Raw genomic sequence first — 55,524 nt, forward strand, 5'->3', positions numbered from 1 at the left:
TACGCGCATAACACGTACGACTGGCTTGAGGGAATGGTTCACAAACGCGGTGGGTCCCCGGGCACATTGCCCGGGGACCCTCCGCGGAAGAACTGCCGAAGTCCAGGTGTCGTTATGACCCTTGGGTTCGGTTAGCGCTCGACCTCGCCCTTGATGAACTTCTCGACGTTGGCCAGGGCCTCGTCGTCGAAGTACTGCACCGGCGGGGACTTCATGAAGTAGCTGGAGGCCGACAGGATCGGGCCACCGATACCGCGGTCCTTCGCGATCTTCGCGGCGCGCAGGGCGTCGATGATGACACCGGCCGAGTTCGGGGAGTCCCACACCTCGAGCTTGTACTCGAGGTTCAGCGGGACGTCGCCGAAGGCGCGACCCTCGAGGCGGACGTAGGCCCACTTGCGGTCGTCGAGCCACGCGACGTAGTCGGACGGGCCGATGTGGACGTTCTTCTCGCCGAGCTCACGGTCGGGGATCTGCGAGGTGACGGCCTGCGTCTTGGAGATCTTCTTCGACTCGAGGCGGTCGCGCTCGAGCATGTTCTTGAAGTCCATGTTGCCGCCGACGTTGAGCTGCATGGTGCGCTCAAGACGGACACCGCGGTCCTCGAACAGCTTCGCCATCACGCGGTGCGTGATGGTGGCGCCGACCTGCGACTTGATGTCGTCGCCGACGATCGGGACACCGGCCTCGGTGAACTTGTCGGCCCACTCCTTGGTGCCGGCGATGAAGACCGGGAGGGCGTTGACGAAGGCGACCTTGGCGTCGATGGCGCACTGGGCGTAGAACTTCGCCGCGTCCTCGGAGCCGACGGGCAGGTAGCAGATCAGGACGTCGACCTCGCGGTCCTTGAGGACCTGGACCACGTCGACCGGAGCCTCGGCGGACTCCTCGATCGTCAGGCGGTAGTACTTGCCCAGGCCGTCGTAGGTGTGGCCGCGCTGAACGGTCACACCTGCGTTCGGGACGTCACAGATCTTGATGGTGTTGTTCTCGCTGGCGCCGATGGCGTCCGAAAGGTCGAGGCCGACCTTCTTCGCGTCGACGTCGAACGCGGCGACGAACTCGATGTCACGCACGTGGTAGTCGCCGAACTGGACGTGCATCAGACCGGGGACCTTGGCCGCCGGGTCGGCGTCCTTGTAGTACTCGACGCCCTGCACCAGCGAGGCGGCGCAGTTGCCCACGCCGACGATGGCTACGCGAACCGAACCCATTCCGGTTGCTCCCTGTTTGTTCTCGGACGAGGTCTGCAAGGTGCAGGCCTCATTTTTCAGTTTCGTCGGACGGACCGGTTCGTCTCCGATCCCGTCCCGCCCGCTCGCTCTCGATGAGCTCGTTCAGCCAGCGCACTTCGCGCTCCACGGACTCCATGCCGTGCCGCTGCAGCTCGAGCGTGTAGTCGTCGAGACGCTCCCGCGTCCGGGCGATCGAGGCGCGCATCTTCTCCAGACGCTCCTCCAGCCGGCTGCGGCGGCCCTCCAGCACTCGCATGCGCACGTCTCGTTCGGTCTGGCCGAAGAAGGCGAAGCGGGCGGCGAAGGACTCGTCCTCCCAGGTGTCGGGGCCGGTGTGGGAGAGCAATTCCTCGAAATGCTCCTTACCAGCGGCCGTCAACCGGTAGACGATCTTGGCTCGGCGCCCTGCGAGTGAAGCGGCGAGGGCGTCCTCCGGAGCGTTGCCCGGTTCCTCGATCAACCAGCCGTTGGCGACCAGCGTCTTGAGGCAGGGGTAGAGCGTCCCGTAGCTGAAGGCTCTGAACACCCCGAGCGACGTGTTGAGCCGCTTGCGCAGCTCATAGCCGTGCATGGGGGATTCGCGGAGCAGGCCGAGGACGGCGAACTCGAGGATGCCTGAGCGTCTGCTCATCCGCCTGCCTCTCCTCCGCCCCTGAGTCTTTATGTCGAGCTGATGTATCGACTCGATACATCCAGACGATAGAACGGGCCGCTCTGATCGACAAGGGGAGACGTGGTGACCGGCGTCACATCACCAATTCGCACCAGGCAGGTTGCCTGATTTGGGGTGAACTTCGGCAGTGGGGGCGTTTTGAGCCTGCGTAGTCTGTGCGCCATGACACCGGGGGGAACCGGAAACTTTCTGCCGCTTCCAGGCCACTCGCCTGCCCGAGGAGTAGTCGTTCGATGAGCGAGCACCGTCGCAAGCCGCCGCAGCCCGAGGGTGGTGGGCGCGCCTCAGCCCGCCGTGCCGCCCAGCAGCGCCCCGCAAGGGGCTCGGCCGGACGTGACGTCCCCACGGCGTCACACAGCGGCCCCTACGCACCGCAGCCCGCCGGGGGCAGCCGCACCGAGGCCCGCCGGGCCACCCAGAGAGGGGCCGCGGGCCGCGGCCGAGGAACCGGAACCGCCTCCCGCGGCACCGGGCGCCCGGACAAGCGGCTCATCAACTACCCGAGGTCGGACAGATCCGGCTGGAAGCGCTTCCTGCCGTCCTGGAAGTTCGTCGCCGGAACGGCGCTGGGCTTCTTCGCGGTCATGACGGCCGGTGCCGGCATCGGTATCGCCATGGTGAGCACGCCCGACCCGAACAAGGCCGCCCAGGCCCAGAACAACGTCTTCTACTGGGCCGACGGCAGCCAGATGGTCGCGACGGGCGGTTCGATGAACCGGCAGATCGTGCCCATCTCCAGCATCCCCCGGTCGATGAGGGACGCCGTGATCGCGGCGGAGAACGAGTCCTTCGAGACCGACAAGGGCGTGGACCCGATGGGCATCGCCCGAGCCGTGTGGAACATGGCCTCGGGCGGCTCCACCCAGGGTGGCTCGACCATCACCCAGCAGTACGTGAAGAACACCTACCTGGACTCCGACCAGACGCTCAAGCGCAAGGCCACCGAGCTCTTCATCGCGATAAGGCTGGGTGTGTCCGAGCGGAAGGACACGGTCCTCGCGGGCTACCTCAACACCGCCTACTACGGCCGGGACGCCTACGGGATCCAGGCCGCGTCCCGCGCCTACTTCGCCAAGGACAGCCAGGACCTCAACCCCTCCGAATGCGCGTTCCTGGCCGCAGTGCTGAAGGGCCCCAACCTCTACAACCCGGACGGCGGCATCGGCGCCGCGGCCACCCCCGCCCTCAACGAGAAGCGGGCCCGCGAGCGCTGGGCCTGGGTGCTGGACCGGCAGGTCGAGGTCGGCCGGATGGACAAGGCCGAGCGGGCGAAGTACACCGACGCGGACTTCCCTCCCCGGGCCGAGTCGGAGCAGGCCCGCGGCATGACCGGCCAGATCGGCTACCTGGTCGACACGGCCAAGGCCTACGTGATGAAGACCAAGGGCATCAGGCCCGAGCAGATGGCCATGGGCGGCTTCCGGATCAAGACCACGTTCCAGAAGCCGAGGGTGGACGCGCTGGTCAAGGCCGTCGAGGACACCCGTAACGGGCTGATCGACGAGAAGGCGCGCCCCGACACCGACACCTTCGTGCAGTTCGGCGCGGCCTCCGTGGACGTGAAGACCGGGGCCCTCGTCGCCCTGTACGGCGGCCCGGGCTGGGACCACAAGTACTTCAGCAACAACGCCAACACCAGCGGCGTCCCGGTCGGCTCGACCTGGAAGCCGTACGTGCTGGCGGCGGCGATGGAGTACGGCACCCAGAACTCCAAGGGCAAGGGCATCTCGGCCGACAGCAAGTACCAGGCCAATGACCTGACCGTGATCAACAACCGTGAGGGCAAGCCGCTGCGCGACGCCTCCGGCGCCCCGTTCAGGCAGAAGAACGAGAGCCCCACCGCCTTCGGGTACGTGACCCTCAACGAGGCGATGGAGAAGTCCATCAACGTCCCGTTCGCCCAGCTCGTCTTCGACGTCGGCCACGACAAGGTCAGGTCCGTGGCGAAGGCCACGGGCATCCTCGAGGAGTCGATGAACCCGAACCCCGACGCCTCCTTCGCCCTCGGCACCTCGACCCCCAGCGCCATCCGCATGGCCGACTCGTACGCGACCTTCGCCGCTTCCGGCACGCACCGCGAGCCGTTCTCCGTGACCCAGGTCGAGAAGAACGGCGAGAAGCTGTCCGGCTTCGAGCCCCCCAAGGACCAGCGGGCCATGGACAGCGACGTGGCCGACAACATCACCAAGGTGCTGGAGAACGTCGTCCAGAACGGCACCGGCAAGAAGGTCAAGAAGCTGGGCCGGCCCGCTGCGGGCAAGACCGGTACGACGGACGAGAACAAGTCGGCGTGGTTCGTCGGCTACACCCCGGAGCTGTCCACCTCGGTGGTCCTCTTCCGCACCGACCCCAACTCGCAGGACAAGAAGCTGATCTCCATGAAGGGTGTGGGCGACATCCCCTCCCTCCACGGTGGTGACATCCCGGCCGAGATCTGGACCGAGTACATGGGCGAAGCGCTCAAGGGCGTCCCGGTCAAGGACTTCCCGGAGGCCGAGGACATCGGCGTCACCGCCGACTCCGCCGGTGCCCCCTCCCCCACGCCCTCGCCGGTCGTCCCGCCGTCCCCCTCCCCGTCGACGATCCCGCCGACGTCCCCGTCGCCGTCGCCCTCCCCGTCCAAGGGCGGCCGGCCGTCCTGCCCGCCGTGGAAGCTGTACTGCGACCCGGACACCACCCGCGGGACCACCAACGGGGGTGCGGACAGCGGCACCACTTCCGGGGTCATCGCCGGCACCACCGGCGGATCCAGCGGATCACCGTCCCCGACGCAGTCCGGCAAACCGGGCCGTCCTGGCGGCACCACCACCGGGATCAACGACTTCGACGACGAGTGACCCGGACCACCGTCCCGTGAACCGAGGAAGGCCGTCGCACGCACCGTGCGACGGCCTTCCCCCATGTCCGGCCCCGTACGGCAGGATGAGCGCATGACCAAGGTGCACGAGGACCACCCCGTACTGCCCACGCAGCAGGACGAGGTCGCCGCAGCCGGAGCCGAGTTCATGGGCGGCCCGCTCGGCCGCCATGCCCGGCTCGGCGGGCACTGGCTGGGGCCGGTCCGCGTCGTGGCCCTCATCGCCATCGGCATGTTCGCGCTCGGCATGGTGCAGAAGCTGCCCTGCTACGACTGGGCGTGGTTCCGGGGAGCGGGCTCCCAGTACACCCACGCCTGCTACTCCGACATCCCGCACCTGTACGCGGTACGCGGGTTCGCAGACAACCTGACGCCCTACTTCGACCGGATCCCCGGCGACATGGAGTACCTGGAGTACCCGGTGCTCACCGGGCTCTTCATGGAGATCGCCTCCTGGCTGACCCCCGGTAGCGGCTCCATGCAGCACCGCGAACAGATGTACTGGATGGTCAACGCCGGCATGCTGATGGGCTGCGCGGCCGTCATCGCCGTGTGCGTCGCCCGGACCCACCGCCGTCGCCCCTGGGACGCACTGCTCTTCGCCCTGGCGCCCGCCTTCGCCCTGACGGCGACGATCAACTGGGACCTGCTGGCCATCGCCCTGACCGCCGCCGGGATGCTCATGTGGTCCCGCGGCCGGACGGTCCTCTTCGGCGTCCTCATCGGCCTGGCCACCGCGGCCAAGCTCTACCCCGTACTGCTGCTCGGGGCGCTGTTCGTGCTCTGCTGGCGGGCCGGGAAGTGGCGCGCCTTCGGAGCCGCCGTCCTCGGCGCGGCCGGGGCCTGGCTCACGGTGAACCTGCCCATCATGCTCTTCGCCTGGGACGGCTGGACGAAGTTCTACACCTTCAGCCAGGAGCGGCCCATCGACTTCGGTTCGGTGTGGCTGCTGATCTCCCAGCGCTCGGGCAACCCCCTGACCGGCGCCAACACGTACGCGACCGGACTGACGCTCCTGCTCTGCGGGGCCGTCGGAGTGCTCACCCTGACCGCCCCGCGGCGGCCCCGGTTCGCACAGCTGGCCTTCCTGGTCGTCGCCGCCTTCATCCTGTGCAACAAGGTCTACTCGCCGCAGTACGTGCTGTGGCTCATCCCGCTCGCCGCGCTGGCCCGGCCGCGCTGGCGCGACTTCCTGATCTGGCAGGCCGGCGAGGTCGCCTACTTCCTCGGGATCTGGTTCTACCTCGCCTACACGTCCAGCGAGGACAAGCACCAGGGCCTGCCCGTGGAGGGCTACCAGCTGGCGATCGCCGCGCACCTGCTGACCACCCTGTACCTGTGCGCGGTCATCGTCCGGGACATCCTGATGCCCGAGCGGGACGTCGTCCGGAGGGACGGCTCGGACGACCCCTCCGGCGGCGTCCTGGACGGCGCCGAGGACGTGTTCGTGCTGTCGGACGCGGCGAGGGCGCCGCAGTACGCGACGCCCTCGGAGGAACAGCGGGTCGACTGGGGCGCGGGCCCCAAGGACTGACCGGGCGGACTCAGGCGTCGAGCACCCGGTCGAACTGCGTGGTCGTGTGGCGCAGGTGCGCCACCAGCTCGTCGCCGACCTTCGGCTCGGTCGCGTCCGCAGGCACGAACAGGATCGACACCTGCATGTGCGGCGGCTCGGCGAACCAGCGCTGCTTGCCCGCCCACACGAAGGGCGAAAGGTTCCGGTTGACCGTGGCCAGGCCGGCCCGGGCGACTCCCTTGGCACGCGGCATCACCCCGTGCAGTGCCTTGGGGGCCTCCAGGCCCACCCCGTGCGAGGTACCGCCGGCGACCACGACCAGCCAGCCGTCGGAGGCGGCCTTCTGCTGCCGGTAGCCGAACCGGTCGCCCTTGGCCACGCGCGTGACGTCGAGGACCGCGCCGCGGTACTCGGTGGCCTCGTGGTCGCCCAGCCACAGCCGGGTGCCGATGCGCGCGCGGAAACGGGTCTGCGGGAACTGCTGCTGCAGCCGCGCGAGCTCCGCGGCCCGCAGGTGGCTCACGAACATGGTGTGCAGCGGCAGCCGGGCCGCGCGCAGCCGGTCCATCCAGCCGATGACCTCCTCGACGGCGTCCGAGCCGTCCGGGCGGTCCAGGGGCAGGTGCAGGGCGAAGCCCTCCAGGCGGACGTCCTCGATCGCGGCGTGCAGCTGGCCGAGGTCCTGCTCGGAGATTCCGTGGCGGCGCATGGAGCTCATGCACTCGATGACCACCCGCGCCCCCACCAGACCGCGCACCCCGTCCAGGGAGGCGACCGAGCGGATGACCCGGTCGGGCAGCGGCACCGGGTCCTCGCCCCGCCGGAACGGGGTGAGGACGAGCAGGTCGCCGCCGAACCGGTCCTTGATGCTGGCGGCCTCGTACGTCGTTCCCACGGCGAGGATGTCGGCGCCCATGCGGGTCGCCTCCTCGCAGAGCCGCTCGTGGCCGAAGCCGTAGCCGTTGCCCTTGCAGACCGGGATCAGGCCGGGGAATTGGTCCTGGATCTGCTTCTGGTGCGCACGCCAGCGCGCGGTGTCGACGTAGAGCGTGAGCGCCATGCCCGTCCGGAACCTCTCCTGAGAAGCTGCGTGGTGCAGCGGTGCTGTCTGTGTGTGGGGCGGGGTGGGACTGGTCAGCGGCGCGACATGTAGATGTCGAGGGCCTTGTGCAGCACCTTGTTGAGCGGGAAGTCCCACTCGCCGACGTACTCCACGGCCTCGCCGCCGGTACCGACCTTGAACTGGATCAGACCGAACAAGTGGTCGTTCTCGTCCAGCGTGTCAGAGATGCCGCGCAGGTCGTAGACGCTTGCGCCGAGCGCGTACGAGTCGCGCAGCATGCGCCACTGCATCGCGTTCGAGGGGCGGACCTCGCGCTTGTGGTTGGCGGAGGCGCCGTACGAGTACCAGACGTGCTGGCCGACGGTGAGCATCGTGGCGGCGGCCAGCGGCTCTCCCTCGTGCGTGGCGATGTAGAGGCGCATCCGGTTGGGGTCCTCGGAGTTGAGGGCCGTCCACTGGCGCTGGAAGTAGCTGAGCGGACGCGGGCGGAACTTGTCGCGCTCGGCCGTGATCTCGTACAGGTGCTGCCACGTCGGCAGGTCGTCGTAGCCGCCCTGGACGACCTCGACGCCGGCCTTCTCGGCCTTCTTGATGTTGCGGCGCCACAGCTGGTTGAAGCCCTTGAGGACGTCGTCCAGCGAGCGGTTGGCCAGCGGTACCTGGAAGACGTAGCGCGGCTGGACGTCGCCGAATCCGGCGCCGCCGTCCTCGGCCTGCTGCCAGCCCATGCGGCGCAGCTTGTCCGACACCTCGAAGGCGCGCGGCTCGATGACCGAGGCCTCCACGTCGCGCAGGCGCTTCACGTTCGGGTCCTGGATGCCGGCCTTGATGGCGGTCGAGTTCCAGCGGCGGATGACGACGGGCGGGCCCATCTTCACGGTGAAGGCGCCCTGCTGCTTGAGGTGGGCCAGCATCGGCTGGAGCCACTCCTCCAGATTCGGGGCGTACCAGTTGATGACCGGGCCCTCGGGCAGGTACGCGAGGTACCGCTTCACCTTGGGCAGCTGTCGGTACAGGACGAGGGCCGCGCCGACGAGTTCGTCGGACTCGTTGAACCATCCGAGATTCTCGGAACGCCACTCGTTCTTCACGTCGGCCCACGCCGGGACCTGGCAGTGGCTAGCCGAGGGCAGGCTCTGGAGGTATCCCAGATGCTGCTCTCGGCTGATGGTCCTCAGGGACAGGCTCATGCGGGGCGTCTCCTCCGGCGGCTTCGCTGGCTATGGCGCGAAGCCTACTGCGACAAGGGCGCCACCCTTCTGGGGGACGGGCCGTGGGCCCGGGCCGGTGGGTGGCCGGCGCCCTGCCGCGGAGCTGCCCCGGTCAGTCTCCTCAGCCGCCGAAGAGGCCGCCGTGGAACATGCCGATGTAGAAGCCGATGGCAGACGCGCCAAGGCCGATGATCAGCGCGAAGCGTTCGCGTGTCGTGACGGAGACGAACTGACCGTACGCGCCGGTCAGGATTCCGATCAGCCCGGCCCACGAGCTGATCAGGTGCAGGTTGTGGAAGAAGGCCGTGACGAACGCCACGGCGCCGAGGGTCAGGGTGACCGCCATCAGGGTGTCCTGCAGCGGGTGGGGCTTGCCGTCGGTGGAGAGCAGCGAGATCTGAGGGGGCCGCATTGCCTGTGCCATCGGAAAGGCACCTCCTGGCTGAAGCTGAGCGGTGCTGCGGGCTGCCTCCGGCAAGGGGCCGGGGGCATAGCACCGAGCACACCCGATGTGTACAGATTGTGGCCCTCTCCCGGCGGATTTCAACCGGAAGGACGCGAGCAGGTAGTCTGTACAGCTGCGCGGTGTCTGCTCTGTGGACGCCGTGCTCACGCATCACGACCCTCCTGCCACGGAACGACCGTGGCCGCTGAGTCCAAAGGAGGTGGGTTCCACATGCGTCACTACGAAGTGATGGTCATCCTCGACCCCGATCTCGAGGAGCGCGCTGTCTCCCCGCTGATCGAGAACTTCCTTTCTGTCGTCCGTGAGGGCAACGGAAAGGTCGAGAAGGTCGACACCTGGGGCCGTCGTCGTCTCGCTTACGAGATCAAGAAGAAGCCCGAGGGCATCTACTCGGTCATCGACCTTCAGGCCGAGCCTGCGGTCGTCAAGGAGCTTGACCGACAGATGAACCTGAACGAGTCGGTTCTCCGGACCAAGGTCCTTCGCCCCGAGACCCACTGAACTTCGGTTCAGCGGTAATCGGGATCGAGTAGCACAGCAGCCCAGCAGCAATCCCCGCCGAGAGGTTCATCCATGGCAGGCGAGACCGTCATCACGGTCGTCGGCAATCTCGTCGACGACCCCGAGCTGCGCTTCACCCCCTCGGGTGCGGCGGTCGCGAAGTTCCGTGTCGCGTCCACCCCCCGCACCTTCGACCGTCAGACCAATGAGTGGAAGGACGGCGAGAGCCTGTTCCTGACCTGCTCGGTGTGGCGGCAGGCGGCGGAGAACGTCGCCGAGTCCCTTCAGCGAGGCATGCGCGTCATCGTGCAGGGCCGGCTGAGGCAGCGGTCGTACGAGGACCGTGAGGGTGTCAAGCGCACGGTCTACGAGCTGGACGTCGAGGAAGTCGGCCCCAGCCTGAAGAACGCCACGGCCAAGGTCGCCAAGACCACCGGCCGCGGTGGCCAGGGTGGATACGGCGGCGGCGGTCAGCAGCAGGGCGGCGGCGGTGGCAACTGGGGCGGAGCCCCCGGTGGCCAGCAGCAGCAGGGCGGCGGAGCTCCCTCCGACGACCCGTGGGCGTCCAGCGCGCCGGCCGGTGGCCAGCAGCAGGGCGGCGGCGGGGGCGGTTGGGGCGGAAGCTCCGGCAGCTCCGGCGGTGGCTACTCGGACGAGCCGCCCTTCTAGGGCAGCTCGCATCCCCACTTCTTGATCACACAGGAGAGACACAATGGCGAAGCCGCCTGTGCGCAAGCCTAAGAAGAAGGTCTGCGCGTTCTGCAAGGACAAGACCGCGTACGTGGACTACAAGGACACGAACATGCTGCGGAAGTTCATTTCCGACCGCGGCAAGATCCGTGCCCGCCGCGTTACCGGCAACTGCACGCAGCACCAGCGTGACGTCGCCACGGCCGTCAAGAACAGCCGTGAGATGGCACTGCTGCCCTACACGTCCACCGCGCGATAAGGAAAGGGTGACCGACTAATGAAGATCATCCTGACCCACGAGGTTTCTGGCCTCGGTGCCGCCGGCGATGTCGTCGACGTCAAGGACGGTTACGCTCGCAACTACCTGGTCCCGCGTGGTTTCGCGATCCGCTGGACCAAGGGTGGCGAGAAGGACGTGGCGCAGATCCGCCGCGCCCGCAAGATCCACGAGATCGCGACCATCGAGCAGGCCAACGAGGTCAAGGCCAAGCTCGAGGGTGTGAAGGTCCGTCTGGCCACCCGCGCGGGTGACGCCGGTCGTCTCTTCGGTTCCGTGACCCCGGCCGACATCGCCACGGCGATCGAGTCCTCGGGCGGCCCGAAGGTCGACAAGCGCCGCGTCGAGCTCGGCTCTCCGATCAAGACCCTCGGTTCGTACCAGGTCTCCGTGCGTCTGCACGCCGACGTGGCCGCGAACGTGGGCATCGAGGTCGTCGCGGCCTAAGGGCTGCGCACTGAAGGGCCGCACCCCACTGGGGTGCGGCCCTTCGTCGTTGCCGGGCGGTGTTTCACGTGAAACATCCCGGGCGGTGAGGGCGGCGGTGTTTCACGTGAAACACGGCCTTAGCGGGTGGCTCCAGCGATCAGCCAGCGGCCCGAGCCTGCGCGCAGCTGGAGAGTGATCATCCGGACCACCATCATCAGCGTCATGGCGCACCAGAGCGCCGTCAGGCCGCCTCCCAGGACCGGCACGAGCAGTGCGGCCGGGACGAACGCGGCGAGCGTCAGGAGCATGGCCCGGGCCAGGTAGGGGCCATCGCCCGCGCCCATCAGGACCCCGTCGAGCACGAAGACGATGCCGGAGACGGGCTGGGAGAGGGCCACGACCAGCAGGGCCGGCAGCAGTGCCGCCTCGACCGCCGGGTCGCTGGTGAACAGCGGGATGAACACCGGGCGGGCCACCACGACCAGCAGGCCGAGCACGACGCCCGAGGCGATTCCCCACTGGACCATGCGGCGGCAGACGGCCTGGGCACCCTTGGTGTCGCCCGCACCCAGATAGCGGCCGATGATCGCCTGCCCGGCGATCGCGATGGCGTCCAGTGCGAAGGCGAGCAGGCTCCACAGGGCGAGCACGATCTGATGGGCGGCGATGTCGGCGTCGCCGAGCCGTGCGGCGACTCCGGTCGCGATCAGCAGGATGGCGCGCAGCGACAGGGTGCGGACCAGCAGGGGGGCGCCGGCCTGGGCGCAGGCCCGGATTCCCGCGGTGTCGGGGCGCAGGGAGGCGCCGTGTCGCCGGGCTCCGCGTACCACCACGAAGAGGTAGGCGGCGGCCATGGCGCACTGGGCGAGGACCGTGCCCCAGGCGGAGCCGGCGATGCCGAGGTCCGCACCGTAGACGAGGGCGACGTTCAGGCCCGCATTGAGGGCAAAGCCTCCGACGGCGACGTAGAGCGGCGTACGGGTGTCCTGGAGGCCGCGGATGACCCCGGTGGCGGCCAGGACCATGAGCATGGCCGGGATGCCGAGGGCGGAGATCCGCAGATAGGTGATCGCATACGGGGCCACGGTGTCGGACGCGCCGAAGAGCGAGATCAGTGACGGGGCCGCGGGCAGCACCACGGCGATGACGGCGATGCCCAGCAGCAGGGCGAGCCAGATGCCGTCGATCCCCTGCCGGATGGCCGCCTGCAGGTCTCCCGCGCCGACGCGGCGGGCGACGGCCGCGGTGGTGGCGTAGGCGAGGAAGACGAACACGCTCACGGCGGTGGTGAGCACCGCGGCGGCGATGCCGAGGCCGGCCAGCTGGGGGGTGCCGAGGTGTCCCACGATGGCGCTGTCGGCCATCACGAAGAGGGGCTCGGCGACGAGGGCGCCGAAGGCGGGGACGGCGAGGGCGAAGATCTCTCGGTCGTGCCGTCTCGGACCCGCTTCGGGTGCATCGAGGGCCTGTGTCATGCGCTCAATCTAATCTTCCACAGGTAATAGATGCAACTGTCTTTGGATCCTTACGGACGCGCTGACTTGGGCGTTCCCCGCACCTCATTGGAGGCGATCTTGAGACAGTGTCCAAGAATTTTCTCCACCCCTTGCTCCGGAGGAAGAAAATGCAGGTCAGAGTGGGTAACGGGGTGCCGCGGGTGATTTTGTCCACAGCGTCGTCCCCCGGTCCGTACACAGCTTCCGGCGAGTTACCCACAGCATTGGGCCCGTCATCCACATGTCGTCCACACAGCCTGTGGATAACAAGATTGGCTGACGCCGCTCTCGGGCCTACCGTGGTTCGTTGCCCGACTCGCCGACAGCGGATTCGGGTGCCCCATATGTCAGAGCCGTGTCGTAGAAAGAGTGACACGGCGAGGTCCGCGTTGCGGACGGGAGGAGGCGGCCCGGTGAGCATGCCCGAGCCCATGGACGACCCCTGGGCCGACAGCGGTCCGGGTGACCGTCTGCCCGCCCGTCCGCGCCGTAACAGCGAAGGCCGCGGCCGCGGGGACGAACAGCACGACCGGGGCCGCGAGGGCGGCTCCTGGGACTCCGGCGGTGGTGGCGGCTTCGAGCGCGTCCCTCCGCAGGACCTCGACGCCGAGCAGTCCGTGCTCGGCGGCATGCTGCTCTCGAAGGACGCCATCGCGGATGTCGTCGAGGTCCTCAAGGGCCACGACTTCTACCGTCCCTCGCACGAGACGATCTACCAGGCCATCCTCGACCTGTACGCCAAGGGCGAGCCGGCCGACCCGATCACCGTCGGCGCCGAGCTGACCCGGCGCGGCGAGATCAGCAAGGTGGGCGGGGCCTCGTACCTGCACACCCTGGTCCAGTCCGTGCCGACCGCGGCGAACGCCGAGTACTACGCGGAGATCGTCCATGAGCGGGCCGTCCTGCGCCGCCTGGTCGCTGCCGGTACGAAGATCACGCAGATGGGGTATGCGGCCGACGGCGACGTCGACGAGATCGTCAACAGCGCCCAGGCCGAGATCTACGCCGTCACCGAGCAGCGGACCTCCGAGGACTACCTGCCGCTCGGCGACATCATGGAGGGCGCCCTCGACGAGATCGAGGCGATCGGTTCGCGCAGCGGCCAGATGTCGGGTGTCCCCACGGGCTTCACGGACCTGGACTCGCTGACCAACGGCCTGCACCCGGGCCAGATGATCGTCATCGCCGCCCGTCCCGCCATGGGCAAGTCCACGCTCGCGCTGGACTTCGCCCGGGCCTGCTCCATCAAGAGCAACCTGCCGAGCGTGATCTTCTCCCTCGAAATGGGGCGCAACGAGATCGCCATGCGCCTGCTCTCGGCGGAGGCCCGGGTGGCGCTCCACCACATGCGCTCGGGCACGATGACCGACGACGACTGGACCCGGCTGGCCCGCCGGATGCCGGACGTCTCCGCCGCACCGCTCTACATCGACGACTCCCCCAACCTGTCGATGATGGAGATCCGGGCCAAGTGCCGTCGGCTCAAGCAGCGCAACGACCTCTCGCTCGTGGTCATCGACTACCTCCAGCTGATGCAGTCGGGCGGCTCGCGCCGTCCCGAGAGCCGTCAGCAGGAGGTCTCGGACATGTCCCGAAACCTCAAGCTGCTGGCGAAGGAGCTCGAGGTCCCCGTGATCGCGCTCTCCCAGCTGAACCGTGGTCCGGAACAGCGCACCGACAAGAAGCCGATGGTCTCCGACCTGCGTGAGTCGGGCTCGATCGAGCAGGACGCGGACATGGTGATCCTGCTGCACCGTGAGGACGCCTACGAGAAGGAGTCCCCCCGCGCCGGTGAGGCGGACCTGATCGTGGCGAAGCACCGTAACGGCCCCACGGCCACGATCACGGTGGCCTTCCAGGGTCACTATTCACGCTTCGTGGACATGGCCAACACGTAGCATCCGATCATGGATGAGCTTGCTGAGGACCTTGAACTTCTCCCTGCCACCCGGCGCGCGCTGAGGCACCGGATCGCCGTCGCGCAGAGCGAAGGGCGGGCGCCGTCCGTGGTGGCGGCCGTCGTGCGCGGTGGCGAGGTGGTCTGGGAGGGCTCCCGGACCTCGGTCGAGGGGCACGGTCCGGACGGCGACGTCCAGTACCGGATCGGATCGATCACCAAGACGTTCACGGCGGTCCTCGTGATGAGGATGCGGGACGAGGGGCTGCTCTCGCTCGCGGACCCACTGGAGAAGCACCTTCCGGGAACCGGCGCCGGGCAGGTGACCATCGCTCAACTGCTCGCCCACACGAGCGGGTTGGCGGCGGAGACGCCCGGCGAGTGGTGGGAGCGCACCCCCGGCGCCCAGCGCCCCGAACTCGCCGACGTGCTGGGGGAGGAGCCCTTCAAGCTGGCACCCGGAACCAGGCACCACTACTCCAACCCCGGTTACACCCTGCTGGGTTCGCTGGTGGAGGCGGTGCGCGGAAGGTCCTGGGAAGAGGCCCTGCGGATCGAGGTGCTGGAGCCGCTGGGGCTGGAGCGCACGAGCGGACAGCCGCATGCCCCGCACGCCGGCGGCTGGGCGGTGCATCCCTGGGCGGACGTGATGATGCCCGAACCGCTGGAGGACCTGGGGCTGATGGCCGCGGCCGGCGGGCTCTGGTCCACGACGCGGGACCTGGCGCGCTTCGCCGATTTCCTGCTGCGCGGTGACGAGCGCGTCCTGTCCGCCGAGTCGGTACGGGAGATGCGCACGGCGGCCGCGCCCCCGGAACCCGGTCTCGCCGAGCTGGGCTACGGGCTCGGCATGCAGCTGGCGGCCGTCGGCGGGCGCAAGCTGGCGGGGCACAGTGGATCGCTGCCCGGCTTCGTGGCGGGGCTGTGGCTGAGCGAGGCGGACGACGTGGCGGCGGTGGTGCTGGCGAACTGCACCTCGGGCCTTCCGGCCTCGACGGTGGCCGCGGATCTCGTGGGGATCGTGGCGGATGCCGAGCCGTGCTTCCCGCGGCCGTGGCGGCCGTTCCTGGAGTCGGACCACGTGCCGCTGGAGCTGTGCGGCCCCTGGTACTGGGGGACTTCGGCCCAGGTCGTCCGGCTCACCGCGGACGGGCTGCTGGAACTGGGGCCGGTGGGCGCGGCCGGGCGCACGGCCCGCTTCCGGGCCGAGCCGGACGGCAGCTGGACCGGACTCTCCGGCTACTACGCCGGTGAGACGCTGAGGGCGGTGCGCCGTGAGGACGGCTCGGTCAGCCATCTCGACCTGGCCTCCTTCGTGTTCACTCGGGAGCCGTACGACGCCGATGCCCCGGTGCCCGGTGGGGTGGACCCACAGGGCTGGCGCGGCATCGGCTGAGGGGCCGGACCCGTTCAGGCGACGAGTTCGCGCTCCAGCGGGGTGCGGAACCGCGGGGTGATCCGGGCCTCGCCCACCCATGCGGCGAGCCGGGCGGCCTCGGCGGTGATCGCCTGCTCGGCGGTCCGGCCGGGGTTGCCCAGCAGCCGCCAGACGATCTCGCCGTCCGCGCGCTGTGCCCAGCCGCCGACGATCTCGCCGTTCCACCAGACGGTGGGGCCGATGTTGCCGGCGTAGTCGAACAGGGTGCTCCTGTGGGCGGGGTCGAGGTGGAAACCGCGGTCGGCCCAGCCCATGCCGGAGGGGTCGAGACCGGGCAGCAGCGCGGCCCAGGGCTCCGGGGCGGGTTCGGGTGCGGTGTCCCCGGGGCTGACGAGGGCTGTGCTGCCGTCGTCGAGGCGGACCTGGTCGGGGCCGACAGCGGCGAGGGCCTTGCGGACGTCCGTGAGGGTCCAGCCGGTCCACCACTTGAGGTCGCCCTCGGTGGCGGGGCCGTACGCGTGGAGCCAGCGGCGGGCGATCTCCGTACGGGCCTCGGCGGCGGGCAGGGCGGGCCAGCGTTCGGTGTGGACCCAGCGGTACTGGCTGGAGGTCCACGAGCCGCGCGGTCGGTCGCGGCGGATCCGGCCGTCGGCGGCGAGCAGCCGGATGACCCGGGTGGCCACCCCCTGCTCCGTCTCGTACTTCTTGCCGCGACTGATGGTGATCTTCTGGCGCAGTGCGGGTACGGCCGCGGACAGCTGGCTGCCGGTGGAAGGGCCGTGGACGTCGAGGGCGTCCAGTGCGGCGGCCTCGGCCCGGGTCAGCCACTCGGCGTCGAGTCCCTGTCCGTCCTCGTCAAGGTGCTTGAGGAGGGTACGGCGCTCCTTCGCGGCGATCGCGCGGGCGGTGGAGGCGTCGACCTGCGGAGCGAGCTCGGTGGAGACCGCGAAGAGAGTGTTGCGCATGCTGAGCAGGCGCACGAGGCTCACGTCCTCGTAGAGCGCCCGCTCGATCACCTCCGGGCCGCCCTCGGCGAGCCGGGCCCGGGCCGAGAGGAAAACGGTCGCGGCGTCCGTGGCGTGCAGGGCGACGACGGAGTCCGCCGCCTCCGCGACCGTCGTGGCGCGGTCCGACGGAGCCAGGCGGTGGCGCCGGCCGAGCCGGTGGCGTCGCTCGGCGGTGGTGACCAGGGGGAGGCTCATCCTCCCGATCGTAGGCCGGGCCGCCGACACGGCGGCCCGGCTTGCCGGAACGGCCGGTCAGAGCTGGAGCTTGAACCCGACGTGCGAGGCGGTGAACCCGAGCCGCTCGTAGAAGCGGTGGGCATCGGTGCGGCTCACGTCCGAAGTGAGCTGCACCAGCGCGCAGTTCTCGGCACGGGACTTCTCGACGGCCCATTCGATGAACCGGGTGCCCAGGCCGCTGCCGCGCTCGTCCGCGTGTACACGGACGCCCTCGATGATGGACCGGGTGGACCCCTTGCGGGAGAGCCCCGGGACGATCGTCAGCTGGAGGGTGCCCACGACACGGTCGCCGCGGACGGCGACGACCAGGTGCTGGTTCGGGTCCTCGGTGACGCGCTTCAGGGCCGCCAGGTACGGGGTGAGGTCATCCGGGGACTCGCGGGTGGCGCCGAGCGGGTCGTCGGCCAGCATGGCGACGATCGCAGCCACATCGGCCTCGGTGGCGGGCCTGATCGCCGGCTCGGGAGTGTCGGTCACGATGGGGTTCCTCTCTCAGCCGGCGGCCACGGTGAGCGGTGCCCACCGGCGGGTCCAGTCGCCGGGCAGGCCGGGGATGTCGCGGGTCATGACCGCGTTGAAGGCCACGGAGGCCAGGCCGCGGTCCTTGAGCCAGGCCAGGAGTTCCTCGTGCCGCACGTCGACATCGGTGCGCAGTGGCCGGTCGGTACCCCTGGCGAGCGCGGTGACCAGTGACTGGGCGGTCGCCGTGTCGTGTGCGATCAGTGGGCCGATGACCTGGGTGTGCATATTGGGCCAGGCCGCGGCGTAGCCGGTGAGCGTCCCGTCTCCGGAGGGGTCCTCGGCGACGAGCAGCTGGTCGGCGAAGGCGGGCAGTCGGGTGATCATGTGGGTGCGGTCGGTGCCGAAGACCTCGGCGTCCAGACGCAGGATGCGGGGGAGGTCCTCGGCGTTGGCAGGCCGGACCCGGGAGGTGCCGTACGTGCCGGGCGTGCCTTCGAGCCGGAAGGTGCCCATCAGCATCTCGGCGCGGCCGGTCGTCTCGAAGCCCAGTTCCTCGTACAGGGGACGCCCGTACGGAGTGGCGTGCAGGGTCAGGGGGACGCCCTTGAGCACGTCGTCGCAGACGTGGGTCATCAGGCGCCGGCCCAGGCCCTGGCGGGCGAAGCGGTCGGCCACGAGAACCATCCCGACGGCGGCGAGCTCCGGCCCGGCGTGGGTGGTGCCGTAGCGGGTGACGACGCAGGAGGCCGCGAGTCCCCGGCCGTCCGGGGCGTCGACGCCATAGCCCTTTCCGGCGGCGAGGAGCAGACGCCACTTGTGGTCCTCGCGGAGCCACCCGCGATCCTCGGACAGGTCGGCGCAGTGGCGGAGATCGTCCACGGTCAGCGCCCGGATCGGTAGATCGGTGATGTGTGGTGGTGTCACCGGCCCAGACTGGATCATGGAATGGGACCCGTCCAGAGGATTTGAGGGTGATGTTCAGGAGGATGTTTCACGTGAAACGTCGGATACCCCCGGACGGGCCCCAGGGCGATGTTTCACGTGAAACACGGTGTTTCACGTGAAACGGACCGACTAGCCTCGTGGGCTATGACTCTCCTGCACCTCTTCGACCTCGACGGGACGCTGATGTACGGCTCGGCGGCGCCGGTCGAGATCTCGCGTCAGCTCGGGCTGAGCGCCGAGATCGCCGCTCTGGAACGGGCCTTCGGTGCGCAGGAGATGGGCCCGCACCAGTTCTCCGTGGCCGCCCACGCCCTGTGGGCCGATCTGACGCCCGCGCATGTCCGGGCGGCGTTCGACGGGGCTCCCTGGCTCGCAGGGATCCGGGACGTCTGGCAGGAGATCCGGGACCGCGGGGACTACTGCGCGGTGATCTCCCTGTCGCCGTCCTTCTTCGTGGAGCTGCTGCTGGAGTGGGGCGCGCACGCCGCGCACGGGTCGGTCTTCCCGGAGGTGCCGTTCACCCGGCCGGTGGAGGAGTCCGGGATCCTGACCCCCGAAGGCAAGGTGAGGGTGGCGGACCGGCTGTGCGCGCAGTTCGGCGTGACCCGGAGCGACTGTGTCGCCTACGGGGATTCGGTGACCGACGCGATGCTGTTCGAGGCGGTGCCCGTCTCGGTGGCGGTCAATGCGCGGCCCTATCTCGCCGAGCGCGCGACTCATGTGTATCAGGGTCGGGATCTGCGCGAGGCATACCAGCTTGTGGGTCTGACGCGCCCGGGAGTTGACGCATCTTAGGAGGAAAGTGGGTTCGAAACGCGGAATTTCTGCATTTCCCCGCAGGCCCCTGGGGCGGCTGGCACGCTGTGAAACCCGGAACCACGGATTCACAGGCCGTGGCGTGTGCAGACCGACCGAGATGCTCGAAGCGAGGCACCGCATGGACGCTCCGCCCACCAGATCGGCCAGACGCGAAGTGGCCCGGATATCCGGCGAGGGCGGCGCGACCGAACCCTCACCGGATGCCGTACTCATCCGCCGGACCCTCGCCGAGATCGCACCCGTCGCAGACAGGGTGACCTCCTATTTCTACGCCCTGGTGTTCACCGGGCACCCGGAAGTGCGCGGCATGTTCCCCGCAGCCATGGACGTGCAGCGTGACCGGCTGCTGAAGGCGCTGCTGACCGCCGCCGAGCACATCGACAACCCCGACGTCCTCGTCCCCTATCTGCGCCGACTGGGCACCGGGCACCGCAAGTACGGCACCATGGCCGGTCACTACCCGGCGGTCGGGGAGGCCCTCGTCGGGGCGCTGGCCCGGTACGCGGAGAACAGCTGGGGGCCGCAGACGCAGGCCGCCTGGGTGCGGGCGTACACCGCGATCTCCCAGATCATGATCGACGCGGCAGCGGAGGACGAGGTGAAGGCTCCGGCGTGGTGGCACGCGGAGGTCGTCTCCCACGATCTGCGCACGCCGGACATCGCGGTGCTGACGGTCCGCCCCGACCAGCCCTACTCCTTCCTGGCCGGCCAGTACACGAGCCTGGAGACCCCCTGGTGGCCGAGGGTGTGGCGGCACTACTCCTTCGCCTCGGCGCCGCGCGCCGACGGGCTGCTGTCCTTCCACGTCAAGGCCGTCCCCGCGGGCTGGGTCTCCAACGCGCTGGTGCGCCATGCCCGACCGGGGGACGTGCTGCGTCTGGGACCGCCGGCCGGCTCGATGGTGGTGGACCACACCACGGACAACGGCATGCTGTGTCTGGGCGGCGGCACCGGGATCGCCCCGATCAAGGCGCTGATCGAGGACGTGGCCGAGCACGGTGAGCGGCGCCCGGTGGAGGTCTTCTTCGGGGCCCGCAGCGACAACGACCTGTACGACAAGGACACGCTGCTGGGGCTCCAGCGCTCGCATCCCTGGCTGTCGGTGCGCCCGGTGGTCGGCGACGGGCTGGCCGGACAGCTGCCGCACGCGGTGGGTCCGCACGGGCCGTGGAGCTCGTACGACGCCTTCGTCTCCGGGCCGCCCGCGATGATCCGCAACGGAGTGGACGAGCTCCTTCGGATCGGCATCCCCTGCGAGCGGATCCGGTACGACGCGGTGGAGGAACTGGCGGGCCTCGCCGGCTGAGACCGGACGGAAGCCGCCGGTCTCAGCCCGGACTCAGCCCAGGTCGGGAGCGTGCATGGCGCGGACACCCTCGATGTTGCCGTCGAGGTAGTGCCGCAGGGACAGCGGGACGAGATGGACGGCGGCGATGCCCACGCGGCTGAAGGGCACGCGGACGATCTCGTACTCCCCCTCGGGCTCGTCGATTTCGGGGCCGTGCCGAAGGCTCGGGTCCATCGATTCGAGGCGGCAGACGAAGAAGTGCTGCACCTTCACGCCGGTCACCCCCCTGTCGGCGATGTGCTCGACGGTGTCGACGAAGCAGGGCACCACATCGGTGATCTTCGCGCCGAGTTCTTCGTGGACCTCCCGGTGAAGGGCGTCGACCACGGTGGCGTCCGAGGGCTCCACTCCCCCGCCGGGGGTGAGCCAGTACGGATCGACGCTGGGCCTGGTGCGTTTGATGAGGATCAGGTCGTCACCGTCGAGCAGGATCGCGCGGGCGGTGCGTTTGACCACGGGACGTTCGGTCATGGGAGAAGAGTGGCCCGCCGCTCCGCTTCTGAAACGCGCCACGGGCCGGAAATGGCCGGGGCTCACCAGCGCACGGCGGCATCCAGCAGCCGGTCGTGCGCCCGGGCGAGGTGGGCGAGGGCCAGGCTCCCGGTCCGCACGACCAGGAACCAGGTGCGCAGCGGCGGCACCGAAGGCTCCGCCAGAGCCACGATCCGACCGCTGTCGAGGGCGTCCTGGCACAGGTAGCGGGGCAGGACGGCGAGCCCTGCGCCGGCCCCGACGCATTCCAGTACGGCCCGCAGGTCGGGCACGACCACGGTGGCGGCAAGGGAACGGGCATCGGGCAGGGTGTCGAAGACGGCGGCCCAGTAGCGGCTGACGAGCGGCAGGCTCTCGTGGACCTCGACGAGCGGGATGCCGTCCAGCTCGGCGGGACCCTCCTCGCGCAGCCGGTCCCCGTCGACGAGGGCGGCCCAGTAGGGCGCGGCGACCAGGACGTGCTCCTCGTCGCACAGGGCAGTGGCGGTGAAGAGCCCGCCCCGTGGGTGGGCGGTGGTGACGACGAGGTCGTGGTGGCCCGCGGCGAGCCCGTCGAGGGTCGCCTCGGCGTCGGTCTGGGGCGCGGCGCGCAGGGTGTGGCCCTGGCCGACGAGGAGCGCGAGGGCGGGCAGCACGCGCAGGCACAGGAACTCGGGTGGCCCGGCGACATGGAGGGTGCGTAACGCGCCGGCGGCCTCCCGCTCCGCCTCGGTGATCCGCAGCAGGGCGTCCAGGTGCGGGGCGGCCTTGTGGGCCAGCTCGTCGCCGATGGCGGTGGGGGTGACGCCACGGGCCCGGCGATGGAAGAGCGGGCGACCCAGCTGGCGCTCCAGAGTGCGGATCTGCGAGGTCACGGCGGGCTGGGACAGTCCGAGGAGGGCGGCGGCGCGCGTGAACGAGCCGGCCCGGTGGACGGCGACGAAGGTGCGCAGCAGGGTCAGGTCCATCGCTGCACCTCTCGGTGGGGGCCTTCAACTATAAATATGCAGATAGGTCCCTGTCGTTACCGTGATTGGACTCTGACGCAGAGTCAATTAGCCTTGTCGCGTGGTTCTTCGCGCGCGGAACCCGGGGCGGTCCGAGCCACTAGGGGGGAGGCTCGGACCGCTTGCACGCGGCTGGAAGCCGACCCCGCCTCAGCCCTTGCCACCTGCGCGGTCGAGGGCGCGCAGCACGTCCGCGACCAGGTCATCGGTGTCCTCGGCCCCGGCGGAGAAGCGGATGAAGCCCTCCGGCACTGCGTCTCCGCCCCAGCGTCCGCGCCGCTCGGCGGTGGACCGCACTCCACCGAAACTCGTGGCGTCCTCGACCAGGTGCAGGGCGGCCATGAACCGCTCCGCGTGCGCGCGGTCGGGCAGGGTGAAGGAGACGACCGAGCCGAAGCCCCGCATCTGCAGGGCGGCCGTCTTGTGGGACCGGTCCGTGGCCAGGCCCGGGTAGCGCAGCCCGCTCACATCGCTCCGGTGCGTCAGAGCCTCGGCCACGGCCAGTGCGTTGGCCCACTGACGCTGCGCCCGCAGCTGGATCGTGGCGAGGGAACGGTGGGCGAGCCAGGCCTCCATGGGACCGGGGATCGCACCGGCGATCTTGCGCCACCGCGTGACCCGGGCGGCGAGTTCCGGATCGCGGCAGACGACGTACCCGAGCAGGACGTCCCCGTGGCCGGTCAGGCCCTTGGTGCCGCTCGCCACCGAGAAGTCCGCCCCCAGCTCCAGGGGGCGCTGCCCGAGCGGGGTGGCCAGGGTGTTGTCGACGGCGACCAGGGTCCCGCCGGTGTGCGCCGCATCCACGAGGCGGCGTACGTCGCAGACGTCGAGCCCGGGATTGGAAGGGGTCTCGATCCACAGCAGCCGGGCTCCGTCGAGGACCGAGAGCTGGGCGTCGTTGCCGGTCGGCTCGGTGCGCACGTGGATCCCGTACGCCTCCAGCTGCTCCCGCAGCAGGGGCAGGGCCTGATAGCCGTCGTCGGGCAGGACCACGGTGTCGCCGCTGCGGGCCTGGGAGAGGAGGACGGCGGAGACCGCCGCCATGCCGGAGGCGAAGACGATGGTGTGCACGTCCTCACCGGGGGCCTCCAGCTCCCCGATGGCCCGTTCCAGCAGGGTCCAGGTGGGGTTGGTGTCGCGGCCGTACGCGTACGGGCCTTCGACATCGCCCGGGAGGTGGAAGTGGGCGGCGAAGACCGGTCCGGGCAGGGGCGGCTCGTTCTTGACGGGGTCCGGCAGTCCGGCCCGGACGGCCCGGGTGCCGTCGCCGAACGGGGCCGGGGCCGGGCCGGCGGGCCCGGTCTCCTGGGGGGCGTACTCGTTCACGTGGTGTGCTCCTTGACGGCGTCGCGTACGGCTTCCAACAGACCGGGGCTCGCCGCCTCGACCAGCTCCAGGCACTCCTCGAACCCGTCGAGCGATCCGTAGTAGGGATCCGGTACGTCGGTCTCCGCGGCCGTGGCCGCCGGATCGTAGGACCGCAGCAGCCGGATCTTGGCGGCGTCCTGCGCAGTGGGCGCGAGTGCCCGCAGGTCCCGCAGGTGCCCGGCGTCGAGCGCGATGACGAGGTCCAGGCGGGCGAACCAGGAGGAGCGGAACTGGCGGGCCCGGTGGTCCTGTTCGTAGCCGGCCGCCTCCAGGACGGCGATGGTGCGCGGATCGGCACCGTCCCCCTCGTGCCAGCCGCCGGTTCCGGCGCTGTCGACCTCGACCAGTGCGTCGAGCCCGTTCGCCGCCACGTGGGCGCGGAAGACGGACTCGGCCATGGGGGAGCGGCATATGTTGCCCGTGCAGACGAAGCAGACGCGGTACATGGCCGACCCGTTCAGTTCTTGTCGGGCAGGACCATGTTCGCGGCCCAGGAGACGATGGAGATGATCAGGCCGCCGAGGAGCGCGGTCCAGAAGCCGTCGACGTGGAAACTGAGGTTGAGCTGCGTGGCCAGCCAGGAGGTCAGCAGCAGCATCAGGGCGTTCACGACGAGGGTGAACAGGCCGAGGGTGACGATGAACAGCGGCAGCGAGAGCAGCTTCACCAGGGGCTTGACCAGCAAATTGACCAGGCCGAAGACCAGCGCGACCAGGATCAGGGTGAGTGTCCGGCGGCCCATGCTGCTGCCGTCGTCGAGGGTGATACCGGAAAGCAGCCAGATGGCAACGGCCAGGGCCGCCGCGTTGGCGAGCGTCTTGACTACGAAATTCGTCATGTGTCTGATCGTGGCAGAGAAGATCCCGGTGGGACATCCGCAGATCAGCGGATGCGACGGAACGATCGAGTACAAGGGGCGCAACGACGATGAAAGCCTTCCGGCTTGACGACCTCGAAGCGGAGCGGGCCGCCAATGACGGCGCCTATCTGCAGTTTCTGCGCGAGCGGAACATGTCGGTCGGGCTCTATGCGCTCGACGCCGGACAGATCGATCCGCAGCTGCCGCACCGCCAGGACGAGGTGTACTTCGTCGTCAGCGGGCGGGCCTCGATCACGGTCGGGGAGGAGACGACGACCGTGGCGCGCGGCAGCGTCGTCTACGTCCCGGCAGGGGTCCCGCACAAGTTCCACCACATCACCGAGGACCTGAAGGTGATGGTGGTGTTCTCCCCGCCGGAGGGCTGATCGGGGCGGGCGGATGAGGGTCGAGGCCCTGATCCCCCTAGGGGGCGGATCAGGGGACTCCGAGGGCTCGCGGGCCCCGTTGCGAGGCCGCGGACTCCTAGCATCGGGAGCAGGAAGCAACGGACGAGGAAGAGGTCGAGGACATGGACGGCATCCGACGGACATTCGCAGGTATGCCCTGGTGGGTTAAGTGGATCGCGGTGCCGCTGCTGGCGCTCTTCGTCTTCGGCGGTGTGATCACCAGCATCCTGGGCGCGCTGATCGGGCTCGTCTTCAAGCTGCTCCTCTTCGTCGGTCTCGTCGGCGGCCTGATCTTCGTCGTGAAGAAGTTCAGCGGCGGCGGATCGAAGTCCTCCTCCAGCGAGTGGTAGCCGGGGGCGGGCGGGCCGGATCCGGGATTGAGCCAGGCGAGGGAACATGACGCACTAAACGGCTCACCTCCCCGGAAACGGTGGATAGAGTGGCAATCTGTGCCGTTCCCTGGGCACCGAAAGGCGCTACCACCGCTCCGCCCTGCCGCGCTGACCTGCGGCGATCCAAACGAGCCGCTGAGTACGACCCCCAGGAGCCACGGCACGCGCGGGGGCGGCCCCCGCAGGGCGGGCCTCCCCCAAGGCCCGCCGCCACGCCTGGGGGTGAGCTTTGTCTCCGGTTCACAATGCCGGTGTGCCGACTCTGATCGGTTCGGTGCAGCGCGCGCTGAGGCTGCTCGAAGCGGCCGGGTCCCATAGCGAGGGAGCCCCGGCGAAACAGCTGGCGCGCGAGGCCGGGCTCCCGCTTCCCACTGCGTACCACCTGTTGCGCACTCTGACGCACGAGGGCTACCTGCGCAGAGTGAGCGGAGTGTTCGTACTGGGCGAGGCCGTGGAGCGGCTCGCCGGTGGGGGACTCCAGCAGAAACGTCGCACCATGATCCTCGACTCCCTCGCACACTTCCGCGACACCATCGGGGCCCCCGTCTACTTCGCGGTCTACCGCGAGGGTGAGATCGAGGTCGTGGGTGTCTCGGACACTCCTGCCAGCCCGGCCTGCGAGGAGTGGGCCGACTTCCGCGCGACCGGACATGCGCACGCCATCGGGCAGTGCCTGCTCGGACAGCTCGACGAGAAGACGCGCAAGGAGTACTACGACCGTCATCCGGTCGAGGCCATCACCCCTTATACCGTCCGGGATCTGCGGTCCCTGGAAAACCGGATCGGGGCTCTGGGGCGAATGCAGCCGGTGATCGAACGTCAGGAATATGCCCTCGGCACCATCTGTGCCGCCATCCCCATTACGGCCGGCGATGCGGTCGCGACGATGGCCATTTCTCTACCTCTCCACCAAGAAGATCGATTGCTGTATGTAGTCAATCGACTACGGAGTGAAGTAGGCGCGCTGTTGAGCACCCTCTCGTTCTCTATCAGTATCTGAAAACTCACTCCTTGTGATCTGCTACCGCTTCCACCACTCTTGTCAAGTGGGTCCTGGGGGATCATTCCTGGCCACTTCAACTACAGCGGGGTAGTCAATGCGCGAGTCGGTACAGGCAGAGGTCATGATGAGCTTCCTCGTTTCCGAGGAGCTCTCGTTCCGGATTCCGGTGGAACTCCGGTACGACGCACGCGACCCCTACGCGGTCCGCCTGACCTTCCACCTTCCCGGAGACGCGCCCGTGACCTGGGCGTTCGGCCGGGAGCTCCTCCTCGACGGCATCAACAAGCCATGCGGTGACGGCGATGTGCACATCGCCCCGACCCACCCCGAGGATCTGTCCGACGTCCACATCCGGCTCCAGGTCGGCGGTGACCGGGCCCTGTTCCGGGCCAGCGCCGCGCCGCTCGTCGCGTTCCTCGACCGTACCGACCGGATCGTTCCGCTCGGACAGGAGCGCAATCTGGGCGACTTCGAGGAGAACCTCGACGAGGCCCTCGGCAAGATCCTCGCCGAATCGCGGCAGAACGAGCAGAACGCCGGCTGACCGGCCGGCCGACCGTCCCGGCGGTCGACTGACCTGCTTGCCTACCGACTGACCGGCGGACCGACCTTCGGATCGATCGACCTGCCCGCCGCGCACGCACCGTTCAGCGCTTGCGCCGCCGGCCCCGGCCGCGGACCGGCCCCGTGGCCGGGACGGCGGCCGGGGATCCCGGTCGGTCGGCGGAAACCACCAGCGCGGCCAGCGCCGTTGTCACGGGCACCGAGGCCACCAGCCCGATGGAGCCCACGAGGGTACGTACGATCTCCTCCGCCACCAGCTCGCTGTTGGCCACCGAACCCATGCTGCTGTTCGCGATCGAGAACAGCAGCAGCAGGGGCAGCGCGGCACCCGCGTAGGCCAGCACCAGAGTGTTGACCACGGATGCGATGTGGTCGCGGCCGATCCTGATCGCCGCCCGGTACAGGGCGCGCGGCCCCATCGACGGGTCCGCCTGGCGAAGTTCCCAGACTGCCGAAGTCTGGGTGACCGTCACGTCGTCCAGTACGCCCAGCGATCCGATGATCACGCCTGCGAGCAGCAAACCGCTCATGTCGATGTCCGGGTACAGCCCGTGGATCAGCCCCGTGTTGTCGTCCGTGTTGCCGCTGAGGAACGCCCAGTCGATGAACACCGAGCCGAGCAGCCCGATCAGCAGCAGGGAAACGAGCGTGCCGAGCACGGCGACCGAGGTACGGGCGGTCAGCCCGTGGCACATGTAGAGCGCGATCAGCATGATGGCGCTCGCCCCGACCACCGCGACGACCAGCGGGGTCGAACCCTGCAGGATGGCCGGGAGGATGAAGAGGGTCAGCACGCCGAAGCTGACCACCAGCGCGATCAGCGCGAACAGCCCGCGCATCCGCCCGACGACGACGACCGCGACCGCGAAGATGCCGGCGAGCAGCATCATCGGGAGCTTGCGGTTCACGTCGATCACCGAGTACTGGAGGTCGCGCGGTGCGTCCGGCGCGTACGCCACCACCACCTCCTGGCCGTCCTCCAGCTGCCGTGGCGCGCCCGGCTGGACGATCTCCACGAAGGTGCGGCCCTTGTCCGGGCCACTGGTGACCTCGACGGTGGCCTTCTTGCACTCACCGGTCTGCGCGGCCTGCGCCTCGCGGCCCTCGGGGGTGGAGGGGTTCGCGGTCGTCGGCACCTGCGCGGCGTTCACGGATTTGCAGTCGACCTGTTCGAGCGCGGTGACCACGCCCTGCTGGGTCTGCCGGTCGAAGCCCACCCCCGTGCGCTCGTGGCCGGGGGCGCCGCCCGGCCACAGGACCACCATGCCGATGAAGACGGCCGCGGCGAAGGGGATCAGTACGGCGGCGATGACCTTGCGCAGATGCTTCGAGACGGGGGCCGCCGGGCCGTGACTGTGGCTGTGGCCGTGGGAATGTCCCGAGCCGTGCCCCGATCCGTGACCTGAGCCGTGACCCGATCCGTGACCCGAGCTGTCACCCGAGCCGTCACCCGAGGACGGTCCCGGTACGTGACCGGCGGAGTGCCCGTCGGCGGGACCGGCGAGGTGCCCTGGCGAGTGCCCTGGCGAGTGCCCGGTGGGCTCCCCGGGGCTCGCATGCTCGTGGCCGTTGTGGCCATGGGTCTCTGTGGGCTCGGTGGGGGGCTGCGGCGAGGGCGTCACCAGCAGATCATCGCAAGAGATGAGGGGGCCCACTGTTCAGCACGCCATGGATGACGCTAGCGTGGGGGCACCTTTGCACAACGCGGGAGCTCGGAGCACCGGGCTGAGAGGACGCTGATCACCGTACGGGCATCACTGATGCGTACGGGAAGAGGCTGCGTCGACCGCCGAACCTGTTACCGGGTAATGCCGGCGTAGGGAGATCAGGTCTCATGACCATTCAGGACGCACGCACGCCTGCCGTCAGCCAGGACGCCGACGGCGGGACCGAGCGCCAGCCCGGCTGGCACAAGGGATACCTGGCGGGCTCCCGCCCCGACCTCCGGGTGCCGGTCCGCCAGGTCCACCTCACCAACGGCAAGGACGTGACGCTCTACGACACGTCCGGTCCGTACACCGACCCGCAGATCGAGACCGACGTCCGCCGGGGCCTCGCACCGCTGCGCGAGAACTGGATCATCAGCCGCGGCGACACCGAGGAGTACGCGGGCCGCCCCGTCCGCCCCGAGGACGACGGCATCAAGCACACCTCGCCCCGCGGCGGTCTCAAGAACCTCGACGCGGTCTTCCCGGGCCGCCCCCGGCAGCCCCGCCGCGGCCGTGGCGGCGCCGCCGTCACGCAGCTCGCGTACGCCCGCCGCGGCGAGATCACCCCGGAGATGGAGTACGTCGCGATCCGCGAGAACGTCTCCCCCGAGGTCGTCCGTGAGGAGATCGCCGCAGGTCGCGCGGTGCTCCCGGCGAACGTGAACCACCCCGAGATCGAGCCGATGATCATCGGCAAGCGGTTCCTGGTGAAGGTCAACGCCAACATCGGCAACTCCGCGGTCACCTCCTCCATCGAGGAGGAGGTCGACAAGATGACCTGGGCGACCAAGTGGGGCGCCGACACGGTCATGGACCTTTCGACCGGCCGCAACATCCACACCACCCGCGAGTGGGTGCTGCGCAACTCCCCCGTCCCGATCGGCACCGTGCCGCTCTACCAGGCGCTGGAGAAGGTCGACGGCCGCGCCGAGGACCTGACCTGGGAGATCTACAAGGACACGGTCATCGAGCAGGCCGAGCAGGGCGTCGACTACATGACGGTCCACGCCGGCGTGCTGCTGCCCTACGTGCCGCTGACCGCCCGCCGCAAGACCGGCATCGTCTCGCGCGGTGGCTCGATCATGGCCGCCTGGTGCCTGGCGCACCACAAGGAGAACTTCCTCTACACGAACTTCGAGGAGCTCTGCGAGATCCTCGCGACGTACGACGTCACGTACTCCCTCGGCGACGGCCTGCGCCCCGGCTCGATCGCGGACGCCAATGACGCGGCCCAGTTCGCCGAGCTGAAGACGCTGGGCGAGCTGAACACGATCGCCAAGCGCCACAACGTCCAGACGATGATCGAGGGCCCGGGCCACGTCCCGATGCACAAGATCAAGGAGAACATCGACCTCCAGCAGGAGATCTGCGAGGAGGCGCCGTTCTACACGCTCGGCCCGCTGACCACGGACGTCGCGCCCGCCTACGACCACATCACCTCGGGCATCGGCGCCGCGATGATCGCCTGGTGGGGCACCGCGATGCTCTGCTACGTCACGCCCAAGGAGCACCTGGGCCTGCCCAACCGCGACGACGTCAAGACCGGCGTCATCACGTACAAGATCGCGGCGCACGCCGCGGACCTTGCCAAGGGCCACCCGGGGGCGCAGGAGTGGGACGACGCCCTGTCCGACGCGCGGTTCGAGTTCCGCTGGGAGGACCAGTTCAACCTGGCTCTCGACCCGGACACGGCCCGTGAGTTCCACGACGAGACCCTCCCGGCCGAGCCGGCCAAGACCGCGCACTTCTGCTCCATGTGCGGTCCGAAGTTCTGCTCGATGAAGATCTCGCAGGACATCCGCCGCGAGCACGGTGGTGACCTGAAGGCCGAGGAGATCCAGGCGGGCATGGCGGAGAAGTCGGCGGAGTTCGCCGCTTCGGGCAGCCGCGTCTACCTGCCGCTGGCCGACTGAGCCTGCCGACCCCGACCCGACCCGATCGGCCTGACCGAGCCGACCGAGCGGACCGAGCCGACCGATGTGGACCCGCGACCCTATGGGGGGAGTCGCGGGCCCTCGTCGTGTCACGGCGCGGACCCCTGTCGTGCCACCGGCCCGCCCGGGGATCCAGGGGTGCGCAGGAGCGCTCTACTCCGGTTCGTGGTCCGGGCCGCCGAAGTCCGGGCTCGTGAAGTCCGGAGGGGTGTAGCCGGGCCGGGGGCTCTCCGAAGGGGATCCCGGGCTGGTGAAGTCGGGCCTGCTGTACCCCAGGTTGGGGATGCGGCCGGCCGCCGGTGTGCGGGGGGTGGGAAAGCCGGGGCCCGCGCTCGGGTCGGCCAGCGCGTCCCGCAGGAACGGCACGATGCCGCGCTCCAGAAGGGCGTGCCGCCAGGCCTCGCGGGCCCGTGCGACCTCGTCGGGTATCGCCTCGGTCTCGTCCGCCACCACCTCGGTCGCACTGTTGCGGACAGCCGTCACCAGCAGTCCGATCACGGCGAAGAGCAGGGCGACCGCGGTGAGCCCGCCGAAGAGCCAACCCGCCGTCAGCATGGTTTCGGCGAAGGCCGGTTCGGGTTCGATCATCTTCAGGATGTAGCCCACGAGCAGGAAGATCAGCATCGCGGTGCCCGCGAGGACGGGTGCGAGGACCGCGACCACGGCGCTGACGCCCGCCCCGCCACCGCTGCCCTGCTCGTCGTCCTCGTCCCCGGTCGTACGGGGCCCGGTCAGTGCTTCGTCGCGTCGTTCCTCGCGGACCTTCACGTAGTGGTCGTACTCGGCGGCGGCCGCGGCCGCCAGCAGTGCACTGGCCCCCTGGGCCATGGTGCGCAGCTGTTCGGCATTCAGTCGTTCGCCGAGCGTGGCGAGTTCCGGCCGCTCGTGCGCGGCGCGCAGCGCCTCGTCGACGAGCCGATCAAACTCCGGCCGGTCTTCGGTCAGCAGGTGCGGAGCGCTGGTCATGTGCATCCCCCGATGCTCCGTAGAAGCCGGTATGCCCGCGTAGACCCGGGCGCCGGCACAAACGGAGGAGAGCCTGCTACGGATAGAGCGATGGTAGAGCGCCCACGCCACGCCGTGACAGGGGCTTTCCGGAAATACCCCTCTCCGTAAGCTCTCAGTCGCTCAGGGGGAGTTGTACGACAAGCAGTTTGCCAGCCATCGTCACGCCGCCGTCCATCGCGATGGCGAGCCCCTCCGCGTACACGTGCGGGCCGTCCACGGCCTCGGGGCCGCGGGACTCGTCGCCGTCCTCCGTGCCCACTTCGCCGAGCAGGTACGGGATGGGGCTGTGCCCGTGCACGACGCGGCTGCCGCCGTAGGTGTCGAGGAGTTCGCGCACGGCCGCCGGGCCGCTTCCCTCGTCGCGGAAGGCGAACCGCTTGGTGAACTTGCGGAAGAGGTCCCAGGTGATGTCGGCGTCGCCGCGGTTGAGCAGCTCGTGGATGGTGTCGTTGACGTCCTCGATGGAGTCGCCGTAGTCGAGGTAGGCCGTGGTGTCGGAGTGCAGCAGCAGGTGGTCCTCCTCCAGGACGGCCGCGTCCAGGCGCGACATCCACTGCAGGTGGACGTCCTGCAGGCGCTCCATGTCGGTGCGCTGGCCGCCGTTGAGGAGCCATGCGGCCTGGAAGGTGGCCGTGCCGGCGCCGGAGACGACGGGGGTGTCGCCGAACCGCTTGGCGCCGATGAGCAGGAGCTCGTGGTTGCCCATCAGGGCCTTGCAGTAGCCGCCGGCGGCGGCGGCCTCGGCGGAGAGCCGCATGACGAGGTCGATGACGCCGATGCCGTCGGGGCCGCGGTCGGTGAAGTCGCCGAGGAACCAGAGGCGGGCGTTGCCTGCGGACCAGCGGTGCTCCGCGTCGATCAGACCCTGGGCCCGGAGTTCGGTGACGAGCTCGTCGAGGTAGCCGTGGACGTCGCCGACGACGTAGAGCGGGCCGGGGCCAGCGGCGTGGTCCTGGGGCACGTACTGGACCTGGACGGTGTCGCCGGGGCCGCCGAGCGGGCTGCGGCCGATGACCGGGAGGTCCCGGTAGGTCGGCGTGTAGCCCTCGGGGTCGCCCTCGTCGGGGCCCTTGGACATCGAGTGCGCGGGTTCGGCGTCGGGGCGTACCGGGTGCTGCGTGTCCGGGTACGGGGCCTGCGGCGCGGCCGGTTGCGGTGCGGCGGGCTGCGGCGCCGCCGGCTGGGGCGCGGGCACCTGCGGCGGGTAGCCGGGCTGCGGGGGGACGGCCGGGCGGTCGTCCTCGTAGTACGCCGGGTACTCGCCGTAGACGGGGGGCTCGCCGGGCAGCCCGGTGGATACGGCGTACAGGGCGGGTTCGGTAACTGGAACCCGGAAGTCCCGCAGCGTGTCCGTCCGCATCGCGGGTCCCTGACCGGCCCCCTGAGTCATCGACCCCTCCACCACCGTCGCGCTGCCGTACACCTGCGGACCCTCCTGACCTCCGGGGAGGAGGGTCCGTGATGTCGTGCGCCCATCATAGGAATGCGGCTCGCGCTCTGTGACGCACCAGGGGTGGTGAATCCTGTGCGGAGCCGATCGTTCCTACCGCTTTCGCCCGATATCGGTGTTGCTGAAATCTTCGGCCGGTCCTCGGTCAGTGCTCGGTTGGTGGTGTGTCGGTCGTCGGCCGGTCCTCGGCCGGCCGTTCGACCGGCCGACCGGACGGTCTGTCGGGTCAGTCCTGCGCAGGGGATCGGGGCGGGCTGACGGTGGTGCGGGGCTGCCTGCGCTGCGACGAGGTGCGGATGATGAGTTCGGTCGGCACGACCTGTTCGACGGGGCGCCCGGTGTTCACTCCCTCGATCGCGTCGATGAGGAGCTGCACGACGGCCGTGCCGATGCGACGCGGTTTGAGGGACAGCGTGGTGATGGGCGGTTCGGTGTTGGCGTAGACGGTGGACTCGCTGCAGCACACGAGCAGCAGGTCCTCGGGGACGCGCAGGCCGTAGCGCCGGGCGGCGGCGAGCAGGTCGGTGCCGTTGGGGTCGAAGAGCCCGTAGACCGCGTCGGGGCGGTCGGGGCGGGCGAGGAGCCGGTCGGCGGCGACGGCGCCCGCACACGGATCGTGGGCCGGGTAGGACTCGTAGACGGGGTCTTGGCCGACGCGCTCGCACCAGTTGAGGTAGGCGGTCGTGGAGAGCCGGGTGTAGGTGTCGGTGGTGGTTCCGGTCAGCAGTCCGATCCGGCGGGCTCCGGCGGCGGCGAGGTGGTCGAGCAGGCCGAGCACGGCGGCCTCGTGGTCGTTGTCGACCCAGGCGGTGACGGGTAGGGAGCCTGCGGGGCGGCCGTCGGAGACCACGGGCAGACCTTGGCGGACCAGTTCGGTGACGACGGGATCGTGGTCGGAGGGGTCGATGACGACGGTGCCGTCGAGGGCGACGTTGGACCACACGTCGTGGCGGGAGGTGGCGGGGAGGATGACGAGGGCGTAGCCGCGGGCGAGCGCGGCGGAAGTGGCGGCCCTGGCCATCTCGGCGAAGTAGGCGAATTCGGTGAAGGTGAAAGGTTCATCCCCGTACGTCGTCACGGTCAGGCCGATGAGGCCGGACTTGCCGGTACGGAGGGTGCGGGCGGCGGCCGACGGGCGGTAGCCCAGCCGGTCGGCCACCTCGCGAACGTGGCGGCGGGTGGCGTCGGGCAGCCGTCCCTTGCCATTGAGCGCGTCGGAGACGGTTGTGATGGAGACGCCCGCCGCGGCGGCCACGTCCCTGATGCCGGCCCGGCCCTGTCGGCCGGCGGCCCGCCGGGTGGTCTCGGTCCGGCTCACCTGATGCTTCCCTGCTGCTGTCATGGCGAGCCGATAGTAGGGCTCGGTGGGGAGGGTGGTCCGGGTGCATATGCACGCGTTGACAGGCACGTTTCTGCATGGTTCGCCACCCCCAATGACCTTGGAAACGAAGGCGTTTGATCGCTCAGGGTGAGTGTGGAGCTTGTCGTCGGGCCCGAGCATGCCAAAACGATGCGATCCCGGGCCGGTCTCAACTCACCTGCACGAGGGATGCGCGCCACGGCGCAGGCCACCGGCGCGCGCATATATGCGCGCGCTCCCCCGCATTCCAGGCGCCCCCATTCTCGGAACGGCGGAATCCTCATAAGGTGAGCAGTATTGAGTCGACGGCGACGTCGTACGGGACGGTCGAGGAGGACCTGCGGTGAGCGAGAAGAGCCCGAAGCTGCGCGCCGAGCTGGACGGCATTCCGACATACAAGCCCGGCAAGCCGGCTGCCGCGGGAGGGCCTGTCGCGTACAAGCTGTCCTCGAACGAGAACCCGTACCCGCCGCTGGCGGGGGTGCTGGAGAGCGCGGTCTCGGCGGCCGGGAACTTCAACCGGTACCCCGACATGGCCTGCACCGGCCTCGTGAACGAGCTCGCCGAGCGCTTCGGGGTGCCGGTCGAGCACATCGCCACGGGCACCGGCTCGGTCGGTGTGGCCCAGTCCCTGATCCAGTCGGCCGCCGGCCCGGGCGACGAGGTGATCTACGCCTGGCGCTCCTTCGAGGCGTACCCGATCCTCACGCAGATCTCGGGCGCGACCTCGGTGCAGGTCCCGCTGACCGACGGTGATGTGCACGACCTGGACGCGATGGCCGCGGCGATCACCGACCGGACCCGGCTGATCTTCGTCTGCAACCCGAACAACCCCACCGGTACGGCCGTGCGCCGCGCCGAGCTGGAGCGCTTCCTGGACCGGGTGCCCTCGGACGTCCTGGTGGTCCTGGACGAGGCGTACCGCGAGTTCGTGCGCGACGCGGACGTGCCGGACGGCATCGAGCTCTACCGCGACCGCCCGAACGTCGCCGTGCTCCGTACGTTCTCCAAGGCGTACGGGCTCGCCGGTCTGCGGGTCGGCTTCGCGGTGGCGCACGAGCCGGTGGCGGCGGCGCTGCGCAAGACGGCCGTGCCCTTCGGTGTGAGCCAGCTCGCGCAGGACGCGGCGGTGGCCTCGCTGCGCGCGGAGGACGAGCTGATGGGCCGCGTCGGGGCGCTGGTGGGCGAGCGCACGCGGGTCCGCGAGACGCTGGTCGCGCAGGGCTGGACCGTGCCGGACACGCAGGCGAATTTCGTGTGGCTGCGGCTGGGGGAGCGGACCGCCGCGTTCGCGGAGGCCTGCGAGAAGGCCGGTGTGGTGGTCCGGCCCTTCGCGGGCGAGGGCCTGCGGGTCACGATCGGTGAGACCGAGGCGAACGACCTCTTCCTGCACACGGCCGAGGCGTTCTTCAAGGAGCTCTAGAAGCTCTAGGGATCCAGGGAGCTCCGGGAGTACCGGAGCTCCGGCAGCTCTGGCAGCTCCGGGCGGTTCGGAGCCGCACCGTCCGCCGGCGATGTGCTGCCGGCCGGTCGGTCCGGACCGCTTCGGGGTGGCTCAGGCGAGTTCCACGCGGACGGGATCGCCGTCGCGGACGGTGGACAGCAGGCGGGGGTCGCCGTCGATCGAGCCGAGCACGTTGCACGGGCTCGCGAGGCGGCTCTCGCCCCCGCGCGAGATGGGTGTGGGGCCGTAGGGCAGCGCGAGGGCGTCGCCCTCGGTCCAGAACGCGACCGTGCCGGGATCGACGACCTGCCGGGCGTCGTCCTCCAGGGCGACGGAGACGCCGGTGTCGAAGTAGATCTCCTCGCCCCAGGTGTTGGCGGAGGCGGAGATCGGAAGGGCCTCGGCCAGCGCCTTGCTGGTCGGGGTCTCGTCGAGGGTTGCGGTGAGCTGGCCGGCGGGCCAGGAGATTCGTATCTGCATGAGCCGCATTCAACAATCTGTTGAATCGATTGGCTAGAGGGGTACCCCGCCCGAAGGTGACCGAGAGCGATGCGACATAATGCTTGTGAATGTGAACGCGTTCACAAGCGTGTCCCGCTTGCTCCCGAATTGAGTGGGACACAACAGGCAAGCTGCCGCTGTGACCACGGCGACCCGAAGGAGACGAGGACGTGGACCTAGCTTTGGCGCCGGAGACTTTGGCGCGATGGCAGTTCGGCATCACCACCGTCTATCACTTCCTCTTCGTGCCCCTGACGATCTCGCTCGCCGCGCTCACGGCCGGCCTGCAGACCGCGTGGGTGCGCACCGAGAAGGAGAAGTACCTCAGAGCCACGAAGTTCTGGGGAAAGCTTTTCTTGATCAATATCGCGATGGGTGTCGTCACCGGCATCGTCCAGGAATTCCAGTTCGGCATGAACTGGTCCGACTACTCGCGATTCGTCGGCGACATCTTCGGGGCCCCCCTGGCCTTCGAAGCGCTGATCGCCTTCTTCTTCGAGTCGACCTTCATCGGTCTGTGGATCTTCGGCTGGGACAAGCTGCCGAAGAAGATCCACCTGGCCTGCATCTGGATGGTGTCCATCGGCACCGTCCTGTCCGCCTATTTCATCCTGGCGGCCAATTCCTGGATGCAGCACCCGGTCGGGTACCGCATCAACGAGGAGCGGGGCCGGGCCGAGCTCACCGACTTCTGGCTCGTGCTGACCCAGAACACCGCGCTCACCCAGTTCTTCCACACGATCACCGCGGCCTTCCTGGTCGGTGGCGCGTTCATGGCCGGAATATCCGCCTACCACCTGGCGCGCAAGAAGCACGTCCCCGTGATGCGCAGCTCGCTGCGCCTCGGCCTGGTCGTCATGATCATCGCCGGTATGGGCACGGCGATCAGCGGTGACCTGCTCGGCAAGGTCATGTACAAGCAGCAGCCCATGAAGATGGCTGCCGCGGAAGCGCTGTGGGACGGCGAGGCGCCCGCGCCCTTCTCCGTCTTCGCCTACGGAGACGTCGACAAGGGCCACAACAAGGTGGCGATAGAGATCCCCGGCCTGCTGTCCTTCCTGGCCAACGACGACTTCACCTCCTTCGTCCCGGGCATCAACGACGTCAACAAGGCCGAGCAGGAGAAGTACGGCCCCGGCGACTACCGGCCCAACATCGCCGTCGCCTACTGGGGCTTCCGCTGGATGATCGGCTTCGGCATGGCCTCCGTCGGTGTCGGAGCGCTGGGCCTGTGGCTGACCCGCAAGCGGTTCATGCTGCCGGCCGGGCTGCGGACCGGGGAGGAAGAGGTACCGCACCTGGTGCTCTTCAAGAAGCCCCTGAGCCCGAAGTTCGCCAACCTGTACTGGATCGTCGCCCTCTGGACGATGGGCTTCCCGCTCATCGCCAACTCCTGGGGCTGGATCTTCACCGAGATGGGCCGCCAGCCCTGGGTGGTCTACGGAGTCCTGCGCACCAGGGATGCGGTCTCGCCGAACGTCTCCCAGGCCGAGGTGCTCACCTCGATGATCGGCTTCACGCTCCTGTACGCCGTGCTGGCCGTGATCGAGGTCAGGCTCCTCGTCAAGTACGTCAAGGCCGGACCGCCCGAACTCACCGAGGCAGATCTCAACCCGCCCACCAAGATCGGCGGGGACGACAAGAACCCCGACCGGCCGATGGCCTTCTCGTACTGAGGCCGAGGAGAGCACACCATGCAACTCCACGATGTCTGGTTCGTACTCATCGCCGTCCTGTGGACCGGCTACTTCTTCCTGGAGGGCTTCGACTTCGGAGTCGGCGTACTGACCAAGCTGCTCGCCCGTGACCGCACGGAGAAGCGGGTCCTGATCAACACGATCGGGCCCGTGTGGGACGGCAACGAGGTCTGGCTGCTCACCGCGGGCGGGGCCACTTTCGCGGCCTTCCCCGACTGGTACGCCACCCTCTTCTCGGGCTTCTACCTTCCGCTGCTGCTGATCCTGATCTGCCTCATCATCCGTGGCGTCGCCTTCGAGTACCGGCACAAGCGTCCCGAGGACCGGTGGCAGACCAACTGGGAACACGCGATCTTCTGGACCTCGCTGATCCCCGCGTTCCTGTGGGGCGTGGCCTTCGCCAACATCGTGCGCGGCGTGAAGATCGACGAGAACAAGGAGTACGTCGGCAGCTTCCTCGACCTGCTGAACGTCTACTCGATCCTCGGCGGCCTGGTCACCCTGACCCTCTTCACGTTCCACGGCACGGTCTTCACCTCGCTCAAGACCGTCGGTGACATCCGGGACCGCTCGCGCGAGCTGGCGACCCGGCTGGGCGTCGTCACGGCCGTACTGGCCCTGGTCTTCCTGATCTGGACCCAGGTCTCGCGCGGCGACGGAAACAGCCTGATCGCGATGGCCGTGGCGGTGCTGGCGCTGGTCGGGGCGCTCGGCTTCAACCTTGCGGGCCGTGAGGGCTGGTCGTTCGCACTCTCCGGGGTCACCATCGCGGCGGCCGTCGCGATGCTGTTCCTCACGCTCTTCCCGAACGTCATGCCGTCCTCGCTGGACGACGCCTGGAACCTGACCGTCACCAACGCCTCGTCGAGCCCGTACACCTTGAAGATCATGACCTGGTGTGCGGCCGTGGCCACCCCGCTCGTGCTGCTCTACCAGGGCTGGACGTACTGGGTGTTCCGCAAGCGGATCGGGACGCAGCACATCGTCGATGTGCACTGAGCCCCTGCGACGCATGACCTGCCTGTCCGGCTGACCTCCCCGAGGGGATGTTTCACGTGAAACCGATCGACCCGCGCCTGCTCCGGTACGCCCGTTCCACCCGCCTCTTCCTCGGGGCGGTGGTGGCCCTGGGTCTTGCCGGTGCGGGGCTGGTCGTCGGCCAGGCGATGCTGATCGCCGAGATCGTGGTCGGTGCCTTCGAGCAGGGGCAGGACGGCGCAGCGCTCCGGACGCCGCTGCTGCTCCTTGCCGCCGTGGCTCTCGGGCGCGCACTGATCACCTGGCTGACGGAGCTGGCCGCGCACCGGGCCGGCGCGGCGGTCAAGTCGGAACTCCGGGGAAGGCTGCTGGACCGGGCCGCGGAGCTCGGGCCCGGTTGGCTCACCGGGCAGCGGACCGGATCGCTGGTGTCACTCGCCACCCGGGGCGTGGACGCGCTCGACGACTACTTCTCCCGCTACCTGCCCCAGCTGGGGCTCGCGGTGGTCGTACCGGTGGCGGTGCTCGCCCGTATCGTCACCGAGGACTGGGTGTCGGCGGCCATCATCGTGGTCACGCTGCCCCTGATTCCCCTGTTCATGATCCTCATCGGCATGGCCACGCAGTCCCGGATGGACCGCCAGTGGCGGCTGCTCTCGCGGTTGTCGGGGCACTTCCTCGACGTGGTGGCCGGGCTTCCCACCCTGAAGGTCTTCGGCCGGGCCAAGGCCCAGGCCGAGTCGATCCGCAAGATCACCGACGACTACCGGCGCGCGACGATGCGGACCCTGCGCATCGCTTTCCTCTCCTCCTTCGCACTGGAGCTGTTGGCGACCCTGTCGGTGGCACTGGTGGCCGTGACCATCGGCATGCGGCTGGTCCACGGCGAACTGGACCTCTACACAGGACTGGTCATCCTGATCCTGGCTCCCGAGGCGTACCTGCCGCTGCGGCAGGTGGGGGCCCAGTACCACGCCGCCGCGGAAGGGCTGGCGGCCGCCGAGGAGATCTTCGAGGTTCTGGAGACCCCCACCGCCGGTCCCGCCGGCACGGCCGAGCTGCCGGTCGGCGCTCCCCTGCACATCGAGGTCGAAGGAATCGCCGTCCGCCACGAGGGCCGGGGCGAGGACTCGCCCCGGCCGGTTTCGCTGACGGTCGGGCCGGGGGAGTGCGTGGCCCTCACGGGCCCGAGCGGGGCCGGGAAGTCCACGCTGCTCCAGGTTCTGCTGGGGTTCGTGAAGCCGACCGCCGGGCAGGTCCGGGTCGCGGGCGTGGACCTGGCCGAGCTGTCGCCGGCGCACTGGCAGGAGCAGATCGCGTGGGTGCCGCAGCGGCCGCACCTGTTCGCGGGGACGATCGCCGAGAACGTACGGCTGGCCCGCACGGGGGCCCCCGACGCCGATGTGGCCGAGGCGTTGAAGGACGCCGGGGCCTGGGAGTTCGTGAGCGCGCTGCCGCGCGGGGTGGAGACCCCGCTGGGTGAGGGCGGTGTGGGACTGTCCGCCGGACAGCGCCAGCGGCTGGCCCTGGCACGCGCGTTCCTGGCGGACCGGCCCGTGCTGCTGCTGGACGAGCCGACGGCGGCGCTGGACGGCGAGACCGAGGCGGGGATCGTGGAAGCGGTCCGGAGGCTCTCTGCGGGGCGGACCGTGCTGCTGGTCGTGCACCGGCCTGCGCTGCTCGCCGTCGCGGACCGGGTGGTGCCGTTGACCGCGGGAGACGGCCCGGAGGGGGACCCGGCCGTGCGGCCACTCCCCCGCCGCGCCGCTTCCCCGGACGGCGGCGGGTTCCGGTCCCCCGGAGACCTCGGTGACCTCGGTGACCACGTCCCGGACGCCGGGGAGTGGATCCTCGGCGCCGCACCCGAGCGGGTGCGCATCGGTGGCGGGACGGCCCCGGGTGCGGTCGGCTCGAGTGCTGCTGGTGATCCGCTGCGGCGGGTACGGGCGGTGGCCAGGGCATGGCAAGGGCGTTTCAGGCTCGGGCTGTTGCTCGGGGCGCTGGCCGTCGGATGCAGCGTCGGCCTGATGGCCGTGTCGGGCTGGCTGATCTCGCGGGCCTCGCAGCAGCCGCCCGTGCTCTATCTGATGGTGGCCGTCACGGCCACCCGCGCCTTCGGGATGGGCCGCGCCGTCTTCCGGTATGCCGAGCGGCTCGTCTCGCACGACGCCGTGCTGCGGATGCTCGCCGACCTGCGGGTCTCGGTGTACCGCCGGCTGGAGCGCATCGCGCCCGCCGGACTGCGCGAGCACCGGCGCGGGGACCTGCTGGCCCGGCTGGTGGCCGACGCCGATGCACTGCAGGACTACTGGCTGCGGTGGCTGCTGCCCGTCGGCACCGCCGTGCTCGTCGGAACCGGCTCGGTCGCCTTCACCGCCTGGCTGCTGCCAGGGGCCGGAGCAGTACTGGCCGTCGGACTGCTCGCCGCCGGTATCGGGGTGCCGCTGGTCAGCGGTGCCTGCGCCCGCCGGGCGGAGCGAAGGCTCGCGCCCGCCCGGGGCGAACTCGCGACCCGAGTGGCCGATGTGCTCACCGGGACCGCGGAGCTGACCGTGGCCGGCGCGCTGGGGGACCGTAAGGGCCGGGCGCGGGAGAGCGACCGCCTGCTGACGCGCATCGCCGCACGGGGCTCGGCCGCGGCCGGGCTCGGCAGCGGCCTGTCGGCCCTGGTGTGCGGGCTCACCGTCGTGGCCGCCGCGGCCGTGGCCGCGAACGCCGTCCACGACGGTCGGCTGTCCGGGGTGGCCATGGCCGTCGCGGTCCTGACCCCGCTGGCCGCCTTCGAGGCCGTGAGCGGACTTCCGCTCGCCGTCCAGTACCGCCAGCGGGTACGCCGTAGCGCCGAGCGGGTCTACGAGGTCATCGACGCGCCCGTCCCGGTCGCCGAGCCGGAGCAGGCGGCCGCAGCCCCGGCCTCGCCGTTCCCGCTGCGGCTGACCGGGCTCACCGCCCGTCACCCCGGCCAGGAGCGTGCCGCACTGCGGGACCTGGACCTGACGCTGGAGGCCGGACGTCGCATCGCCGTCGTCGGCCCCTCGGGCTCCGGCAAGACCACGCTGGCCCAGGTCCTCCTCCGGTTCCTCGACCCGGCCGAAGGCGGGTACAGCCTGGGCGGGAGCGACGCGCGCACGCTCGACGGCGACGACGTACGCGCCCTCGTGGGGCTGTGCGCCCAGGACGCCCACATCTTCGACAGCTCGGTACGGGAGAACCTGCGTCTGGCCCGGACCGGGGCGAGCGAGGAGCAGCTGCGGGAGGCACTGGCCGCGGCCCGGCTGCTGGAGTGGGCCGACGGCCTTCCGGACGGGCTGGACACGCTGGTCGGCGAGCACGGCGAGCGGATCTCGGGCGGTCAGCGCCAGCGACTGGCCCTGGCCCGGGCGTTGCTCGCGGACTTCCCCGTACTGGTCCTGGACGAGCCGGCCGAGCACCTGGACCTGGCCACGGCCGACGCCCTGACGGCGGATCTGCTGGCCGCGACCGAGGGCCGGACCACCGTGCTGATCACGCACCGGCTGGCCGGCCTGGAGGCGGTCGACGAGGTGCTCGTGCTGGACCGCGGAGAGGTCGTGCAGCGCGGCCCGTACGCGGAGCTGGCAGTCACCGAAGGGCCGCTGCGGCGGCTGCTGGAGCGTGAAAGGGCAACGGACGGGACTTTGGCCAACTTTCCCCGCCAATAGGGACTAACTAGTCTCAAGACCATGTCAGCGCAGCAGCCGCAGGAATCCTCGGATTCCTCACCGGATCCATCGCCGGGAACACCGGTGCCCCACGGATCGCCGGACCCGCTGGTGGCCGCCGCCCAGGCCACCAGGAGTCTGCACGGCCTGTCCACCGAGCTCACGGCCCGGGTACCGCAACTGCTGGAGGCCATGAGGTCGGTAGGGACCGGGCTTGAGCTGCACTCCACGCTGGACCGCATCTGCGAGACGGCGGCCGAGCTCGCGGACGCCCGCTACGCGGCGATCGGCGTCGTGGACACGGAGGGGCGCGGGCTCTCGGACTTCGTCACCCACGGGATCAGCTCCGCACAGGCACGGAAGATCGGACACCGTCCTGACGGGAAGCGGGGCCTGCTCGGAGCGCTGATCGCGCACTCCGACACGGTGCGGCTCGCCGATCTGGCGAAGGACCCGCGCTCGGCGGGGTTCCCGCCGCACCACCCGCCCATGAAGACCTTCCTCGGGGTGCCGATCCGGGTCCAGGGTGAGATCTTCGGCAATCTCTATCTCGCGGAGAAGAACGGCGGCGGCGAGTTCAACGACTACGACATCCACATGGTCCGGGTGCTCGCCACCGAGGCGGGGATCGCCATCGGCAACGCCCGGCTGTACGAGGCCGCCACCCAGCGGGAGCGGTGGATCGACGGCTCGGTGGCCGTCACCACCGCTCTTCTGTCCGGCGGGGACGCCGACGACGCCCTCGCCGTGGTCGCCGAACAGGCCCGCCGACTGGCCGATTCCGCCGCGGGGATCGTCATGCTCCCGGCCGAGGAGGGCGGGATGGAGATCGTCGCCGTCTCTGCCGACCACCCGGCCACCTCGCTCGGCGTGGTGATCCCGGCCGGGAGTCCGGTGGTGGACAGGCTCCTGGAGGGCGAGCCGGTCTTCGTGGACGACGCCGCGTCCGACCCCCGCATGGCCGGCAGGCTCACCCGCCAGTACGGCCCCTGCATGCTGCTGCCCCTGCAGAGCGGCGGGCGGGTCCTGGGGGCGCTGGTCACCCCCCGGGCCCGCAGCGGACGTCCCTTCACCGAGGCCGAGCGGACGCTGGCCACGCAGTTCGCCTCACAGGCGGCGCTCGCCCTGATGATGGCCGAGGCGCAGCGCGACCGCGAGCGGCTGGCGGTGTTCGAGGACCGCGACCGGATCGCCCGCGACCTGCACGACCTGGTCATCCAGCGGCTCTTCGCCACCGGGATGATGCTGGAGGTCGCCCAGCGCCGGTCCATCGTGCCGGAGGTGCGTGACGGTGTGGGCAAGGCCGTGGACGAACTGGACGTGACGATCCAGGAGATCCGCACCGCGATCTTCGCCCTTCAGCAGGGCCCGGCGGAAGCCCCGTCCGGGTTGCGCACCCGGGTGCTCCGGGAGATCAACATGGCCGCCGTACCCCTGGGCTTCAAGCCCGCGCACCGCTTCCTCGGTCCGATCGACGCGGTCGTCGGCGAGCTGGTGGGCAAGAACCTGATCGCCGCGCTGCGGGAGGCCCTTTCCAACGCCTTCCGCCATGCCGAGGCGACCCGGATCGAAGTGGTGCTCGACTCCACCATCACGCTCGCCGACGGCCGGCCGGGGGTCAGGCTGGAGGTCGCCGACGACGGGGTGGGCATCCCCGAGGGCGGCCGCCGCAGCGGGCTGCGGAACTTGCGTCGGCGGGCCGAGTCGCTGGGCGGCGCGAGTTCGTACGGCCCGGGCATCGGCGAGGACGGCGGCGGGACCACAGTGGTGTGGGAGGCCCCGCTGCAGCCCGCTGTCTAGGGGTGCCCTGCCGATCGTGCCGGGCTCGCCCTGGACGGCCTAGACCTGCTGCTGCGCGGTCCGTTCGGCGAGGATGCGCTCGATGACGAGAGCGACCCCGTCCTCGTTGTTGGCGACCGTGCGACCGGACGCGGCCGCGATCACATCGGGGTGGGCGTTGCCCATCGCGTACGAGGTGCCCGCCCAGCTGAGCATCTCCACATCGTTCGGCATGTCACCGAAGGCGACCACCTCGGCGGGGGAGATGCCCCGCTCGGCGCAGCACAGTGCGAGGGTGCTCGCCTTGGACACGCCCGGCCCGCTGACCTCCAGCAGGGAGGTGGGGCTGGAGCGGGTGATCGACGCGTGCTCGCCGACGGTGGAGCGCGCCAGCGTCAGGAACTCGTCCGGGGCCAGCTCGGCGTGGTGCGCCAGCAGCTTGAGCACGGGTGCGGCGCTTTCGTCCGTGTCCTCGTGCAGCAGCTTCTCGGCGGTGGCGACCCTGGCGCCCGGGTCCTTGAAGAAGGGCGGGTAGGCCGGCTCGTAGTTGATGCCGGTGGTCAGCTCGACCGCGAAGGAAGTGCCGGGTGCCGCGGCCCGCAGGGCATCGACGACGGCGAGTGCGGTCACTCGTGGCAGGGGCCTGACCTGAACGAACTCCCGTCCGGCGTGGAGATCGACCACTGCCGCGCCATTGGCGCAGATCGCGAGGCCGTGGCCGTGGACATGGTCGCTGACCACGTCCATCCAGCGGGCCGGGCGGCCGGTGACGAAGAAGACCTCGATCCCGGCCTCCTCGGCGGCGGCGAGTGCGGCAACGGTGCGCGGTGAGACGGACTTGTCGTCGCGCAGCAGGGTGCCGTCGAGGTCGGTGGCGATGAGCCGGGGCGTGGGGGTTGGCCCGTCAGGGCGCTGGGGAGCCGAGGTCACGGCTCCATCTTCGCCCATGGCCGGGAGCGTCCCGACCATGGGCGGGGAGGCTGCGACCTCGGGCGATGTTTCACGTGAAACGCCGATGTTTCACGTGAAACATCGGCTCACCGTAGGCTCCAAGCATGAGTCTGCGTCTGAGCACGGTGATCCTTCCGGTACGTCGATGGCACGAGGGAGGCCGCGATCAGTGGCTCCGGGCTGAGCAGCTCGGATTCCACACGGCCTATACCTACGACCACCTGTCCTGGCGGACGTTCCGCGACGGTCCGTGGTTCGGTGCGGTGCCCACCCTGACCGCGGCGGCCGCCGCCACCGAGCGGATGCGTCTGGGCACGCTCGTCACCTCGCCGAACTTCCGTCACCCGGTGACCCTCGCCAAGGACCTCATCAGCCTGGACGACATCTCCGGCGGACGCATCACCCTCGGGATCGGTGCCGGTGGCAACGGCTTCGACGCGACTGCGCTGGGCCAGGAGGCCTGGTCCCCGCGCGAGCGCGCCGATCGCTTCGCCGAGTTCGTGCCGCTGCTGGACCAGCTGCTGACCGAGGGCTCGGTGAGCCACGAAGGCACTTTCTACTCCGCGGTGGAGGCCCGCAACATCCCCGGCTGTGTGCAGCGGCCGCGGCTGCCGTTCGCGGTCGCCGCGAACGGGCCGCGCGGTATGCGGCTCGCTGCCCGGCACGGTCAGGCCTGGGTGACCACGGGCGACCCGAAGCTCTTCGAGGAGGGCACGCCCGAGCAGTCCCGGGAAGCCCTGCGCGGGCAGCTCGAACGCCTCGGCAAGGCCTTCCTGGAAATCGGGCGGGACCCTGAGCCCGTGGAGAAGATCCTTCTGACCGGTTTCACGCCGGAGGCCAACACCGTGCTGGAGTCCCTGGACGCGTTCGTCGACTTCGCAGGCCGGCACCGCGAGCTGGGCTTCACCGAGCTGGTGATCCACGCCCCGATCCCGGACTCCGATTTCGCCTCCGACGAGGCCGTCTTCGAGAAGATCGCCACCGAGGCCCTGGCCCAGCTCGACAGCTGATCCGCCGGTCGTCGCCGCCCCTCACGAGGGGCGGCGACGATCAGGACACCCCTCGGGGTGCGTCCGTCAGGCGCGAGCGGGCGCTCCGCCGATGGCGGGAGCCAAAGGGCAGGTCGACCTCCGGCAGCGCCCGGGCCTCGTCGATCAGCGCAGAGACGTGCGGCGCCGGATCCGCCCCGACGACCGTGAGGTGCCCGGTCGAGGGCATGGCGCGCGGTCATCATCGCGTCCACTGCGTTCTGCTGGAGCTCGCGGACGCAGACGTGCGACCTGGAGCAGAGGTGGTGGGAGCCACCGGAACTACTGGAAGCGGAGGAACTGCGGCGGTACGACGTCCACCAGCCACACTCCGTTGGCGCTGATCCTGAAGACGTGACCGGCCGCGCGCATCGCTCCTGCGTCGACGCTGAGCACGACGGGCCGGCCGCGTCGCGCGCCGACCCGGGTGGCGGTCTCCCGGTCGGGGGACAGGTGCACGTGGTGGCGGGCCATCGGGCGCAGGCCCTCGGTGCGGATCGAGTCCAGGGCTGCGGCGACGGTGCCGTGGTACAGGTACGCGGGCGGTTCGGCCTCCGGAAGATCAAGGTCCACGGCGACGGTGTGCCCCTGGCTGGCCCGGATCCGGGTGCCGTCGACAGCGAACCGCTGCTTGTCGTTGGCGGCGACGACATGGTCGAGCTCGCCCCGGCTGAAGTGGAAGCCGTGCGCGGCCGCCGCGCGCAGGAGGTCGTCGATCTCCACCCAGCCGTGGGGGTCGAGCACCAGTCCGATCCGTTCCGGCTGGTGGCGCAGGTGTTTCGAGACGTACTTCGACACCTTCACGGTGCGTCTTTCATCCATGGCTCCAGCGTGCCGGGTCGGGACGGTCCGATGCAGGGATTTTCCGTGGGCGACCGGTGGTGGACCCCCTCTATCGCCATTCCAAGATGCGGAATATATTTTCCGCTGCCACTTCTGCTCAGGGGGAGAAACCATGACAGCCCAACCCTCACTGTCACGCCGTGCCGCTGCCGAGCTGATCGGTACGGCCGGTCTGCTCGTGGTCGTCATCGGCTCAGGGCTCAAGGCCGCCGAGCTCAGCCGCGACACCGGTGTCGCCCTCATCGCCAACTCGTTCGCCTCGGCCATTGGCCTCGGGCTGATCATCACCCTCTTCGGGCCGCTGTCCGGCGCCCACCTCAACCCGGTGGTCACCCTCACCTCGTGGTGGTTCCGGCGCACCGGCGGCGAGGGGCTGGGCGGCCGCGAGGCGCTCGTCTACACCGCGGCGCAGAGCGCGGGAGCCATCGGCGGCGCCCTCCTCGCGGAAGTCATGTTCGGCCGGACGCCGGGCACCTTCGCCACCCAGGTGCGCGACGGCGGTCACCTGCTCATCGGCGAGGTGGTCGCCACCGCCGGTCTCGTCCTCCTGATCCAGGGCCTCGGTCGCATCGGGCGCCCCAGGCTCATCCCGGCGGCGGTCGCGGCGTACATCGCGGCCGCGATCTGGTTCACCTCCTCCGGGTCCTTCGCCAATCCGGCCGGCACCATCGGGCGCAGCTTCAGCGACTCCTTCACCGGCATAGCGCCGCAGTCGCTGCCCGGATTCGTCGGTGCCCAGCTGGTCGGCGGGATCCTCGGCCTGGCCCTGGCCGCGCTCCTGTACGGGACCGGGTCCGGCCGGACCGCGAAGCGGGCGGCGGCAGGGACAGGGGCGGCGACGGTCGAGACCGTTCCGGCGGCCCTGCCGGAGACGGGGCCGGCGGACGGAGCGAGTTCCGCCAAGGCGGCGTACGAGACCGTCGGATGAGACCGCGTCTCAGTTGCCCACAGGAAAAGGGGACTTGTCCACAGCCGTTTGGGCGGGTTTTGACGGCAAACGCGTGATCCGCCCTGTGGAACCTGTGGACTAAGCCCGACCTGCCGTAACCGTTCCCACCGGCGTCACCGCTCGCCCCGGCGCGCCAGGTCGTTCATGGTCCGGGCCTGGAGCTCCCGCTCCGTCGCGGCCCGGACGAACTCCGCCACGTGATCGGCACCCACCAGCTCCTGCACCGCCCGTACGGTCCCGGCCGGCAGTGCCACCGGCGAGGGCCCCGCCGGTCCCGGCGTACCGGCCGCCCCCAGGTGCTGCTGCAGATGCCGGGTCGCGAAGAGCCGCATCGCCCGGGCCAGCTCCGCGTCCACGGTCTGCTGGGCCAGCGGCCGCAGCCGTCGCACCATCGTCGCCGCCTCCGCCGCATCCGCGTCCGTGGGCGGTACCTGCCCGAGATAGCGCGCGAAGACGTGCTCGGTGGTGAACTCCAGGAACCGTGAGGCGATGTGCTCCACCTGGCCCCGCAGTTCCCGCAGGTGCCCGGTGATCGCCGACAGCGGCACCCCGGCCGCGTACAGCTCGGCGGCCACGGCCAGCTCCTGCGGGGAGGGCACGTGGAACTCGTCCGGGCGCCCCGGGATCCGCTCCAGCACCCCGAGCTCGCACGCCTCGTCCACCGCGTCGTCGTCCGGCCTGCCTCCGAACCGCTCGTTCAGCTCCTCCCGGCTGATCCGGGCCGCCTCCTCGTCGGTCCACGGCCCGTGCACCTCGGCGACCAGCCCGAGGACGCCGCCCAGACCGCGGCCCGCGTCCCAGGCCTCCAGCAGTTCCTTGATGGAGGCCAGGGTGTAGCCGCGGTCCAGCAGGTCTGCGATCTGCCGCAGCCGCGCCAGATGCGTGTCCCGGTAGACGTTGGAACGGCCCCGCCGCTCCGGCTTCGGCAGCAGACCACGGTCCTGGTACGCACGGATCGTGCGCACTGTGGCCCCGCTGTGGTGTGCCAGATCCTCGATCCGGTACTCGGCTACCGCCTGATCGGACAATCCCGGCTCCCTACGACATCGCGGCTCGGCCGACCGCGCCCGCTGCGGCCCGGGCGGCAGGTGAAGCCGCAAGGTACTCGACAGCCCTGCGCAGCGAGCCCTCCTGCGAGGGATGGTACGACCGCCGGAAGTAGCGGGGTATGGCCGTGCCGAGCTCTCTCCACGTGGGCAGGAGTCCCTTGGCCACCGCACGGTTGTGCGCGCGGAGCGAGTAGCGCAGCCGGCCGCCCAGTTCGGGGTCGGTGACCAGTGGCAGGCCCTCCTTGAGCACCTTCACGAACCACCGCTCTCCGGCGGGCAGCAGCAGGTGCAGCACGTGACGTGGGTGGCGGTGGGCTCGTCCGGTATCCAGTGCAGCGGGGTGGCCTTCCAGTCGAAGGCCACCCGGCGCGGAACGATCGGGTGCCCGGGCCCGCTCACAACTTCGGCTCCAGCCTCGCGATGCGTCGCAGGGCGCGCGGGGCGAAGCGGGACATCCACAGGGCGCCCTTGGACTCGGGCGTCACCGGTACGACGGCCTCGTTGCGCACGACCGCCCGCAGGATCGCGTCGGCGACCTTCTCCGGCGGGAAGTTGCGCAGCCCGTAGAGCCGCGAGGAGCGTTCCTGGCGCCGCTTCTCCTCGGCCTCGTCCACCCCGGCGAAGCGTGAGGTGGCGGTGATGTTGGTGTTGACGATGCCCGGGCAGATCGCGGAGACGCCGATCGACTTCGAGGCCAGTTCCGCGCGCAGGCACTCGGACAGCATCAGCACGGCGGCCTTCGAGGTGCTGTAGGCGGGCAGGGTCCTGGAGGGCAGATAGGCGGCGGCCGAGGCGGTGTTGACGATGTGCCCGCCCTGGCCCCGCTCGGCCATCTGCCTGCCGAAGATCCGGCAGCCGTGGATGACGCCCCACAGATTGACGTCCAGGACCTTCTTCCAGTCCTCGGTGGTCGTGTCGAGGAAGGCCCCGGACAGCCCGATCCCGGCGTTGTTGACCAGGACGTCCACGATTCCGTACTCGGCGGCGACCTTCGCCGCGAGCTTCTCCATCGCCTGCTCGTCGCTGACGTCCACGCACTCGGCCCAGGCCTCGGCGGCGCCGACGAGGCGGGCCATGTCGGCCGTGCGCGCCGCACCCTCGGCGTCGCGGTCGACGGCCACCACCCTGGCCCCGGCCTCGGCGAAGGCGAAGGCGGTGGCCCGGCCGATGCCGCTGGCCGCGCCGGTGACCAGGACGAGCTGCCCCGCGAACCGGTCGGCGTACTTGCCGGGTGCCTTCTGCTCCGGCGCCCGAGTCGCGGGCTCCTCGCGGTCGGTGACGAACTCGGTGATCCAGGCGGCCAGCTGGTCGGGCCGGGTCCGGGGCACCCAGTGCTTGGCGGGCAGGGTCCGCCGCAGCAGGTCCGGGGCCCACCGCTCCAGGCCGTCGTAGAGCCGCTCGGACAGGAAGGCGTCCCCGGTCGGGGTTATCAGCTGCACCGGCACGTGGGCGTACGCGTCGGGGCGCGGTCGGCGCAGTCGCGGTCGCACGTTGTCGCGGTAGAGCCAGGCGCCGTGTGCCGCGTCCGAGGGCAGCGAGTCCGTCGGATAGGAGCCGGCGGGAACCTTCTCGATGCGCTGGAGCATCGAGGGCCACCTCTTGCCGAGCGGCCCGCGCCAGGCGAGCTCCGGCAGCACGGGGGTGTGCAGCATGTAGACGTACCAGGACTTGGCGCCCTGGCCGAGGAGCTGCGCCGCCGCACGCGGGGTGGGCCGCGCCATCCGCTTCTTGATCCAGTGTCCGAAGTGGTCGAGGGAGGGCCCCGACATCGAGGTGAAGGAGGCGATCCGGCCCTCGGTGCGGCCGACCGTCGCGAACTCCCAGCCCTGTACGGAGCCCCAGTCGTGGCCGACCAGGTGCACGGGCCGGTCCGGGCTCACCGCGTCCGCCACCGCCAGGAAGTCGTCGGTCAGTTTCTCGAGGGTGAAGCCGCCGCGCAGCGGCTGCGGCGCGGTGGAGCGCCCGTGGCCGCGTACGTCGTAGAGCACCACGTGGAAGCGGGCCGCGAGCCGCTCGGCGACCTCCGACCAGACCTCCTTGCTGTCCGGGTAGCCGTGCACCAGCATCACCGTCGGCCGGCCCGTCTCGCCGAGCTCGACGACGCACAGCTCGACCCCACCGGTGCCCACCCGGCGCTCGCGCGCACCCGCCAGACCCACTGCCCCTGCTCCGTTCATTCCGCTCATGCTGCCTTCTCCTCGGCCCAGCGCCGCACGTGCGGCAGATCGTCGTCCAGCCAGTACGCGCTCTCTTCGGGGTCCCGGGAGTCGGTGACGACCAGGATCTCCTCGAACTTCGCGCCGGTGCCCCGGAACCCGAGGTGCGGTTCCACCGCCCACAGGCCGGGCTGCGGCGGATGGTCGGAGAAGTGGTAGGGGCTCCACAGCGGGGACCAGCCCTCGCGGTGCCCGTGCAGGGCGTCACTCGCCAGCCCCTTGAGGGACTGGGTGCCGAATCCGAAGGCGGTCGGAGACCAGCGCCGCTCCCTGACCCGGTCGATCTTGTGGGCGATCACGCCGAAGGGGTAGGCCCGGTGCCGGTTGGCGTACCCCTGCCGGGTCATCAGCCGTTCGACGTTCTCGTAGATCTCGCGCAGGGAGCGGCGCTCACGCACCTGTTCCAGGATCAGCACCCGGTGCGCCTGGAGATCGGCCATGAGCCGGTCCTGCACCGGATTCAGCCCGAGGCTGCCCGAATAGCCGATGTCGGCCGCGTAGCCCTTGTGGACGGGTGCCATGTCGAGGATGAACGGCATCCCCGGCTCCAGCTTCCGGTTGGTCGGGAAGAACTGCAGCGGGATCCTGAAGTTCGCGAAGGCGGTGCGGTCCCCGAACCAGGCGAAGGGCAGGTGGAACCAGTCCCGCACCCCGCGTTCCCGAAGCCACTCGCGCTGCATGCGCGCGGCCTCGCGCTCGGTCACTCCGGGCCGCAGCTGGGCCGCGACGGCCTCGGCGCACTCGTACGAGAGGCGCTGCACCTCTCTGAACCCGCTCAGGTCGGCGGAGAGTCGTCCGGACCGAGCGGTGCGTTGCTTGGTGTCCCCAGCCATGTCAGCCGTCCATCCGTGTAGCCGTACGCGCCCGTAAGTTGACACTGATGAATGTGACAATGACCGGAGATCACGTCAAGGGTCGTGCACGGACCTGTGGACGAAGTTGTCGCGTTCACATCAGCCTCCAGTACGGGCATGTACGCCTGAAGGCTGAGACAGGATCCAGCTCCAGGTCTGACGTCTCACGAGAGCTGCGCCACTAACGTCGAACCCGTGACTGTCATCGCGACCGAAAGCCTGAGCAAGCGGTACCCCCGAGTGACCGCCCTCGACCGGCTCTCCCTGGACATCGGGCCTGGTGTGACCGGCCTCGTTGGTGCCAACGGAGCCGGCAAGTCCACGCTGATCAAGATCCTGCTGGGACTGTCCCCCGCCACCGAGGGCAGCGCCGCCGTGCTCGGCCTCGACGTCCGCACGCATGGCAGCGCCATTCGTGAACGCGTCGGCTACATGCCCGAGCACGACTGCCTGCCACCCGACGTCTCGGCCACCGAGTTCGTCGTCCACATGGCGCGCATGTCCGGGCTGCCGCCCACCGCGGCCCGTGAGCGCACCGCCGACACCCTGCGCCACGTCGGGCTGTACGAGGAGCGCTACCGCCCCATCGGCGGCTACTCGACCGGCATGAAGCAGCGCGTCAAGCTCGCCCAGGCCCTCGTCCACGACCCCCAGCTGGTGCTCCTCGACGAGCCGACCAACGGCCTGGACCCGGTCGGCCGCGACGAGATGCTCGGCCTGATCCGCCGCATCTACACGGACTTCGGCATCTCCGTCCTGGTCACCTCCCACCTTTTGGGCGAGCTGGAGCGGACCTGCGACCACGTGGTGGTCGTCGACGGCGGCAAGCTGCTGCGCTCCAGCTCCACCAGCGACTTCACCCAGATCACCACGACCCTCGCGGTCGAGGTCACCGACTCCGACACCCACCCGGACGGCGCCGCCGCGCTGCGCAAGGCGCTCACCGCGGTGGGCATCACCCTGCACGCCGGAGAGGAGCAGGGTCTGCCTGGAGCCGGGCACATCCTCCTCGTCGAGGCCAGCGGAGAGGAGACGTACGACACCGTCCGCGACACCGTCGCCGACCTGGGCATCGGTCTGGTCCGCATGGAGCAGCGCCGTCACCACATCGCGGAGGTCTTCCGCGACAACGAGCAGCCCTCGTTCACCGTCCAGCAGAAGGGAGCCGGTTCCGATGGCGCCTGACACCTCGACCCAGATCCACAACATCGGCTACCGGTCCTACGACGGACCCCGGCTCGGCCGCGCCTACGCCCGCAAGTCGCTGTTCTCGCAGTCCCTGCGCGGCGCCTACGGACTCGGCCGCTCCGCCAAGTCCAAGGTCCTGCCGATGCTCCTCTTCGCGGTGATGTGTGTGCCCGCGCTGATCATCGTCGCGGTCGCCATCGCGGTGCCCGGCTCCACCGACCTGCCGATCAAGTACACGACGTACGCCCTGACCACCCAGGTGATCATCGGCCTCTTCCTCGCGTCCCAGGCACCGCAGTCGGTCTCGCGCGACCTGCGCTTCAAGACGGTGCCGCTCTACTTCTCGCGGCCCATCGAGCGCGTCGACTACGTGGTGGCCAAGTACGCCGCCATGGCCTCGGCCCTGTTCATCCTCACCGCGACCCCGCTGCTGATCATGTGGATCGGCTCGCTCCTGGCGAAGTTCGACTTCTCCCACCAGACCAAGGGATTCGGGCAGGGACTCGTGTCGGTGCTGCTGCTGTCGCTGCTCTTCGCGGGCCTCGGCCTGGTCATGGCCGCGCTCACCCCGCGCCGCGGGTTCGGCGTCGCCGCGATCATCGCGGTGCTCCTGATCCCGTTCGGCGCGGTGACAGCGGTCCAGGGCATCTCGTACAGCACCGGGAACACCGGCGCCATCGAGTGGATGGGCCTGTTCTCCCCGATCACCCTCATCGACGGCGTACAGACCGCGTTCCTCGGCGCGACCTCCGCCTTCCCCGGCGGCGAGGGTCCCTCGGCCGGCACCGGCGTCGTCTACCTGATCGTCGCCCTCGGCCTCATCGCCGGCTCCTACGCCGCCCTGATGGCCCGCTACCGGAAGGCCGGGCTGTGACCACCATCGACATCGACCACACCTCCCGCTGGTTCGGGAACGTCGTCGCCGTCAACGACGTGACCATGAGCATCGGACCCGGTGTCACCGGGCTCCTGGGCCCCAACGGCGCCGGGAAGTCCACCCTCATCAACATGATGGGCGGCTTCCTCGCCCCCTCCACGGGCACCGTCACTCTCGACGGCTCGCCGATCTGGCAGAACGAGCAGGTCTACAAGCAGATCGGCGTCGTGCCCGAGCGCGAGGCCATGTACGACTTCCTCACGGGCCGGGAGTTCGTCGTCGCCAACGCCGAACTCCACGGCCTCGACGACGCGGCCGCCCAGCGGGCGCTCGCCACCGTCGAGATGGAGTACGCCCAGGACCGCAAGATCTCCACGTACTCCAAGGGCATGCGCCAGCGCGTGAAGATGGCCTCGGCCCTCGTCCATGACCCGGCCGTCCTGCTCCTCGACGAGCCGTTCAACGGCATGGACCCGCGCCAGCGCATGCAGCTCATGGATCTGCTGCGGCGCATGGGCGACGCGGGACGCACCGTCCTTTTCTCCTCCCACATCCTGGAGGAGGTCGAGCAGCTCGCCTCGCACATCGAGGTGGTCGTGGCCGGCCGGCACGCCGCGTCCGGCGACTTCCGCAAGATCCGTCGCCTGATGACGGACCGCCCGCACCGCTACCTCATCCGCTCCACCGACGACCGGTTGCTCGCCGCGGCCCTGATCGCCGACCCCTCCACCGCCGGCATCGAGGTCGACCTCAAGGAAGGCGCGCTGCGCATCCAGGCCGTCGACTTCGGCCGCTTCACCGAGCTGCTGCCGCGTGTGGCCCGGGAACACGGCATCCGGCTGCTGACGGTCTCTCCCTCCGACGAGTCCCTCGAGTCGGTCTTCTCCTACCTCGTCACGGCCTGAAAGGAGCTGGCACCCATGTACGAACCCACCGTCGCCCGGCTCACCTACCGGGCCCTGCTCGGCCGGCGGCGCGCGCTGATCCTCTTCGCGCTGCCCGCCCTGCTGATCGTCATCGCCCTCGTCGTCCGTGCCTTCGTCGGCGTGGACGACAAGGTCGCGGCCGACCTCCTCGGGGGCTTCGCGCTCGCCACCATGGTTCCGCTGATCGGTGTCATCGCCGGCACCGGAGCCATCGGGCCCGAGATCGACGACGGCTCCATCGTCTACCTGCTCGCCAAGCCGGTGAAGCGCCCGAAGATCATCATGACCAAGCTGATCGTGGCGATCGCCGTCACGATGGTCTTCTCCGCGATCCCCACCCTGATCGCCGGATTCATCCTCAACGGGAACGGCCAGCAGATCGCCGTCGCCTACACGATCGCCGCCCTCGTGGCCTCGATCGCCTACAGCGCGCTCTTCCTGCTGCTCGGCACCGTCAGCCGGCACGCGGTCGTCTTCGGCCTGGTCTACGCCCTGATCTGGGAGTCGCTCTTCGGCAGCCTGGTC

At 69.9% G+C, this 55,524-nt stretch carries 51 protein-coding genes and 1 pseudogene (1 of these 52 only partly in view); 26 read left to right on the forward strand and 26 right to left on the reverse strand.

The window, feature by feature from the left end; genetic code table 11:
• Nucleotides 1-131 precede the first annotated feature (131 nt).
• Both ACWGE1_RS00715 and ACWGE1_RS00720 read right to left on the reverse strand, forming a co-directional pair.
• Nucleotides 132-1,214 (reverse strand): inositol-3-phosphate synthase, encoded by a 1,083-nt coding sequence (locus tag ACWGE1_RS00715; protein ID WP_453418387.1) that lies wholly within the window; start codon nucleotides 1,212-1,214, stop codon nucleotides 132-134.
• Nucleotides 1,215-1,263: 49 nt separating this feature from the next.
• Entirely contained in the window at nucleotides 1,264-1,866 is a 603-nt protein-coding gene (locus ACWGE1_RS00720) for a PadR family transcriptional regulator (RefSeq protein ID WP_030383938.1), read from the reverse strand.
• 275 nt (nucleotides 1,867-2,141) lie between these two features.
• Between ACWGE1_RS00720 and ACWGE1_RS00725 the strand changes: the two genes are divergently transcribed.
• On the forward strand, nucleotides 2,142-4,745 hold the full coding sequence (locus tag ACWGE1_RS00725; RefSeq protein WP_453418388.1) for a transglycosylase domain-containing protein: 2,604 nt from the start codon (nucleotides 2,142-2,144) through the stop codon (nucleotides 4,743-4,745).
• A gap of 93 nt (nucleotides 4,746-4,838) precedes the next feature.
• Nucleotides 4,839-6,299 (forward strand): glycosyltransferase family 87 protein, encoded by a 1,461-nt coding sequence (locus ACWGE1_RS00730; RefSeq protein WP_453418389.1) that lies wholly within the window; start codon nucleotides 4,839-4,841, stop codon nucleotides 6,297-6,299.
• A gap of 10 nt (nucleotides 6,300-6,309) precedes the next feature.
• On the opposite strand, the gene ACWGE1_RS00735 is transcribed toward ACWGE1_RS00730, so the two are convergent.
• The 3 genes from ACWGE1_RS00735 to ACWGE1_RS00745 all read right to left on the reverse strand — a co-directional run bounded on the left by ACWGE1_RS00735 (nucleotide 6,310) and on the right by ACWGE1_RS00745 (nucleotide 8,979).
• Nucleotides 6,310-7,341, reverse strand: coding sequence for an alanine racemase (locus tag ACWGE1_RS00735; RefSeq protein ID WP_453418390.1), 1,032 nt, complete (start codon nucleotides 7,339-7,341; stop codon nucleotides 6,310-6,312).
• 74 nt (nucleotides 7,342-7,415) lie between these two features.
• On the reverse strand, nucleotides 7,416-8,534 hold the full coding sequence (locus tag ACWGE1_RS00740; RefSeq protein WP_030383942.1) for a lipid II:glycine glycyltransferase FemX: 1,119 nt from the start codon (nucleotides 8,532-8,534) through the stop codon (nucleotides 7,416-7,418).
• Between the two features lie 142 nt (nucleotides 8,535-8,676).
• Complete coding sequence (locus tag ACWGE1_RS00745) at nucleotides 8,677-8,979, reverse strand: hypothetical protein (protein ID WP_389121188.1); 303 nt, start codon at nucleotides 8,977-8,979, stop codon at nucleotides 8,677-8,679.
• A gap of 252 nt (nucleotides 8,980-9,231) precedes the next feature.
• On the opposite strand from ACWGE1_RS00745, the gene rpsF reads away from it, so the two are divergent.
• From rpsF to rplI, 4 genes are all read left to right on the forward strand, one after another.
• Entirely contained in the window at nucleotides 9,232-9,522 is a 291-nt protein-coding gene (rpsF, locus tag ACWGE1_RS00750; RefSeq protein WP_004950685.1) for a 30S ribosomal protein S6, read from the forward strand.
• Nucleotides 9,523-9,594: 72 nt separating this feature from the next.
• A complete protein-coding gene (locus tag ACWGE1_RS00755; protein WP_453418391.1) occupies nucleotides 9,595-10,191 on the forward strand; it encodes a single-stranded DNA-binding protein in 597 nt (198 codons plus the stop codon).
• 43 nt (nucleotides 10,192-10,234) lie between these two features.
• Nucleotides 10,235-10,471: a 30S ribosomal protein S18 gene (rpsR, locus tag ACWGE1_RS00760; protein WP_005315025.1), complete on the forward strand. Its 237-nt coding sequence runs from the start codon at nucleotides 10,235-10,237 to the stop codon at nucleotides 10,469-10,471.
• Between the two features lie 18 nt (nucleotides 10,472-10,489).
• A complete protein-coding gene (rplI, locus tag ACWGE1_RS00765; protein WP_030008386.1) occupies nucleotides 10,490-10,936 on the forward strand; it encodes a 50S ribosomal protein L9 in 447 nt (148 codons plus the stop codon).
• 119 nt (nucleotides 10,937-11,055) lie between these two features.
• On the opposite strand, the gene ACWGE1_RS00770 is transcribed toward rplI, so the two are convergent.
• A complete protein-coding gene (locus tag ACWGE1_RS00770; protein ID WP_453418392.1) occupies nucleotides 11,056-12,393 on the reverse strand; it encodes an MATE family efflux transporter in 1,338 nt (445 codons plus the stop codon).
• Nucleotides 12,394-12,845: 452 nt separating this feature from the next.
• Here ACWGE1_RS00770 and dnaB point away from each other — a divergent pair, with 452 nt between their 5' ends.
• Entirely contained in the window at nucleotides 12,846-14,312 is a 1,467-nt protein-coding gene (gene dnaB / locus ACWGE1_RS00775) for a replicative DNA helicase (RefSeq protein WP_030713894.1), read from the forward strand.
• Nucleotides 14,313-14,321: 9 nt separating this feature from the next.
• Complete coding sequence (locus tag ACWGE1_RS00780) at nucleotides 14,322-15,707, forward strand: serine hydrolase domain-containing protein (RefSeq protein WP_453418393.1); 1,386 nt, start codon at nucleotides 14,322-14,324, stop codon at nucleotides 15,705-15,707.
• A 14-nt stretch (nucleotides 15,708-15,721) separates the two neighbouring features.
• On the opposite strand, the gene ACWGE1_RS00785 is transcribed toward ACWGE1_RS00780, so the two are convergent.
• From ACWGE1_RS00785 to ACWGE1_RS00795, 3 genes are read right to left on the reverse strand one after another with little or no spacing between them, the layout of a single operon-like run.
• Nucleotides 15,722-16,891, reverse strand: a complete 1,170-nt coding sequence (locus ACWGE1_RS00785) for a winged helix DNA-binding domain-containing protein (RefSeq protein ID WP_453418394.1) — start codon at nucleotides 16,889-16,891, stop codon at nucleotides 15,722-15,724.
• A 57-nt stretch (nucleotides 16,892-16,948) separates the two neighbouring features.
• Nucleotides 16,949-17,410 carry an N-acetyltransferase family protein gene (locus ACWGE1_RS00790; protein WP_453418395.1) on the reverse strand — a complete coding sequence of 154 codons (462 nt, stop codon included), beginning with the start codon at nucleotides 17,408-17,410 and terminating at the stop codon, nucleotides 16,949-16,951.
• A gap of 15 nt (nucleotides 17,411-17,425) precedes the next feature.
• Nucleotides 17,426-18,319 carry a GNAT family N-acetyltransferase gene (locus ACWGE1_RS00795; RefSeq protein WP_453418396.1) on the reverse strand — a complete coding sequence of 298 codons (894 nt, stop codon included), beginning with the start codon at nucleotides 18,317-18,319 and terminating at the stop codon, nucleotides 17,426-17,428.
• Between the two features lie 165 nt (nucleotides 18,320-18,484).
• On the opposite strand from ACWGE1_RS00795, the gene ACWGE1_RS00800 reads away from it, so the two are divergent.
• On the forward strand, nucleotides 18,485-19,135 hold the full coding sequence (locus ACWGE1_RS00800) for an HAD family hydrolase (protein ID WP_453418397.1): 651 nt from the start codon (nucleotides 18,485-18,487) through the stop codon (nucleotides 19,133-19,135).
• A gap of 7 nt (nucleotides 19,136-19,142) precedes the next feature.
• Nucleotides 19,143-20,465, forward strand: coding sequence for a globin domain-containing protein (locus ACWGE1_RS00805; RefSeq protein WP_453418398.1), 1,323 nt, complete (start codon nucleotides 19,143-19,145; stop codon nucleotides 20,463-20,465).
• A 33-nt stretch (nucleotides 20,466-20,498) separates the two neighbouring features.
• Here ACWGE1_RS00805 and ACWGE1_RS00810 read toward each other — a convergent pair whose 3' ends face one another.
• From ACWGE1_RS00810 to ACWGE1_RS00830, 5 genes are all read right to left on the reverse strand, one after another.
• Entirely contained in the window at nucleotides 20,499-20,978 is a 480-nt protein-coding gene (locus tag ACWGE1_RS00810; RefSeq protein ID WP_453418399.1) for an NUDIX domain-containing protein, read from the reverse strand.
• A gap of 62 nt (nucleotides 20,979-21,040) precedes the next feature.
• A complete protein-coding gene (locus tag ACWGE1_RS00815) occupies nucleotides 21,041-21,946 on the reverse strand; it encodes a LysR family transcriptional regulator (protein WP_453418400.1) in 906 nt (301 codons plus the stop codon).
• 189 nt (nucleotides 21,947-22,135) lie between these two features.
• Nucleotides 22,136-23,311: a cystathionine gamma-lyase gene (locus tag ACWGE1_RS00820; RefSeq protein ID WP_453418401.1), complete on the reverse strand. Its 1,176-nt coding sequence runs from the start codon at nucleotides 23,309-23,311 to the stop codon at nucleotides 22,136-22,138.
• On the reverse strand, nucleotides 23,308-23,799 hold the full coding sequence (locus ACWGE1_RS00825) for a low molecular weight protein-tyrosine-phosphatase (RefSeq protein ID WP_453418402.1): 492 nt from the start codon (nucleotides 23,797-23,799) through the stop codon (nucleotides 23,308-23,310). The genes ACWGE1_RS00820 and ACWGE1_RS00825 overlap by 4 nt, the downstream gene beginning before the upstream one ends.
• A gap of 11 nt (nucleotides 23,800-23,810) precedes the next feature.
• Nucleotides 23,811-24,191, reverse strand: coding sequence for a phage holin family protein (locus ACWGE1_RS00830; protein WP_453418403.1), 381 nt, complete (start codon nucleotides 24,189-24,191; stop codon nucleotides 23,811-23,813).
• Nucleotides 24,192-24,280: 89 nt separating this feature from the next.
• Between ACWGE1_RS00830 and ACWGE1_RS00835 the strand changes: the two genes are divergently transcribed.
• The 4 genes from ACWGE1_RS00835 to ACWGE1_RS00850 all read left to right on the forward strand — a co-directional run bounded on the left by ACWGE1_RS00835 (nucleotide 24,281) and on the right by ACWGE1_RS00850 (nucleotide 26,558).
• Nucleotides 24,281-24,598, forward strand: coding sequence for a cupin domain-containing protein (locus tag ACWGE1_RS00835; RefSeq protein ID WP_453418404.1), 318 nt, complete (start codon nucleotides 24,281-24,283; stop codon nucleotides 24,596-24,598).
• 143 nt (nucleotides 24,599-24,741) lie between these two features.
• The gene (locus ACWGE1_RS00840; RefSeq protein ID WP_453418405.1) at nucleotides 24,742-24,969 is read left to right on the forward strand and encodes a DUF5326 family protein; all 228 of its coding nucleotides are present in this window, start codon (nucleotides 24,742-24,744) and stop codon (nucleotides 24,967-24,969) included.
• Nucleotides 24,970-25,264: 295 nt separating this feature from the next.
• A complete protein-coding gene (locus tag ACWGE1_RS00845) occupies nucleotides 25,265-26,011 on the forward strand; it encodes an IclR family transcriptional regulator (RefSeq protein ID WP_453418406.1) in 747 nt (248 codons plus the stop codon).
• Nucleotides 26,012-26,108: 97 nt separating this feature from the next.
• Nucleotides 26,109-26,558 (forward strand): SsgA family sporulation/cell division regulator, encoded by a 450-nt coding sequence (locus ACWGE1_RS00850; protein ID WP_399918864.1) that lies wholly within the window; start codon nucleotides 26,109-26,111, stop codon nucleotides 26,556-26,558.
• A 103-nt stretch (nucleotides 26,559-26,661) separates the two neighbouring features.
• Here ACWGE1_RS00850 and ACWGE1_RS00855 read toward each other — a convergent pair whose 3' ends face one another.
• Nucleotides 26,662-28,200: a YibE/F family protein gene (locus ACWGE1_RS00855; RefSeq protein ID WP_453418407.1), complete on the reverse strand. Its 1,539-nt coding sequence runs from the start codon at nucleotides 28,198-28,200 to the stop codon at nucleotides 26,662-26,664.
• A gap of 212 nt (nucleotides 28,201-28,412) precedes the next feature.
• Between ACWGE1_RS00855 and thiC the strand changes: the two genes are divergently transcribed.
• The gene (gene thiC, locus ACWGE1_RS00860) at nucleotides 28,413-30,200 is read left to right on the forward strand and encodes a phosphomethylpyrimidine synthase ThiC (protein WP_453418408.1); all 1,788 of its coding nucleotides are present in this window, start codon (nucleotides 28,413-28,415) and stop codon (nucleotides 30,198-30,200) included.
• A 174-nt stretch (nucleotides 30,201-30,374) separates the two neighbouring features.
• On the opposite strand, the gene ACWGE1_RS00865 is transcribed toward thiC, so the two are convergent.
• The 3 genes from ACWGE1_RS00865 to ACWGE1_RS00875 form a co-directional block, all read right to left on the reverse strand.
• Nucleotides 30,375-31,193: a hypothetical protein gene (locus ACWGE1_RS00865; RefSeq protein ID WP_453418409.1), complete on the reverse strand. Its 819-nt coding sequence runs from the start codon at nucleotides 31,191-31,193 to the stop codon at nucleotides 30,375-30,377.
• 148 nt (nucleotides 31,194-31,341) lie between these two features.
• Nucleotides 31,342-32,619, reverse strand: a complete 1,278-nt coding sequence (locus tag ACWGE1_RS00870) for a metallophosphoesterase (RefSeq protein ID WP_453418410.1) — start codon at nucleotides 32,617-32,619, stop codon at nucleotides 31,342-31,344.
• Nucleotides 32,620-32,905: 286 nt separating this feature from the next.
• Nucleotides 32,906-34,021, reverse strand: a complete 1,116-nt coding sequence (locus ACWGE1_RS00875) for a LacI family DNA-binding transcriptional regulator (RefSeq protein ID WP_052870581.1) — start codon at nucleotides 34,019-34,021, stop codon at nucleotides 32,906-32,908.
• Nucleotides 34,022-34,382: 361 nt separating this feature from the next.
• On the opposite strand from ACWGE1_RS00875, the gene hisC reads away from it, so the two are divergent.
• Nucleotides 34,383-35,462, forward strand: coding sequence for a histidinol-phosphate transaminase (hisC, locus tag ACWGE1_RS00880; protein WP_453418411.1), 1,080 nt, complete (start codon nucleotides 34,383-34,385; stop codon nucleotides 35,460-35,462).
• A 132-nt stretch (nucleotides 35,463-35,594) separates the two neighbouring features.
• On the opposite strand, the gene ACWGE1_RS00885 is transcribed toward hisC, so the two are convergent.
• Nucleotides 35,595-35,963, reverse strand: a complete 369-nt coding sequence (locus ACWGE1_RS00885; protein ID WP_453418412.1) for a cyclophilin-like fold protein — start codon at nucleotides 35,961-35,963, stop codon at nucleotides 35,595-35,597.
• Between the two features lie 191 nt (nucleotides 35,964-36,154).
• On the opposite strand from ACWGE1_RS00885, the gene ACWGE1_RS00890 reads away from it, so the two are divergent.
• Genes ACWGE1_RS00890 through ACWGE1_RS00905 form a run of 4 tightly spaced genes read left to right on the forward strand, consistent with a single transcriptional unit; the run spans nucleotide 36,155 to nucleotide 44,139 of the window.
• On the forward strand, nucleotides 36,155-37,660 hold the full coding sequence (locus ACWGE1_RS00890; RefSeq protein WP_453418413.1) for a cytochrome ubiquinol oxidase subunit I: 1,506 nt from the start codon (nucleotides 36,155-36,157) through the stop codon (nucleotides 37,658-37,660).
• Between the two features lie 18 nt (nucleotides 37,661-37,678).
• Nucleotides 37,679-38,680, forward strand: coding sequence for a cytochrome d ubiquinol oxidase subunit II (gene cydB / locus ACWGE1_RS00895; RefSeq protein WP_453418414.1), 1,002 nt, complete (start codon nucleotides 37,679-37,681; stop codon nucleotides 38,678-38,680).
• Nucleotides 38,681-38,736: 56 nt separating this feature from the next.
• Complete coding sequence (gene cydD, locus ACWGE1_RS00900) at nucleotides 38,737-42,339, forward strand: thiol reductant ABC exporter subunit CydD (RefSeq protein ID WP_453418415.1); 3,603 nt, start codon at nucleotides 38,737-38,739, stop codon at nucleotides 42,337-42,339.
• Between the two features lie 21 nt (nucleotides 42,340-42,360).
• A complete protein-coding gene (locus ACWGE1_RS00905; RefSeq protein ID WP_453418416.1) occupies nucleotides 42,361-44,139 on the forward strand; it encodes a GAF domain-containing sensor histidine kinase in 1,779 nt (592 codons plus the stop codon).
• Between the two features lie 39 nt (nucleotides 44,140-44,178).
• Here ACWGE1_RS00905 and ACWGE1_RS00910 read toward each other — a convergent pair whose 3' ends face one another.
• Entirely contained in the window at nucleotides 44,179-45,066 is an 888-nt protein-coding gene (locus ACWGE1_RS00910) for a Cof-type HAD-IIB family hydrolase (RefSeq protein WP_453418417.1), read from the reverse strand.
• A gap of 107 nt (nucleotides 45,067-45,173) precedes the next feature.
• On the opposite strand from ACWGE1_RS00910, the gene ACWGE1_RS00915 reads away from it, so the two are divergent.
• A complete protein-coding gene (locus ACWGE1_RS00915; RefSeq protein ID WP_453418418.1) occupies nucleotides 45,174-46,079 on the forward strand; it encodes an LLM class flavin-dependent oxidoreductase in 906 nt (301 codons plus the stop codon).
• A 40-nt stretch (nucleotides 46,080-46,119) separates the two neighbouring features.
• On the opposite strand, the gene ACWGE1_RS00920 is transcribed toward ACWGE1_RS00915, so the two are convergent.
• Together ACWGE1_RS00920 and ACWGE1_RS00925 are read right to left on the reverse strand one after the other, a co-directional pair.
• Nucleotides 46,120-46,287 (reverse strand): hypothetical protein, encoded by a 168-nt coding sequence (locus tag ACWGE1_RS00920; RefSeq protein WP_453418419.1) that lies wholly within the window; start codon nucleotides 46,285-46,287, stop codon nucleotides 46,120-46,122.
• A gap of 92 nt (nucleotides 46,288-46,379) precedes the next feature.
• Entirely contained in the window at nucleotides 46,380-46,919 is a 540-nt protein-coding gene (locus tag ACWGE1_RS00925) for an RNA 2'-phosphotransferase (RefSeq protein WP_453418420.1), read from the reverse strand.
• Nucleotides 46,920-47,052: 133 nt separating this feature from the next.
• Between ACWGE1_RS00925 and ACWGE1_RS00930 the strand changes: the two genes are divergently transcribed.
• Nucleotides 47,053-47,868: an aquaporin gene (locus ACWGE1_RS00930; protein WP_453418421.1), complete on the forward strand. Its 816-nt coding sequence runs from the start codon at nucleotides 47,053-47,055 to the stop codon at nucleotides 47,866-47,868.
• Nucleotides 47,869-48,002: 134 nt separating this feature from the next.
• Here ACWGE1_RS00930 and ACWGE1_RS00935 read toward each other — a convergent pair whose 3' ends face one another.
• The 4 genes and pseudogenes from ACWGE1_RS00935 to ACWGE1_RS00950 all read right to left on the reverse strand — a co-directional run bounded on the left by ACWGE1_RS00935 (nucleotide 48,003) and on the right by ACWGE1_RS00950 (nucleotide 51,987).
• Nucleotides 48,003-48,917 (reverse strand): MerR family transcriptional regulator, encoded by a 915-nt coding sequence (locus ACWGE1_RS00935; RefSeq protein ID WP_453418422.1) that lies wholly within the window; start codon nucleotides 48,915-48,917, stop codon nucleotides 48,003-48,005.
• Nucleotides 48,918-48,927: 10 nt separating this feature from the next.
• A pseudogene (locus ACWGE1_RS00940) lies at nucleotides 48,928-49,337 on the reverse strand (metal-dependent hydrolase).
• Nucleotides 49,334-51,124, reverse strand: a complete 1,791-nt coding sequence (locus tag ACWGE1_RS00945; protein WP_453418423.1) for an SDR family oxidoreductase — start codon at nucleotides 51,122-51,124, stop codon at nucleotides 49,334-49,336. Before ACWGE1_RS00945 ends, ACWGE1_RS00940 begins: the two are co-directional and overlap by 4 nt.
• Nucleotides 51,121-51,987: a M24 family metallopeptidase gene (locus tag ACWGE1_RS00950; protein ID WP_453418424.1), complete on the reverse strand. Its 867-nt coding sequence runs from the start codon at nucleotides 51,985-51,987 to the stop codon at nucleotides 51,121-51,123. The genes ACWGE1_RS00945 and ACWGE1_RS00950 overlap by 4 nt, the downstream gene beginning before the upstream one ends.
• Before the next feature lie 216 nt (nucleotides 51,988-52,203).
• Here ACWGE1_RS00950 and ACWGE1_RS00955 point away from each other — a divergent pair, with 216 nt between their 5' ends.
• The 4 genes in view from ACWGE1_RS00955 to ACWGE1_RS00970 are tightly spaced (at most 15 nt apart) and all read left to right on the forward strand, a layout consistent with a single transcriptional unit that may run on beyond the window.
• Nucleotides 52,204-53,193, forward strand: coding sequence for an ABC transporter ATP-binding protein (locus ACWGE1_RS00955; RefSeq protein WP_453418425.1), 990 nt, complete (start codon nucleotides 52,204-52,206; stop codon nucleotides 53,191-53,193).
• A complete protein-coding gene (locus ACWGE1_RS00960; RefSeq protein WP_453418426.1) occupies nucleotides 53,183-54,070 on the forward strand; it encodes an ABC transporter permease in 888 nt (295 codons plus the stop codon). The genes ACWGE1_RS00955 and ACWGE1_RS00960 overlap by 11 nt, the downstream gene beginning before the upstream one ends.
• The gene (locus tag ACWGE1_RS00965) at nucleotides 54,067-54,978 is read left to right on the forward strand and encodes an ABC transporter ATP-binding protein (protein WP_453418427.1); all 912 of its coding nucleotides are present in this window, start codon (nucleotides 54,067-54,069) and stop codon (nucleotides 54,976-54,978) included. Before ACWGE1_RS00960 ends, ACWGE1_RS00965 begins: the two co-directional genes overlap by 4 nt.
• A gap of 15 nt (nucleotides 54,979-54,993) precedes the next feature.
• Nucleotides 54,994-55,524 carry the 5' portion of an ABC transporter permease gene (locus tag ACWGE1_RS00970; protein WP_453418428.1) on the forward strand. The gene runs 189 nt beyond the window's last position, so the window shows 531 of its 720 coding nt (coding positions 1-531); the start codon lies at nucleotides 54,994-54,996; the stop codon falls past the right edge of the window.

It is taken from the genome of Streptomyces sp. NPDC054932, assembly GCF_053610205.1.

What these genes read in the sequence shown, in the direction of transcription:
- ACWGE1_RS00715 (WP_453418387.1), bottom strand. Translation starts at nt 1,214, where the DNA reads ATGGGTTCGGTTCGCGTAGCCATCGTCGGCGTGGGCAACTGCGCCGCC.
- ACWGE1_RS00720 (WP_030383938.1), bottom strand. Translation starts at nt 1,866, where the DNA reads ATGAGCAGACGCTCAGGCATCCTCGAGTTCGCCGTCCTCGGCCTGCTC.
- ACWGE1_RS00725 (WP_453418388.1), top strand. Translation starts at nt 2,142, where the DNA reads ATGAGCGAGCACCGTCGCAAGCCGCCGCAGCCCGAGGGTGGTGGGCGC.
- ACWGE1_RS00730 (WP_453418389.1), top strand. Translation starts at nt 4,839, where the DNA reads ATGACCAAGGTGCACGAGGACCACCCCGTACTGCCCACGCAGCAGGAC.
- ACWGE1_RS00735 (WP_453418390.1), bottom strand. Translation starts at nt 7,341, where the DNA reads ATGGCGCTCACGCTCTACGTCGACACCGCGCGCTGGCGTGCGCACCAG.
- ACWGE1_RS00740 (WP_030383942.1), bottom strand. Translation starts at nt 8,534, where the DNA reads ATGAGCCTGTCCCTGAGGACCATCAGCCGAGAGCAGCATCTGGGATAC.
- ACWGE1_RS00745 (WP_389121188.1), bottom strand. Translation starts at nt 8,979, where the DNA reads ATGGCACAGGCAATGCGGCCCCCTCAGATCTCGCTGCTCTCCACCGAC.
- rpsF (WP_004950685.1), top strand. Translation starts at nt 9,232, where the DNA reads ATGCGTCACTACGAAGTGATGGTCATCCTCGACCCCGATCTCGAGGAG.
- ACWGE1_RS00755 (WP_453418391.1), top strand. Translation starts at nt 9,595, where the DNA reads ATGGCAGGCGAGACCGTCATCACGGTCGTCGGCAATCTCGTCGACGAC.
- rpsR (WP_005315025.1), top strand. Translation starts at nt 10,235, where the DNA reads ATGGCGAAGCCGCCTGTGCGCAAGCCTAAGAAGAAGGTCTGCGCGTTC.
- rplI (WP_030008386.1), top strand. Translation starts at nt 10,490, where the DNA reads ATGAAGATCATCCTGACCCACGAGGTTTCTGGCCTCGGTGCCGCCGGC.
- ACWGE1_RS00770 (WP_453418392.1), bottom strand. Translation starts at nt 12,393, where the DNA reads ATGACACAGGCCCTCGATGCACCCGAAGCGGGTCCGAGACGGCACGAC.
- dnaB (WP_030713894.1), top strand. Translation starts at nt 12,846, where the DNA reads ATGGACGACCCCTGGGCCGACAGCGGTCCGGGTGACCGTCTGCCCGCC.
- ACWGE1_RS00780 (WP_453418393.1), top strand. Translation starts at nt 14,322, where the DNA reads ATGGATGAGCTTGCTGAGGACCTTGAACTTCTCCCTGCCACCCGGCGC.
- ACWGE1_RS00785 (WP_453418394.1), bottom strand. Translation starts at nt 16,891, where the DNA reads ATGAGCCTCCCCCTGGTCACCACCGCCGAGCGACGCCACCGGCTCGGC.
- ACWGE1_RS00800 (WP_453418397.1), top strand. Translation starts at nt 18,485, where the DNA reads ATGACTCTCCTGCACCTCTTCGACCTCGACGGGACGCTGATGTACGGC.
- ACWGE1_RS00810 (WP_453418399.1), bottom strand. Translation starts at nt 20,978, where the DNA reads ATGACCGAACGTCCCGTGGTCAAACGCACCGCCCGCGCGATCCTGCTC.
- ACWGE1_RS00815 (WP_453418400.1), bottom strand. Translation starts at nt 21,946, where the DNA reads ATGGACCTGACCCTGCTGCGCACCTTCGTCGCCGTCCACCGGGCCGGC.
- ACWGE1_RS00825 (WP_453418402.1), bottom strand. Translation starts at nt 23,799, where the DNA reads ATGTACCGCGTCTGCTTCGTCTGCACGGGCAACATATGCCGCTCCCCC.
- ACWGE1_RS00830 (WP_453418403.1), bottom strand. Translation starts at nt 24,191, where the DNA reads ATGACGAATTTCGTAGTCAAGACGCTCGCCAACGCGGCGGCCCTGGCC.
- ACWGE1_RS00835 (WP_453418404.1), top strand. Translation starts at nt 24,281, where the DNA reads ATGAAAGCCTTCCGGCTTGACGACCTCGAAGCGGAGCGGGCCGCCAAT.
- ACWGE1_RS00840 (WP_453418405.1), top strand. Translation starts at nt 24,742, where the DNA reads ATGGACGGCATCCGACGGACATTCGCAGGTATGCCCTGGTGGGTTAAG.
- ACWGE1_RS00850 (WP_399918864.1), top strand. Translation starts at nt 26,109, where the DNA reads ATGCGCGAGTCGGTACAGGCAGAGGTCATGATGAGCTTCCTCGTTTCC.
- thiC (WP_453418408.1), top strand. Translation starts at nt 28,413, where the DNA reads ATGACCATTCAGGACGCACGCACGCCTGCCGTCAGCCAGGACGCCGAC.
- ACWGE1_RS00865 (WP_453418409.1), bottom strand. Translation starts at nt 31,193, where the DNA reads ATGCACATGACCAGCGCTCCGCACCTGCTGACCGAAGACCGGCCGGAG.
- ACWGE1_RS00870 (WP_453418410.1), bottom strand. Translation starts at nt 32,619, where the DNA reads ATGACTCAGGGGGCCGGTCAGGGACCCGCGATGCGGACGGACACGCTG.
- ACWGE1_RS00875 (WP_052870581.1), bottom strand. Translation starts at nt 34,021, where the DNA reads ATGACAGCAGCAGGGAAGCATCAGGTGAGCCGGACCGAGACCACCCGG.
- ACWGE1_RS00885 (WP_453418412.1), bottom strand. Translation starts at nt 35,963, where the DNA reads ATGCAGATACGAATCTCCTGGCCCGCCGGCCAGCTCACCGCAACCCTC.
- cydB (WP_453418414.1), top strand. Translation starts at nt 37,679, where the DNA reads ATGCAACTCCACGATGTCTGGTTCGTACTCATCGCCGTCCTGTGGACC.
- ACWGE1_RS00905 (WP_453418416.1), top strand. Translation starts at nt 42,361, where the DNA reads ATGTCAGCGCAGCAGCCGCAGGAATCCTCGGATTCCTCACCGGATCCA.
- ACWGE1_RS00910 (WP_453418417.1), bottom strand. Translation starts at nt 45,066, where the DNA reads ATGGGCGAAGATGGAGCCGTGACCTCGGCTCCCCAGCGCCCTGACGGG.
- ACWGE1_RS00915 (WP_453418418.1), top strand. Translation starts at nt 45,174, where the DNA reads ATGAGTCTGCGTCTGAGCACGGTGATCCTTCCGGTACGTCGATGGCAC.
- ACWGE1_RS00920 (WP_453418419.1), bottom strand. Translation starts at nt 46,287, where the DNA reads ATGCCCTCGACCGGGCACCTCACGGTCGTCGGGGCGGATCCGGCGCCG.
- ACWGE1_RS00925 (WP_453418420.1), bottom strand. Translation starts at nt 46,919, where the DNA reads ATGGATGAAAGACGCACCGTGAAGGTGTCGAAGTACGTCTCGAAACAC.
- ACWGE1_RS00930 (WP_453418421.1), top strand. Translation starts at nt 47,053, where the DNA reads ATGACAGCCCAACCCTCACTGTCACGCCGTGCCGCTGCCGAGCTGATC.
- ACWGE1_RS00945 (WP_453418423.1), bottom strand. Translation starts at nt 51,124, where the DNA reads ATGAGCGGAATGAACGGAGCAGGGGCAGTGGGTCTGGCGGGTGCGCGC.
- ACWGE1_RS00950 (WP_453418424.1), bottom strand. Translation starts at nt 51,987, where the DNA reads ATGGCTGGGGACACCAAGCAACGCACCGCTCGGTCCGGACGACTCTCC.
- ACWGE1_RS00960 (WP_453418426.1), top strand. Translation starts at nt 53,183, where the DNA reads ATGGCGCCTGACACCTCGACCCAGATCCACAACATCGGCTACCGGTCC.